This is a genomic window from Limnohabitans sp. (assembly GCF_031539175.1).
In the GTDB taxonomy this organism is placed as follows: domain Bacteria; phylum Pseudomonadota; class Gammaproteobacteria; order Burkholderiales; family Burkholderiaceae_C; genus Limnohabitans.
Window position 1 is genome coordinate 1 of the sequence record NZ_JAVKLQ010000027.1, and the last position, 48,686, is coordinate 48,686.

The 48,686-nt window shown below is 58.0% G+C and carries 36 protein-coding genes and 1 other RNA gene; 18 read left to right on the forward strand and 19 right to left on the reverse strand.

What is annotated here, in order from left to right; translation table 11 throughout:
- The first annotated feature begins 170 nt into the window (after positions 1 to 170).
- Genes RMS95_RS04770 through RMS95_RS04795 form a run of 6 tightly spaced genes read left to right on the forward strand, consistent with a single transcriptional unit; the run spans position 171 to position 8,519 of the window.
- Positions 171 to 1,913, forward strand: a complete 1,743-nt coding sequence (locus RMS95_RS04770; protein WP_310644051.1) for an EAL domain-containing protein — start codon at positions 171 to 173, stop codon at positions 1,911 to 1,913.
- 56 nt (positions 1,914 to 1,969) lie between these two features.
- The gene (locus RMS95_RS04775; RefSeq protein WP_310644053.1) at positions 1,970 to 3,913 is read left to right on the forward strand and encodes a methyl-accepting chemotaxis protein; all 1,944 of its coding nucleotides are present in this window, start codon (positions 1,970 to 1,972) and stop codon (positions 3,911 to 3,913) included.
- 53 nt (positions 3,914 to 3,966) lie between these two features.
- Positions 3,967 to 4,434 (forward strand): cache domain-containing protein, encoded by a 468-nt coding sequence (locus RMS95_RS04780; protein WP_310644055.1) that lies wholly within the window; start codon positions 3,967 to 3,969, stop codon positions 4,432 to 4,434.
- 59 nt (positions 4,435 to 4,493) lie between these two features.
- Positions 4,494 to 6,437, forward strand: coding sequence for a methyl-accepting chemotaxis protein (locus RMS95_RS04785; RefSeq protein ID WP_310644056.1), 1,944 nt, complete (start codon positions 4,494 to 4,496; stop codon positions 6,435 to 6,437).
- Positions 6,438 to 6,444: 7 nt separating this feature from the next.
- Positions 6,445 to 7,272: a hypothetical protein gene (locus RMS95_RS04790; protein ID WP_310644058.1), complete on the forward strand. Its 828-nt coding sequence runs from the start codon at positions 6,445 to 6,447 to the stop codon at positions 7,270 to 7,272.
- A gap of 59 nt (positions 7,273 to 7,331) precedes the next feature.
- Positions 7,332 to 8,519: a cyclic nucleotide-binding domain-containing protein gene (locus RMS95_RS04795; RefSeq protein WP_310644061.1), complete on the forward strand. Its 1,188-nt coding sequence runs from the start codon at positions 7,332 to 7,334 to the stop codon at positions 8,517 to 8,519.
- Between the two features lie 93 nt (positions 8,520 to 8,612).
- Here the strand turns inward: RMS95_RS04795 and RMS95_RS04800 are convergent, their stop codons facing one another.
- The 4 genes from RMS95_RS04800 to dnaX all read right to left on the reverse strand — a co-directional run bounded on the left by RMS95_RS04800 (position 8,613) and on the right by dnaX (position 13,746).
- Entirely contained in the window at positions 8,613 to 10,613 is a 2,001-nt protein-coding gene (locus RMS95_RS04800) for a methyl-accepting chemotaxis protein (RefSeq protein WP_310644063.1), read from the reverse strand.
- Positions 10,614 to 10,735: 122 nt separating this feature from the next.
- Entirely contained in the window at positions 10,736 to 11,332 is a 597-nt protein-coding gene (recR, locus tag RMS95_RS04805; protein ID WP_310644065.1) for a recombination mediator RecR, read from the reverse strand.
- Positions 11,332 to 11,655 carry a YbaB/EbfC family nucleoid-associated protein gene (locus RMS95_RS04810; protein ID WP_310644067.1) on the reverse strand — a complete coding sequence of 108 codons (324 nt, stop codon included), beginning with the start codon at positions 11,653 to 11,655 and terminating at the stop codon, positions 11,332 to 11,334. The genes recR and RMS95_RS04810 overlap by 1 nt, the downstream gene beginning before the upstream one ends.
- Positions 11,656 to 11,688: 33 nt before the next feature.
- The gene (gene dnaX, locus RMS95_RS04815) at positions 11,689 to 13,746 is read right to left on the reverse strand and encodes a DNA polymerase III subunit gamma/tau (RefSeq protein WP_310644068.1); all 2,058 of its coding nucleotides are present in this window, start codon (positions 13,744 to 13,746) and stop codon (positions 11,689 to 11,691) included.
- Positions 13,747 to 13,816: 70 nt separating this feature from the next.
- Here dnaX and ffs point away from each other — a divergent pair.
- Positions 13,817 to 13,913: signal recognition particle sRNA small type (gene ffs / locus RMS95_RS04820), an RNA gene on the forward strand.
- A 14-nt stretch (positions 13,914 to 13,927) separates the two neighbouring features.
- Here ffs and RMS95_RS04825 read toward each other — a convergent pair.
- Positions 13,928 to 14,572, reverse strand: a complete 645-nt coding sequence (locus RMS95_RS04825) for a DsbA family oxidoreductase (RefSeq protein ID WP_310644069.1) — start codon at positions 14,570 to 14,572, stop codon at positions 13,928 to 13,930.
- 68 nt (positions 14,573 to 14,640) lie between these two features.
- On the opposite strand from RMS95_RS04825, the gene trxA reads away from it, so the two are divergent.
- Positions 14,641 to 14,973, forward strand: coding sequence for a thioredoxin TrxA (gene trxA / locus RMS95_RS04830; protein WP_310644071.1), 333 nt, complete (start codon positions 14,641 to 14,643; stop codon positions 14,971 to 14,973).
- Positions 14,974 to 15,173: 200 nt separating this feature from the next.
- Positions 15,174 to 16,436, forward strand: a complete 1,263-nt coding sequence (gene rho / locus RMS95_RS04835; protein ID WP_108358770.1) for a transcription termination factor Rho — start codon at positions 15,174 to 15,176, stop codon at positions 16,434 to 16,436.
- A gap of 58 nt (positions 16,437 to 16,494) precedes the next feature.
- Here the strand turns inward: rho and RMS95_RS04840 are convergent, their stop codons facing one another.
- Positions 16,495 to 18,720: a tetratricopeptide repeat protein gene (locus RMS95_RS04840; RefSeq protein WP_310644073.1), complete on the reverse strand. Its 2,226-nt coding sequence runs from the start codon at positions 18,718 to 18,720 to the stop codon at positions 16,495 to 16,497.
- Positions 18,721 to 18,919: 199 nt separating this feature from the next.
- Here RMS95_RS04840 and RMS95_RS04845 point away from each other — a divergent pair, with 199 nt between their 5' ends.
- Both RMS95_RS04845 and RMS95_RS04850 read left to right on the forward strand, forming a co-directional pair.
- A complete protein-coding gene (locus RMS95_RS04845) occupies positions 18,920 to 19,195 on the forward strand; it encodes a hypothetical protein (protein ID WP_310644075.1) in 276 nt (91 codons plus the stop codon).
- Between the two features lie 7 nt (positions 19,196 to 19,202).
- On the forward strand, positions 19,203 to 19,478 hold the full coding sequence (locus tag RMS95_RS04850; protein WP_310644077.1) for a hypothetical protein: 276 nt from the start codon (positions 19,203 to 19,205) through the stop codon (positions 19,476 to 19,478).
- 16 nt (positions 19,479 to 19,494) lie between these two features.
- Here the strand turns inward: RMS95_RS04850 and RMS95_RS04855 are convergent, their stop codons facing one another.
- From RMS95_RS04855 to RMS95_RS04875, 5 genes are all read right to left on the reverse strand, one after another.
- Entirely contained in the window at positions 19,495 to 20,478 is a 984-nt protein-coding gene (locus tag RMS95_RS04855) for an alpha-E domain-containing protein (RefSeq protein WP_310644079.1), read from the reverse strand.
- 2 nt (positions 20,479 to 20,480) lie between these two features.
- Positions 20,481 to 21,926: a circularly permuted type 2 ATP-grasp protein gene (locus RMS95_RS04860; RefSeq protein WP_310644080.1), complete on the reverse strand. Its 1,446-nt coding sequence runs from the start codon at positions 21,924 to 21,926 to the stop codon at positions 20,481 to 20,483.
- 41 nt (positions 21,927 to 21,967) lie between these two features.
- Positions 21,968 to 24,463, reverse strand: a complete 2,496-nt coding sequence (locus RMS95_RS04865) for a DNA internalization-related competence protein ComEC/Rec2 (RefSeq protein ID WP_310644081.1) — start codon at positions 24,461 to 24,463, stop codon at positions 21,968 to 21,970.
- Positions 24,464 to 24,591: 128 nt separating this feature from the next.
- Positions 24,592 to 25,023 (reverse strand): surface-adhesin E family protein, encoded by a 432-nt coding sequence (locus RMS95_RS04870; protein ID WP_310644082.1) that lies wholly within the window; start codon positions 25,021 to 25,023, stop codon positions 24,592 to 24,594.
- Between the two features lie 66 nt (positions 25,024 to 25,089).
- Positions 25,090 to 25,899, reverse strand: coding sequence for an IclR family transcriptional regulator C-terminal domain-containing protein (locus tag RMS95_RS04875; RefSeq protein ID WP_310644084.1), 810 nt, complete (start codon positions 25,897 to 25,899; stop codon positions 25,090 to 25,092).
- Positions 25,900 to 26,052: 153 nt separating this feature from the next.
- Here RMS95_RS04875 and RMS95_RS04880 point away from each other — a divergent pair, with 153 nt between their 5' ends.
- Positions 26,053 to 27,069, forward strand: a complete 1,017-nt coding sequence (locus RMS95_RS04880) for a TRAP transporter substrate-binding protein (protein WP_310644086.1) — start codon at positions 26,053 to 26,055, stop codon at positions 27,067 to 27,069.
- A 91-nt stretch (positions 27,070 to 27,160) separates the two neighbouring features.
- On the opposite strand, the gene RMS95_RS04885 is transcribed toward RMS95_RS04880, so the two are convergent.
- Together RMS95_RS04885 and RMS95_RS04890 are read right to left on the reverse strand one after the other, a co-directional pair.
- A complete protein-coding gene (locus tag RMS95_RS04885; RefSeq protein WP_310644088.1) occupies positions 27,161 to 28,003 on the reverse strand; it encodes a DUF6671 family protein in 843 nt (280 codons plus the stop codon).
- A gap of 2 nt (positions 28,004 to 28,005) precedes the next feature.
- Entirely contained in the window at positions 28,006 to 29,019 is a 1,014-nt protein-coding gene (locus RMS95_RS04890) for a sodium-dependent bicarbonate transport family permease (RefSeq protein WP_310644090.1), read from the reverse strand.
- A gap of 85 nt (positions 29,020 to 29,104) precedes the next feature.
- On the opposite strand from RMS95_RS04890, the gene RMS95_RS04895 reads away from it, so the two are divergent.
- The 4 genes from RMS95_RS04895 to RMS95_RS04910 all read left to right on the forward strand — a co-directional run bounded on the left by RMS95_RS04895 (position 29,105) and on the right by RMS95_RS04910 (position 37,564).
- Complete coding sequence (locus tag RMS95_RS04895) at positions 29,105 to 29,995, forward strand: LysR family transcriptional regulator (protein ID WP_310644092.1); 891 nt, start codon at positions 29,105 to 29,107, stop codon at positions 29,993 to 29,995.
- A 110-nt stretch (positions 29,996 to 30,105) separates the two neighbouring features.
- Positions 30,106 to 33,576 (forward strand): transglutaminase family protein, encoded by a 3,471-nt coding sequence (locus RMS95_RS04900; RefSeq protein WP_310644109.1) that lies wholly within the window; start codon positions 30,106 to 30,108, stop codon positions 33,574 to 33,576.
- Between the two features lie 159 nt (positions 33,577 to 33,735).
- Positions 33,736 to 36,540 (forward strand): circularly permuted type 2 ATP-grasp protein, encoded by a 2,805-nt coding sequence (locus RMS95_RS04905; protein ID WP_310644112.1) that lies wholly within the window; start codon positions 33,736 to 33,738, stop codon positions 36,538 to 36,540.
- 19 nt (positions 36,541 to 36,559) lie between these two features.
- Positions 36,560 to 37,564 (forward strand): transglutaminase family protein, encoded by a 1,005-nt coding sequence (locus tag RMS95_RS04910; RefSeq protein ID WP_310644094.1) that lies wholly within the window; start codon positions 36,560 to 36,562, stop codon positions 37,562 to 37,564.
- 3 nt (positions 37,565 to 37,567) lie between these two features.
- On the opposite strand, the gene RMS95_RS04915 is transcribed toward RMS95_RS04910, so the two are convergent.
- Complete coding sequence (locus tag RMS95_RS04915) at positions 37,568 to 40,285, reverse strand: insulinase family protein (RefSeq protein WP_310644095.1); 2,718 nt, start codon at positions 40,283 to 40,285, stop codon at positions 37,568 to 37,570.
- Positions 40,286 to 40,411: 126 nt separating this feature from the next.
- Here RMS95_RS04915 and RMS95_RS04920 point away from each other — a divergent pair, with 126 nt between their 5' ends.
- Positions 40,412 to 40,867: a RidA family protein gene (locus RMS95_RS04920; RefSeq protein ID WP_310644097.1), complete on the forward strand. Its 456-nt coding sequence runs from the start codon at positions 40,412 to 40,414 to the stop codon at positions 40,865 to 40,867.
- Between the two features lie 5 nt (positions 40,868 to 40,872).
- Here RMS95_RS04920 and RMS95_RS04925 read toward each other — a convergent pair whose 3' ends face one another.
- From RMS95_RS04925 to RMS95_RS04940, 4 genes are all read right to left on the reverse strand, one after another.
- On the reverse strand, positions 40,873 to 42,255 hold the full coding sequence (locus RMS95_RS04925; protein ID WP_310644099.1) for a TolC family protein: 1,383 nt from the start codon (positions 42,253 to 42,255) through the stop codon (positions 40,873 to 40,875).
- Positions 42,252 to 45,359: a CusA/CzcA family heavy metal efflux RND transporter gene (locus tag RMS95_RS04930; RefSeq protein ID WP_310644100.1), complete on the reverse strand. Its 3,108-nt coding sequence runs from the start codon at positions 45,357 to 45,359 to the stop codon at positions 42,252 to 42,254. Before RMS95_RS04930 ends, RMS95_RS04925 begins: the two co-directional genes overlap by 4 nt.
- Positions 45,359 to 46,441, reverse strand: coding sequence for an efflux RND transporter periplasmic adaptor subunit (locus tag RMS95_RS04935; protein ID WP_310644102.1), 1,083 nt, complete (start codon positions 46,439 to 46,441; stop codon positions 45,359 to 45,361). The genes RMS95_RS04930 and RMS95_RS04935 overlap by 1 nt, the downstream gene beginning before the upstream one ends.
- 72 nt (positions 46,442 to 46,513) lie before the next feature.
- Entirely contained in the window at positions 46,514 to 46,966 is a 453-nt protein-coding gene (locus RMS95_RS04940) for a hypothetical protein (protein ID WP_310644104.1), read from the reverse strand.
- A 66-nt stretch (positions 46,967 to 47,032) separates the two neighbouring features.
- Between RMS95_RS04940 and RMS95_RS04945 the strand changes: the two genes are divergently transcribed.
- Positions 47,033 to 48,283, forward strand: coding sequence for a DUF4010 domain-containing protein (locus RMS95_RS04945; RefSeq protein ID WP_310644106.1), 1,251 nt, complete (start codon positions 47,033 to 47,035; stop codon positions 48,281 to 48,283).
- A gap of 1 nt (position 48,284) precedes the next feature.
- Here the strand turns inward: RMS95_RS04945 and RMS95_RS04950 are convergent, their stop codons facing one another.
- A complete protein-coding gene (locus tag RMS95_RS04950; RefSeq protein WP_310644107.1) occupies positions 48,285 to 48,476 on the reverse strand; it encodes a hypothetical protein in 192 nt (63 codons plus the stop codon).
- Positions 48,477 to 48,686 lie beyond the last annotated feature (210 nt).

Here is a 48,686-nt window from a genome sequence, read left to right on the forward strand (position 1 = left end):
AAACCGTGACGGATGAGGAATTGACTATGATTGAAAACCGATTGAATCATCGCCCCAGAAAGCGACTAGGATTCAAGACACCTCACGAGGTATTCCATGCCTCGTTAAAGCGTGTTGCACTTCGTCCTTGAATCCGCCAACAATATGGGACTAGAAAAAACCTGTCATTGATGCAAGCGCCCACCGTCCAAGAGCTACAACTACGCGCCATGCTGGATGCCTCACAAGAGGCCATCCTGACTTTTGACGCCCAAGGGTCTGTGATCGATGCCAATGCGGCGGCAGAACACCTGTTTCGTTTCGGCCAGTCGGAACTCAAAGGTGCGCGCGTGGTCAACCTCATCACCGAATTGCGCGATGACCTGCCTTATTTCATCGACCAAATCCACCAACACTCAGCCAATCACCAAACGCTGAGTTTGGATACCTTCATTCACACATCGAATGCACAGGCTGTGCCTGTGCAATTGACACTGCGCTTGCTGCCTCACACCGACAGCACATCGGGTGAACGCTTTGTGGCGCTGTTCTCTGATCGGAGCCGAGAGCTGGCCTTGCAAGAACAGTTGCGCAACGCCCTGCAAGGCTTGGGTTTGAAGAAACCAGATACGGCCACCGTCTTTCACACGCGTAACTATCTGAAAGAGCGTTTCAACGAAGTCAAAACCTTGGCCATGGCCAGCGCACCGACCGCCTGTGTGGCGGTGGCTTGCATCAACATTGACCGCTTCAAAAGGGTCAATGACTTGCTGGGCTATGACGCAGGCGATCACGCCATCACCGCCATTGGCCACCGGATTGACGCGTTTTTGCGTCATGAGAGCGATGCCAACGGTTGGGATGTGGGCATGTGCCGCCTATCGGGCGACGAGTTTGCCTTGGTTCTGATTTCAGAACACCCCTTGATCGGTTTGACCGACTGGTGCAAGCGCTTGCAAAATTGCTTGGGCGAGCCCCTCGAAACACACAACCAACGCTTTGTGTTCTCGCTCAGCGCAGGTGTGGCGTCAGGCGTGTTGGTTCATTCTGAATTTGAAGCCTTGTTGACGGACTCCGAAATGTCCATGCGTGCCGTCAAAATGCGCGGCGGCAACGACTGTTTGACTTACAACGCCCAAGAGGGTCAAACCCCACGCCCCCGCGCCACCGAACACAACGTGATTTTGGGAATGGAGCGCAAGCAATTCCAACCGTTCTTTCAGCCCAAAGTGTGCTCCGACACCGGACAAATATTGGGATTTGAAGCCTTGCTGCGTTGGCAACATCCTGAGCGCGGTCTGATTCCGCTCGGTGAGTTTTTGCCCGTGCTGGAGAGCTCCAGTTTGATGCTCGACGTCGGATTGCAAATTTTTGAACAAGTGGTCGCCACGATGGCGCAATGGCAAGCCAAGGGTGTGAATTTGCCCGTGTCATTCAACGTCTCCAATGGCGAATTGCTGTCTGAACATTTCCGCACCAGTTTGAGCCGTTTGGTCAAAGAAGCAGGCGTGTCGCCCGACCAGATTTACCTTGAAATCACAGAAACTGTGCTGGCCAATTTGGGCAGTACGGGCGAAGACATCTTCAACGAATTGCAACAAGCGGGCTTTCGCCTCAGCGTAGACGACTTTGGTGTCGGCACCTCGTCCTTGTCGCGATTACGCAGCATCCCGTTGCGTGAAATCAAAGTCGATCGCTCATTCATCTCCGACGTCACCAGCTCCAGCCGTGATCTTGAACTGCTGCGCGGCATCGTGAATTTGGCCAAAAACCTAGGTCTCGAGGTGGTGATTGAGGGTGTGGAATCGCCCCAACAGCTGTCGATTGCCAAAAGCCTCGGTCATTTGTCCATCCAAGGCTTTTGCTATTCGCGTGCCGTTAACCCCATGCAAGCATTGGAATTGATCGAACGCCAACCCTTTGCCATTCACTGAGCACTTCAGATTCAGTCACTCACACCGATAAAACAAAAGATACAAGGAAGACACACGTGTTAAAAAATTTGAACGTAGGCACACGATTGATGCTGTTGGTTGCTCTGCTCGGGCTGTTGTCGGTCACGATCGGTGTGAACGGACTGCGCGGCATGGCCATGTGTGTGGCGGGCTTGCAGACGGTGTATGACGACCGCGTGGTGCCCTTGCGCGACCTCAAGGTGATTGCCGACATGTATGCGGTCAACATCGTGGACACGTCGCACAAAGTGCGCAACGGCAATATTTCTTGGGAAGAAGGCCGTAAAAACTTGGCGGACGCCGAACTGCAGATCACCGACAAGTGGAAGCACTACAAAAACACGGTCTTGGTGGCCGAAGAAGAACGCTTGGTGGCTGAAATTGAGCCCCTGTTCAAAAGCACCCAAATTGAACTGGATCACCTGCGCGAGATCTTGACCCGTGAAGACAAGCAAGCCATTGCCGAATTCACGGCAGGTCCGCTCTACCCCGCCATCGACCCCATCAGCGGCAAATTTTCAGACCTGATCGAAGTTCAACTCAAAGTCGCGAAGCAAGAGTACGACGCCTCCAACGACAGCTACGCCTTCAACCGCGTCTTCAGCATTGGCTTGATTTTGGTGGGCTTGGGTTTAGGTGCTGTGTTTGCGTTGTGGATTGTTCGCTCAGTCAGCGGCCCACTTGAGAAAGTACGCCAAATGGTGCGCGAAGTGGCAAAGAGCTCCGACTTCTCCAAACGCGTGGCGGTGAGCAGCAACGACGAAGTGGGACAAACGGCACAAGCGTTCAATGCCTTGTTGGAAGCCCAACAAACCGCCATCGGTGAAGTCAACCGCACGGTTACCGCCATGGCCGAGGGTGACTTCAGCCAACGTGTGAATGCCAATTTGCATGGCGATCTGAAAACCATGAAAGAAGCCATCAATGCTTCCGTGGACAGCATTCAGGCCACGATTCAAGACCTCAGCAAGGTTTTGCACGCGCTGTCGCAAGGTGACTTTGCCGCGCGTTCAACCGCGCAAGTGCATGGTGAGTTCAAACAGGCCGTGGACCAAGCCACCTCGGCCATGGTGGCACTCGAAGCCATGATTGGCGGCGTAGGACATGTGATGAGCCGCGTGGCTCAGGGCGACTTGTCGCAACGCGTGACCGCCGAAGGTCGCGGTGATTTGATCACCCTCAAAAACAACATCAACACCTCGCTGGATTCGATGAGTTCGGCCTTGCGCGCCATCCACGGCAACACGCGCCAAGTGGCCACAGCCGCGAACGAAACCAGCAATGCCATTGGTCAAATTTCAGACGGTGCACAAAACCAAACACATGCCATCTCGCAGGTCGCGGCAGCCGTGCGTCAAACCGCGACCTCCGTCGCCGATGTTTCGCGCAACACCAGCGTCGCCAGCCAAAAATCGCAAGAGTCGATTGCCATCATGCGCGAAGGCATGAAGAAGATGAACGACATGGTGGACGTGGTCAACAGCATTGCTGCCAACTCAGACAAGATCAACCAAATCACTGAAGTGATCGAGAAGATTGCCAACAAAACCAACCTGCTGTCCTTGAATGCGGCCATCGAAGCTGCACGCGCTGGCGAGCACGGCAAAGGCTTCTCCGTGGTCGCCGAAGAAGTCGGTAAATTGGCCGCCAACAGCGCCGAAAGCTCGCAAGAGATTGCCCAATTGGTGCAACAAGCCGTGTCTGAAACCGCCAAAGCTGTGGCCACCGTGAAGGAGGTCAGCCAAGACATGACCCGCATCGAACTCGCCTCCCGCGAGACCGATCAAATGCTGCAACGTATCTCCGCAGCGTTGGAACAGCAAAGCAGCGCCACCGAAGAAATCAACGCCAACGTGTTCAATTTGGACCGAATTGCCAGCAGCAACGCCTCGGCCTCTGAAGAAATCACGGCAAGTGTGGTGGAACTGTCAAAAATTGCAGACGCAACACGCCGAGAAGTTGAGAAATTCTCCATGTAAGGTAAAGTTGGTGGAAATCTAATTAATTCCATTTTTACAACAAGGACGACAAAATGATCAAAAAAATAAGATTTTTGGCAGCTGCATTGATTTCCGTACTGGCTTTGACCCACTCGGTCAGCTTTGCTGCTGGCGAACGTGCCAACAAAGCAGAAGCAGAAGCCATGGTGGCCAAAGGGGTTGCCGCAGTCAAGGCCAAAGGTGATGGCGCTTATGTCGACCTGACGGCCCCCAGCAAAACCTTCGTAGACCGCGATTTGTATTTGGTGGTGTATGACATCACCGGCAAATGCTTGGCACACGGCCAAAACCCCAAGCAAGTCGGCAAAGATCTGATCAACCTGAAAGATCCAGATGGCAAAGAGTTCATCAAAGAGCGTGTGGAGTTGGCCAGCTCGAAGGGCAAATTCTGGCAAGACTACAAGTTCACCGATCCATTGACCAAAACCGTGCAAGCCAAACAGGCTTATTGCGAAAAGGTGGGCAATGTGATCGTTTGCGGTGGCATTTACAAACTGTGATGCCCCTGCCATGGCACGCCTGAGTGCCATGGTGCCCCGAACTTTGCTGGATTGAACCGATGACCGCTGTTTACAAAAAAATGAGCATTGCCAACAAGCTCATGATGGCCCCCCTTTTGGTGGCCGTTTTGCTGTTGGGCTTTGGCATTTTCAGTTACGTCAACATGCAGGCGTTTCAAACCAGTGTGAATGACATGCTGGCCGACTCTGTGGCCACCGAGCGCATGGCGCAAGAGACCGAAGCCACGGTCAATGCCACGCACGCCGCGGCTTACCGAAGCTTGGCTTTGCTCAACCTCAAAAGTGACAAAGCGGCCCAATCAGCTGAAGCCATGATGACGGAACAGCTGACGGCGCTGGGCGACGTGGGGCGTGACCTAGAAGCCAGCCCCAACGCGCGTTTGCGAAGCCTTCTCAAGCCCATTCAAACCTACGAAAACGCGGTGCGTGAGGCTTACGACTCGTCGACCTCAGACACCAACCTCGGCGCCATGATGATGCAAGACGCCGACAAAGCGTACGACGAACTCATCGAAACGCTGCACATGGTGGGTGCTGCCAGCCGCATTGGCGCCTCGAATGCGCAAAAAAAGCTAAACGAAAGCATTGACCTGCAACAGGCCGTGCAAGTTGCGGCCCTGCTGTTTGCCATCCTTGCGGGCTTGTTGCTGGCCTACGTTGCAGGCAAAAAAATCGCTCGTCCCTTACGCGCCATGCAAGCGCAAATTTCAGCCATCGAAGACCGCGCAGACTTTTCTTTGCGCATCAAGGTCGAAAGTGGCGATGAAGTGGGCCAAACAGCCATCTCATTGAACGCTTTGCTGCAATCGCTGCAAAGTGCAGTGCAAGAAGTCAACTCCGTCGTGGGTGCCGTGTCTGCGGGTGACTTCAGCCGTCGCGTGGACGCCCCCTTGAAAGGCGACATGGCCGTCATGAAAGCAGCCGTCAACGACTCCGCTGAAAGCGTGAAGTCCACGATGAATGGCCTCAACGACATCATGCAAGCCCTGCAAAACGGCGACTTCTCAAAGCATCTGCACATCGATGTCACAGGCGAATACAAACGCGCCATGGAACAAGCGGCCGACGCCATGCAATCGCTCAACAGCATGTTGGGCGATGTGGGCAGCGTCATGAAGGGTGTCTCGCAAGGCGACTTGAGCTTGCGAGTCAACGCCCAAGGCCGTGGTGACTTGTTGACCTTGAAAAACAACATCAATCTGTCCCTCGATGCCGTGAGCGGCTCGATGCGCGTGATCAACCAAAACGCGCGTCAAGTCGCCTCTGCGTCGGCCCAATCGAGCCAAGCTGTGGGACAAATTTCAGACGGCGCCTTGAACCAAACCCACGCCATTGGCCAAGTGGCCACGGCGGTGCGTCAAACCGTTACTTCGGTCGCCGATGTCTCGCGTAACACCGAAGTGGCGAGCCAAAAATCGAAAGAATCTGTGCGCATCGTGCGCGATGGCATTCGCAAAATGGCGCACATGGTCGAGGTGGTCAACAGCATTGCGGCCAACTCCGAAAAGATCAACAAGATCACCGAAGTGATCGAAAAGATCGCTAACAAAACCAACCTGCTCTCGCTCAACGCGGCCATCGAAGCTGCGCGGGCGGGCGAACACGGCAAAGGCTTTGCCGTGGTGGCCGACGAAGTGGGCAAACTCGCCGTCAACAGCGCCGAGAGTTCACAAGAAATTGCCCAACTGGTGCAACACGCGGTTGCCGAAACACGCCGAGCTGTGTTGGCCGTGCAAGAAGTCAGCGCCGACATGGCACGCATTGAAAGCGGCTCGCAAGAGACCGACGATATGCTGCAACGCATTGCTGGCGCGCTCGAAGAACAAAGCTCAGCGGTCGAACAAATCAACGCCAACCTCTCTAGTGTTGATAACATTGCACGTAGCAACTCTGCTGCCTCTGAAGAAATCACGGAAACCGTGATGGAACTGTCCAAGATTGCAGATTCCACACGTCGTGAAGTTGAGAAATTCATCCTATAAGGTGGTCATGAATCTTTTGTATTTAGAAGCCACATTGGACAATTTGCGTACCAAGTGGCCCCACGATTGGCCGGGCATGGCCGTTGTGGTCCACAGCGCCTTGGGCCAACTGGGCTTCCTCCGTGGTGCCCGTTTGTCTTCGCGCGATCAAGCGCTGCATGACTGCATTTTTTCGGTCATTGAGGCGATTGAAAAAGATGGCCAAAGCCGTGCCCACCGCCACCAAGAACCGCAGTACCACAACCGTTTGCACTTTGCCGACGCCGTGGTGTCGTTGACGGTGCTTTTGGCCAATGAGCGCCAAGTTGCGGGTCGCGCAGCGACTGATCTGCCCTCCCACGCCGAATGGCTGGCCATGTTGACGGTCGTGAGCCACGACTTTTTGCACAACGGTCAGATCAACCAATTCCGTTCTGAAATTGAAGCTTTGTCTGTCAAGGCGCTCACGCCTTACATGAACCAACACAAGGTACACAAAGACGACCAAGCCTTGGTCGGCGCGTTGATTTTGAAAACCGATCCGGCCTTCGTACCCGAGTCGCACCAAGCCATTGCAGGCCTGCCCTTTGATGTGTCAGACCCCCGCTGCCTCTTGGTGTTGATTCAAGAATGCGACATCTTGGCCAGCACGCTGCCTGCGACAGGCCTCAGTCTGACCCAACAACTCTCGGACGAATGGGCGCCCGTGGCCCCAGATCGCTCACAATCGCTGCTCACGAACAAAGGTCGTTTGTTTTTTTTGAAGCACATGGCCTTATTTTCCAGCCCGTCGAGCCGATTACTGGGTATCCAAACCACCATTGATCAGCAAATTGCAGAACTTGAGCAGGCCTAAAGGCCCTAAGACCCAACCTTTGTGACCCGCTGAACGCCGCCTCTCCTTTTTAAGCAGCAATGTCCGCAGAACCCAATCAAGAAGCCCCAACGGCCTCTCGCACCCCCAAAACTGACGCCGTCGAGCGGTTCATGCACACGCCTGGCCGTCCACCGGTCGGCTTTGTGTTGTCTGAGTTTGCCCGCCGCATGGAATACGAGCTGCGGGTGGCCATTGAGGTGGCCAATGGCCGCGCCACATTGGCCGACTTGGAGCGTGTTCAAAAGCTCAACGTCAAATCCTTGCCATCACGCGCAGCAGCCCCCGTGCGCGCCGTGGTTGCCCCTGCCCCGTCTGCGCCCACACGCAAAGCATCGGCAGACGCGGCATCACAAGCCGGAGCAGCTGCCCCACGGGTCCCCCGCCGCAAGGTGAGCAGCGAGGGTGCAGGTGAATCGATCGTTTACGAAGAAGGCAAAGTCCTGTTCAACCAAGGCGACAAGGCCGATCATCTGGCCATCATCTTGGAAGGCTCGGTGGAGATCTTCGACGCCAAAACGGGCAACAGCATTGCGGTTCTCAACAAAGGCGTGTCCTTTGGCGAACAAGCCATTTTGGAAGGTGGCGTGCGCGGCGCCTCGGCCCGTGCCCACACCCGCGTGGTGTGTCTGGAAATCAGCACCGAGCCTTTACGCGCGATCTTGAAATCAGACCCCGGCATCTTGACGCCTGTGGTTGAAGCCATGTTGCTGCAACTCAACATGGCCAACAAGATCAGCAAGTCTGTGGACAGCGACGAGTTGGACTACGAGGTCACCAACGACAACAACCTGTCGTCCACCCAAGTGCAGAAAATTCTGGATGAGGTCTACGCAACTGGCGACAACAAGGGCATGAGCAGCGACGAGTTGATGTTCTTGAAACTGCTGGCCTCGAACAAACTGCACACCACCGTGCACGAGGCAGGAACTGTTCTGGGCTCGCCTGACGACACCGAGTTGGGCTTGGGCTACATCATTGTGCAAGGTCACGTGGAGGCCGCCATTGGCCCCAAGAAATACAAACTGGGGCCAGGCAGCGTGCTGGGCTTGGCCGAAGCGCTGCTGGACAAGACATTGCCTTGGGCCTTGACCAGCTTGGACACCGTGACGCTGATGAACATCCCCATCGACAAAGCTTTGCGCGGCTTGGAACATGCCAACCCAGGCATTCGCGGCATCGTGCGGTACACGGCAGACCGCATCATGCATTTGCAAAACACGTTCTAACGCGCGCCTTCGCGCTCAGTGCGAACCCAACAAAAATGCCGCTGAAAAGCGGCATTTTTGTTGGGCTCGGGCTTCGCCCGAGTTTGTGCACGATCAGATCTTGAACTGTTCCACTTCACGACGTGTGCCGTCAGCGATTTTGGACAACTCAATCACGGTCGCTGTGATCTCTTCGCTGGCAGAAGCGTTGGACTGCGCGATGCGGTCCAAGGTCGAGACGTTGGCGTTGATCTCTTGCACCGCGTTGCTTTGCTCTTCCAAAGCGGCGGAGATGCGCTGCATCATGCCATCGGCTTCGGTGGCTCCGGCTTCAATGCGCTCCATGTCGGCGCTGACGTCTTGCACGGTGGCCACCGCGCGACGCGCTTCTGCGACCGCTTGCTGAACCAACACGGTGATCTCTTGCGTGCTCTCGGCGCTGCTGGCCGCGAGCTTGCCCACCTCTTCCGCCACGACGGAGAAGCCTTTGCCATGCTCGCCCGCACGAGCCGCTTCGATGGCCGCGTTGAGCGACAGCAAATTGGTTTTGTTGGCAATGCTTTCGATCACTTCCGTGATCTTGTTGATCTTCTCGGAGTTGGCCGCAATGCCATTGACCACTTCCACCATCGTGGCCATCTTGGCTTTGCCACTGCGCACGATGTCCACCGACTCACGCGAGCGGCTGCTGGCGGTTTCGGTGTTGCGTGACACGTCCGTCACAGAAGCGGCTGTCTCTTTCACAGCGTTGGCCAATTGCGCAATGCCGTGCATTTGGTTTTGCGCGCCATCGCTGATTTGGCTGATGGCTTGGCTGGTTTGGTTGGCCGCAGCCGCCACTTGGCGGGTGTTGCTGTTGATGGCACGCATGGCAGCACTCAGGGCGTCCAGCGACTGGTTGATGTTGCCTTTGAGGCTGGCCAAATCGCCACGACCATCGGCGGTGATGCGGCCAGTCAAGTCGCCTGATGCCACGTCGTTCATCACGGTCGCCACATCGCCCAACAAGGTTTGCATCGCCTGCATGGCTTGGTCCACCAAGCGGCGCAAGTCGCCCTTCACTTGGCTAGACATGCGTTGCGTGAAGTCACCGTTGTGCAATGCAATCATCACTTCTGCCAAGCCGTCCATGGTGGTTTTAACGCTGGCAGCGCTGGCGTTGACGGCGTCTTTCATGGTGCGCAAATCACCTTTGAGGTCCGCGGTAATCGACACATCAAAGTTACCGGCAGCCAAAGCTTCCACCGCGTTGTTCACTTCGGAAATGGCCAGCTGCTGTGCCGACATGAGTTGGTTGAACGCGCGGGCAGTTTGCCCCACCTCATCATCCGAAATATCTTGAATACGACGCGAAAAGTCAGAGGTTGTCTCGACCAGTGTCACCATGTTGCGCAAGGACTCCAGAGGTTGAGTGATGCTCTTGACTTGCCAACGAATGACCGCCGCAATGATGAGCATGACCAGCAATACCAACATCGAGAACTGCGTGACGTGTTGCCAGAAGATCACTTCGACGTCGTCGATGTAAATGCCTGTGCCGACCACCCAATTCCAGCCGTCAATTTTTTTAACGAAGGAGAGTTTTTCATACAACTCCGTCGTCGTGCCGCCACCCGCTTTGGGCTTGGGCCAGTTGTAAGTCACAAAGCCTTCGCCCGAGCGGCTGGCCACTTCGGTGAAGGCAACAAAGATGTTCTTTTTGCCGTCGGTCTTTTGTGCCGGCGCATCCAAGCCAAATTGCTGGCTGGTGGCGGAGTTGAAACTGGGGGCGTCCAACACCTTGCCTTCCAAGGCCGGCACCGTGGGGTGCATGAGCATGCGGGGAATAGGCTGACCTTGGTCGTTCAGCCAAAAATACTCTTTGGTTTCATAGCGCATGGCCTTGACAGCTTGCATGGCTGCCGCTTGCGCCTCTTCTTCACTCAGCGCGCCCGCCTTTTGCAAGGCTTGGAAATGTGTCACAACGCCGTGCACCGACTCCACCAAATGGCGCGTCTTGAGCTTGCGGTCTTCCAGCATGGTCGATTTTTCGATGGACAGCGCCACGATGGACACCAAGATCAGTCCCACAAAGGAGACGACCCCACCCAAAATCAACCGAGATTTGACGTTCATTGAATTTTTTCCTTGCTGAAATTCGGCCGCAAAACGGCAAACTCATTCTAATTCGTCAAAACCAACATGAGCCGACAGAAAATTACAAATTCGTCAATGGGAGATGCCCTTGATTGGAGCGTTCAGGCGTTACGCCGATCCACCATCGCATGCGCAATGGTGCCCAAGTCGACGTATTCCAGCTCGCTACCCACGGGCACGCCGCGTGCCAAACGGGTCACTTGCACGCCGCGCTTTTTCAAAGTTTCGGTCAACACATGGGCGGTGGCCTCGCCTTCGGCGGTGAAGTTGGTGGCCAAGATGACTTCTTTCACCACACCGTCGCTGGCTCGGTCGATGAGTTTTTCCAAGCCAATGTCTTTGGGGCCAAAGCCGTCGAGCGGGCTGATGCGGCCCATCAACACGAAGTACAGGCCTTTGAACGCTGCGGTGCGCTCAATGGCCGATTGGTCGGCGGGGGTTTCAACCACGCACAAACGTGAGTTGTCGCGGCTGTCATCCAAGCACGTTTCGCAAATGCTTTGCGTGGTGAAGGTGTGGCACAGCTCGCAGTGGCGCACTTGGCCAACGGCCTCGTGCAAGGCCTGCGAGAGCAGCTCTGCGCCCTCGCGGTCGTGCTGCAGCAGGTGATAGGCCATGCGCGAGGCCGATTTGACGCCCACGCCGGGCAAGCGGCGCAAGGCGTGAATCAGGCCATCGAGCGCAGAAACAGCGGCCATTAAAAGGGCAACTTCATGCCGGGTGGCAAACCGGCGGTGAGTTTGCTCATCTTGGCTTCGCTGGTTTCAGCGGCTTTGCGCACGGCGTCGTTGAAGGCGGCGGCGACCAAGTCTTCGAGCATGTCTTTGTCGTCGGCCAGCAGGCTGGGGTCGATGGTGATGCGTTTGACATCGTGTTTGCAGGTCATCAACACTTTGACCAAACCCGAGCCCGACTCGCCCGTCACTTCAATGTGCGCCAACTCGTCTTGCGCTTTTTTGAGGTTGTCTTGCATGGCTTGGGCTTGCTTCATCAAGCCAGAGAGTTGTCCTTTGTTGAACATGGGTCGTCCTTTTAATAAATGGAGATTGAAAACTTAAACAGGCTTGATGCTGCCGGGCACGATGCGTGCGCCAAAGTCGCGCATCAAGGTCTGCACATAGGGGTCGTTGAGGATGATGGCTTCCGCACCCGCTTGGCGCTGGGCAGCCGCTACGGCATTGCGTTTGGCGGGGCTGTCTTGCACGCGGCCCACTTCCACCGTCAAGCGCACGGGGTAACCCGCTGTGGCCAACGCGGCTTGCAGGCGCTCGCGGCTCATGGCGCTGTTGAGCGACTCGCGCTCGACGCGCAGCATCCACGTGTCGGTGTCACGCGCCATGAGTTGCGACTGCAAGCCCAACTCGCGCACCAAGGCGTTGATGGTTTCTGCGGCTGACATTTGCATGACCAAACCGTGCCAAAACTCGCCCTCGGGCGTGGCTTCGACCTGTGGCACGACGGTGGTGGGTACCAACGGTTCGAGTTGTGCGCTGGGCACAGGCTGCTCGCGCACAGGCATGGCGACGACGGCGGCATCGGAGTCGTGGTCAAAGTCGTCGTACTCGGGGGCGTAAGGCGCGTCGTCTTCGTCGTCTGAGGGGATGAACTCGGGGGCCTGACCGGCGGGCGCGGACATCTCGCGCACAGGCAGGGCTTGACCTTGGGGGGCGGGAGGCACGCGGGTCGGCGCTGCGACGTGAACAGGTGGCGCAGCTGCAGGCGACGGGTGCTGCGCAGCTTCTGAGTTCTTGGGCGGTTGAATGGCCACAGGCGCAACGGGTTCGGCAACGGGCTGGGTGGCAGGAAGAGGCTGCGTGGGCGGCGCACTCGAGGCTGCCCTAGGTGCCACGGCCGCTGGCATGGCGATTGGGGGGTGGTTCAGCGTCGGCGAAATCGCAGCAGTTGCAGCAGTTGCAGCAGGATGCGCGGTGGCTGCAGGCGCTGACGACGCGCGCGGCGCTTCAATCAGAGTTTTTTTTTCAGCCGAAGCCGAAGTGCTGGTCGCGGCCCCTTTGGGCTTGAAGGCCAGCAAGCGCAGCAGCACCATGGTGAGCGCGGCGTATTCGTCGGGGGCCAAGCCCAGTTCCTGGCGACCGTGCAAACACAGGCTATAGAGCAACTGGGTTTCGTCGGCGGGCATGAGGTCTGCCAAACGCGCCATATCCACGGTTTCGGGGTCCGCATCGGCTTCGGCCATGCTGGGCACAGCTTGCAGCACAGCCATGCGTTGCAAGACCATGGACATGTCTTCCAACGTTGCTGCGGCGCTGAGGCCATTCAAACGCAAAGCTTCAGACGTTTCGACCACCGATTTACCGTCGCCATGCGCCAAGGCCTCGATCAAACGGAACACATGCGAACGGTCGGCGCTGCCCAACATTTGGCGCACCGAGGTTTCTTGCAACTGGCCGCCGCCAAACGCAATGGCTTGGTCGGTCAAGCTCAAGGCGTCGCGCATGGAGCCGCGTGCGGCGCGGGCCAACAAGCGCAAGGCTTGAGGCTCGGACACAATCTGTTCTTGGCCCAACACATGGCCCAAGTGCTCCAGCACGGTTTCTGGGGCCATGGGGCGCAGGTTGAACTGCAGGCAGCGCGACAACACGGTGACCGGCACTTTTTGCGGGTCGGTCGTGGCGAGCACAAATTTCAAATATTCGGGTGGCTCTTCCAGCGTCTTCAACATCGCGTTGAACGCGGTGTTGGTGAGCATGTGCACCTCGTCAATCATGAAGACCTTGAAGCGGCCTTGCACGGGCTTGTAAACCGCTTGCTCTAAAAGGCTTTGAACTTCGTCTACGCCACGGTTGGAGGCCGCATCAAGCTCGGTGTAGTCGACAAAACGGCCGGCATCGATGTCGGTACAGGCTTGGCACACACCGCAAGGATTGGCCGTGATGCCCCCCGTGCCATCCACGCCTTGGCAGTTGAGCGATTTGGCCAACACACGCGATACCGTGGTTTTGCCCACGCCGCGTGTGCCAGTGAACAAGTAGGCATGGTGCAGGCGTTGCGTGGTCAGCGCATTGGTCAGCGCTTGCACCACGTGCTCTTGCCCCACCATCTCCGTGAAGGTTTTAGGACGGTATTTACGGGCGAGCACAAGGTAAGACATAAGCGCGAGATTCTAAAGCGAGCGCATGTCGAATCTCAAACAGTGCCGATGTGTCGCTACAATTCAATGTGACGGGCCTTCCCACATGGTGAAGCGGCCAACCGGGTCAGGCGGGGAACCGAGCAGCCCTAACTGTGGAGCCAGTGCTGGGGTCAAGGTCCGTCACCCCCCCTCTTTTCTCTTATTGGTCAGCCAATGCCTCATGCATGGCTTGCACCAAGGTCTCGCTTTCGTGCGCACCCGACAAACCCACCTTGCGATTGAAGATGAAAAACGGCACGCCGGTGATGCCCATTTCACGAGCGGCTTGGTCGCTGTCCAGGGTTTGGGTGTGCAGGGCCCCGTCTTCAAGGGTTTGCAATGCCAACTCGGGCGTCATCCCCGCTGTGACGGCGATTTCCATCAGCTGCACGGCATCGGTCAGGTCTTTGCCATCTAGAAAATAGCCTTTGAACAAGGCCTCGACCATGCGGTCTTGCGCTTCCCCGGCTTCGGACACGGCAATCAAGCTGTGTGCGACCACGGTGTTGGGCTGACGTGCGATGCGGTCAAACGCGAAGTCAATGCCGAGTTCTTCACCAACGCCAGTGACGCGCTCGTAAATGCTGCCCGCACGGTCGCCAAACTTGTTGCGCACATATTCGGCGCGCTCAATGCCTTCTTGGGGCATGTCTGGGTTGAGCTGGAACGTGTGCCAACGCACTTCGGGGGTGATATCGGGGTGCTCGGCGGCCCAAAGTGCCAAGGCACCCTCAAGGCGTCGCTTGCCGACATAGCACCAAGGACAGACAACATCGGAGACAACGTCAATAGTGAGAGTTTTCATAGGTGTACTTGGTTTCTGCCACAATGCCCCAACTGTAGCTGTATAGCCAATTCACAGAGGACCCCACCATGGCAAGCGATCTGATCAAACATATTACCGACACTACCTTCGAGGCAGCCGTTCTGCAAGCTGACAAGCCCGTACTTGTGGACTACTGGGCTGAATGGTGCGGTCCTTGCAAGATGATCGCCCCCATCTTGGACGAAGTGTCTACCGCCTACGAAGGCAAATTGCAAATTGCAAAGATGAATGTGGATGAAAACCGTGACATTCCTGCCAAATTTGGCATTCGCGGCATTCCAACACTCATGTTGTTCAAGGGCGGCCAACTGGCCGCGACCAAAGTGGGCGCTATGAGCAAGGCCCAATTGACCGCGTTCATTGACCAACAACTGGCTTAATTCCTAGCCACCGTCGCACAAGCCCGCTGATTGCAAAATCAGCGGGCTTTTTTCCTGTCATAATCAAATTTGAATTCGCCAACTGCCCATGAGGCTGTTGGTTCCCACAATGGGCTTGAATTCTGGTCTTAGAGGCACCTTACGCCTCGCACACGACCTCCCCCCAATTTTTTAACGAACTCCCTTACTGGAGTCCCAAGATGCATCTGAACGAACTCAAGGCACTGCACGTGTCTGAAGTGCTGAAACAAGCCGAAGAACTCGAAATCGAAAACACAGGCCGCATGCGCAAGCAAGAGCTGATGTTTGCCATCATCAAAAAGCGCGCCCGCGCTGGCGAGCAAGTGTTTGCCGATGGCGTGCTCGAGATCTTGCCCGACGGCTTTGGCTTCTTGCGTAGCCCCGACACCAGCTACACCGCCTCGACTGACGACATCTACATCAGCCCCAGCCAAGTGCGCCGCTTCAACCTGCACACGGGTGACATGATTGAAGGCGAAGTGCGCATTCCCAAAGATGGCGAGCGATACTTTGCATTGACCAAACTCGACAAGGTCAACGACGACCTGCCTGAGAACAACAAACACAAGGTCATGTTCGAGAACTTGACCCCGCTCTTCCCCCGCGAACAGATGAAGTTGGAACGCGAGATCAAGGGCGAGGAAAACATCACCGGCCGCATCATCGACATCATTGCGCCCATCGGCAAAGGCCAACGCGCCTTGGTCGTTGCCCCGCCAAAGAGCGGTAAGACCGTGATGATGCAGCACATCGCCCACGCCATTGCAGCCAATTACCCCGATGCCCACATGATGGTGTTGCTGGTGGACGAGCGCCCCGAAGAAGTGACAGAAATGCAGCGTTCGGTCAAAGCCGAAGTGATTGCCTCCACCTTTGACGAACCCGCCGCACGCCACGTGCACGTCGCCGAAATGGTGATTGAACGCGCCAAGCGCTTGGTGGAATTGAAAAAAGATGTGGTCATCTTGCTCGACTCCATCACCCGCCTCGCACGCGCTTACAACAACGTGGTTCCATCCTCAGGCAAAGTGTTGTCAGGTGGTGTGGACTCCAATGCTTTGCAACGCCCCAAGCGCTTTTTTGGTGCGGCCCGTAAAGTGGAAGAAGGTGGCTCACTCACCATCATCGCCACGGCCTTGGTGGACACCGGCAGCCGCATGGACGAAGTGATTTTTGAAGAGTTCAAAGGCACAGGTAACTGCGAAATTCACCTCGACCGCCGCTTGTACGAAAAGCGCGTGTTCCCCGCCATTCAACTCAACCGCAGCGGCACACGCCGCGAAGAGCTGTTGCTGCCACCCGAGATCTTGTCAAAGACACGCATCCTGCGCCAGTTCATGTACAACATGGACGAAATCGAATCCATGGAAATGGTGTTGAAGAGCATGAAGGCGACCAAGTCGAACGTCGAGTTTTTCGACATGATGCGTCGCGGCGGCTAAAGCCTCTCTGCGCTAAAAGACAAAGGGCGTATGCGGTTTACCGCAGACGCCCTTTTCTTTAAGCAGTCGTCCACATCTTGCGCAACGCTTCCTCAAAGTCACGGGTGTATTGGTCCACATTCCAGGCTGGCAATGCCTCCAAGCGTTCGCGCAAACCTTGTTTGAGCGCCAGCAGGGCTTGGCGATCTTGGGCCATGGACACGGCAATACGCACGTAGTCGGCATCCGAATCGGCCACCCACTCCGGCAGCCCGGCCGCGCTCATGAAGCTCGCGCCCATGCGGGACACAAAGTTGCTGCCCGCTTTCACCACCACGGGCACGCCCATCCACAGGGCTTGCAAGGTGGTGGTGCCGCCGTTGTAGGGCACGGGGTCGAGCGCAATATCCACATCGGCGTACTCGGCCATCATGTCGGTCAACCCCACGGGGCCGCGGAACTCGAGGCGGTCACGCGCAATGCCCTCGGCCTCAAAGCGCTGGGCAAACGCCGCCACAGCGCCTTCGTCCTTGAAACTGGGTGCTTTCAGCAGCAAACGTGAGCCAGGCACTTCGTGCAACACCGCCGCCCACAGCTTGACCGTGTGTGGTGTGAGCTTGGGCACGTTGTTGAACGACCCAAAGGTCAGTGGCCGCGTGGCGTGTGCCTGCGTGTAGTTGGGGTACGGGTAATCCACCTCGGGCGCGAAGCAAAACACGCTGTTGGGCAAGCGCGCCAGCTTTTCGCTGAACAAGCCTTCACTGCCTTTGGGGGCCACCACGGGGTCGGCCACCAACCAATCGATGTTGGGCATGCCAGTTGATCCGGGGTAGCCCAAAAACGTGGCCTGCACCGGCGCAGCACGCTGGCCGAACAACGCCATGCGCTGCATGCTGGTGTGGCCCGACAAGTCCAACAAAATATCGATGCCGTCTTCTTCGATGCGGCGCGCCAACTGCGCATCGCTCCAATTCGTCACTTCCACCCAATGCGCCACGCGGCGCTTGGCCAACTGGGTTTGCTCGTCGTGTGAGTCCCCTGTGAAATACATCGTCACCTCAAACGCTTTGGGGTTCAGGCGCGCCAGCACGGGCTGCATGAAGATATTGACGGGGTGTTGGTGGTGAAAATCTGCCGACACCAAGCCCAGAAGCAGCTTGCGCTTGGGCGATCGGTCATTCTTAAAGCTGCTGACGGTACGCGCGTTCTCACCCAAGTGCGCAAACATCGTGCGGTGCAAATCGGCCACCTCTTGCGCCGACAGTTTGTCGCTGTAAAGCGAACTCATGGCCGCGCTGGAATGCATTTTGGAGCCCGGCCCTTCTTCATCAGCCAAAGCTTTGTACAACTGCAAGGCCGTGTCGGCGTCGCCCGATCGCCCCGCCACGCTGGCACGCATCGACTTGGCACCCGACTGCGGCGCAATCGCCTCGGCACGCGCCAGCGACTCCAAGGCCTCTTGCATGTTCCAGCTCTCGGCCAAAGAATGGGCCAAGTTCCAATGTGCCGTGTCGCTGTCAGGATGCAATTCGACATTGCGACGCAAGACCGATTGGGCTTCTTGCCACAGGTTGTACCGGAACGACAAGTCGGCCAAACGCACCAAGGTGGCCTCTGACGTGGCCACACTCGCCCGCTCGAACGCACGGTGCCCATCTTGGGTCATACCTAAGCGCAAGAAAATATCAGCCAAGTCCATTTGCATTTCGGCGCGCTCGTTGTCGTCCAGGGTCTCGTTGCTGATGCGCAAGATCAGCAAGGCTTGGCGCATGGCCTCCAAGGCACGGGCTGCATCGCCGCGCTCCAGCCGGTACTTGGCCATGCGCCAATGCACCGTGCGGTTCTTCTCAGCGCCTGCCGCGTTGAGGGCGTGGTGATAAGCCGCAGCCGCCCCTTCAAACTCCCCCAACTCCTCCAACACGCGGGCCAACCCCAAGCGCGCCTCAAAACGCTCTGGGGCGACCTGTACCGCCTTTTGATAGCTGGCCACCGCTTGCTGCGGCACACCCTGTTGACGGCACAAATGGCCCGCCTCTAGCCAAGCGCTGTAATTGTTAGGGAACGCTTTGAGCAAGTGCGTGAACGTTTGCCGCGCCGCCGCGCCATCGCCCAAATTGACCCAGCAACGCGCCAACTGCAACGCCGCAGGCTCCATCTGCGGGTTGTCTTTCAAGCATTGCTCGTAACACTGCAGTGCTTGCGCCCAACGCCCTGAACGGAAATGCGCGTTGCCTTCGTTGTAGGTCGCTGCTGCCTGCGGCAATTCTTGGGCAACGTCGGTGGATTCGGGGATCGATGGCTGCATGAACTTTTTACTATTCTCATCACGTCAAAAATAATGAGGTGATTGTCTTGGAAAAGCTATTGCTTTTAAGCAACTTACCCACCCAGCGATGCATTTATCAGCAGGCATCAGCGTGTTAGGTACACGCCTGAATCGTACGATTGACAATGCGTTAATTCGCACTGAAAATAGTACGATATCCAGTAAATATCCCAACCCTATGCAACAACTCACCGCCAATGACCTCAAAGTACGCGGCATCGCCGCCATTGAATCGGTGCTGGCTGAGCAAACCGAAGCTGCCATCTCCGTGCGTGGCAAAGAACGGTTTGTGGTGATGGACATGGCGCACTACCACTACTTGCGTGAGTGCGAGTTGGAAGCAGCCCTGATGCAAAGCAAGGCCGACTTGGCCGCAGGTCGTGTGGTGCAAGAAACCGCGCATGATCACATGGCTCGCCTTGATGCCCTTCTAAGCGACAACGCTGGTCACTGACACGCCCATGCCTTACGTGCTGGTCATCACCGACAGCTACATGCGCCGTGTCGTGCGTTTTTTAAAGCGGCATCCTGAGCTGCGTAACCCTTATGCCAAAACGCTGGCCTTGCTAGAGCTCAACCCGCATCACCCGTCTTTGCGACTGCACGCTTTGTCGGGTCGACTTGCAGGCTTGCACTCGGTGTCGATCAATCTGTCTTACCGCATCACCTTGGAGCTGCTGATTCAAGATCAGCAGATCATTCTCATCAATGTGGGCGACCACGACACGGTGTACTGACCCTCCGTCAAGCCAATCAATTCGGCACCAAAAACTCTCGGCTGATGCTCGCGCCAATCTCATTCACGCGGTCCAAGAACTGCGTGAGGTAGGCGTGCAGACCATTGGCCAAGATTTCTTCAATGCGCCCGAACTCCATCTCGGCACGCAGCTTGCCCGCGCGGCGATAGCTGTCGATGGCATGGTCATCCGACACCATGGCGATGTTGTTGACCACCTCGTTCAAGCAGGCATGCAGCGAACGCGGCATGTCAGCGCGCAAGATCAAGAGTTCAGCCACACGCTCGGGTTGAATCACGTCACGGTACACCTTGCGGTAAATCTCAAAGCCCGAGACGCTGCGCAAAATCGCGCTCCAGTGGTAGAAATCGTGGTCTTGGTCTTTGACCTGAACCTGACCTGCGCCTGAACTTTGGCTTTGGTTTTGCCCAAAGAAGTCATGTGCCACCGCATGGAACTTCACGTCCACCAAACGGGCTGTGTTGTCGGCACGCTCGAGGAAGGTGCCCAAGCGCATGAAGTGCAAGGCCTCGTCCATCAACATGGTGCCCACGGTCACGCCGCGTGACAGATGCGAGCGAAACTTCACCCACTCAAAGAACTGCCCAGGGTCACGCTCAAACTCGCCGCCTTTGAGCATGCGGTTCAACTCCAACCACGTTTGGTTTTGGGTTTCCCAGACTTCGGTGGTCAAGCTGCCACGCACCGCACGCGCATTTTCACGGGCCGCACGCAAACACGAGATGATGGAAGACGGGTTGTTTTCGTCCTTCACCATGAACTCCATCACATGGTGCGGGGTGATGTCGCCATGGCGGGCTTGGTACGAAGGCAGCAACTCGCTGATGGACAGCAAGCCTTGCCAGCCCATTTGAGCCACCTCGGCTGACTGCGGCAACAGCGAGGTTTGGTAGTTCACGTCCAGCAGGCGTGCGGTATTTTCGGCCCGCTCGGTATAGCGGGACATCCAAAACAGGTGGTCAGCGGTACGGCTCAGCATAGTTAAACCTCAAGAATCCATGTGTCTTTGGTGCCGCCGCCTTGGCTGCTGTTCACCACGAGTGAGCCTTCTTTCAGTGCCACGCGGGTCAAGCCGCCGGGCACCATTTGCACGCTCTTGCCGCTCAGCACGAACGGGCGCAAGTCGATGTGGCGCGGCGCAATGCCGCTTTCCACGTAGGTCGGGCTGCTCGACAAGCTCAAGGTGGGCTGCGAGATGTAGCCATCGGGCTTGGCGATCAGCACTTGGCGGAACTCTTCAATCTCCGCCTTGGTGGCGGCAGGGCCGACCAACATGCCGTAGCCGCCTGCACCGTGCACTTCTTTCACCACCAGCTTGTCCAAGTTGGCCAAGGTGTAAGCCAAGTCGTCCTTTTTGCGGCACTGGAACGTGGGCACGTTGTTGAGGATGGGCTTTTCACCCAAATAGAACTCAATCATTTGCGGCACGTAAGGGTAGATCGACTTGTCATCGGCAATGCCCGTTCCCACGGCGTTGCAAATACTCACATGGCCTGCGCGGTAGACGTCCATCAAGCCAGCGCAACCGAGTGTGGAGGTGGCGCGGAAGACTTTGGGGTCTAAGAAATCGTCGTCCACGCGGCGGTAAATCACATCCACGCGCTTGGGGCCACGGGTGGTGCGCATGTAGAGGAAGTTGTCTTTCACAAACAGGTCTTGGCCTTCAACCAATTCCACGCCCATTTGCTGCGCCAAGAAGGCGTGCTCAAAGTAGGCGCTGTTGTACATGCCGGGCGTCAACACCACCACGGTGGGGTTGTCGGTGGTCGACGGACCACTGGCACGCAAAGTCTCCAACAACAAGTCGGGGTAATGTGCCACAGGGGCCACGCGGTGTTGGCTGAACAGCTCGGGGAACAGACGCATCATCATCTTGCGGTCTTCGAGCATGTAACTCACGCCGCTGGGCACGCGCAGGTTGTCTTCGAGCACGTAGTACTCGCCCTCGCCTGCGGCATTGGGGGCTCGCACAATGTCAACGCCGCTGATGTGCGAGTACACGCCGTTGGGCACATCCACGCCCATCATCTCGGGTCGGAACTGCGCGTTGTTGAGCACCTGCTCCGATGGGATGAGGCCGGCCTTCAAAATCTCTTGGTCATGGTAGACGTCGTGAATGAAGCGGTTCAACGCGGTCACGCGTTGCACCAAGCCCTTTTGCATGTCTTTCCACTCGTGGGCGGGAATGATGCGGGGAATCAGGTCAAACGGAATCAGGCGTTCGGTGCCTGAACCATCTTCGTCTTTGTCGCCGTACACCGCAAAGGTGATGCCGACGCGACGAAAAATCATCTCCGCCTCTTCGCGCCTGTCGCGCATGGTCTGCGGATCTTGGCGCTTGAGCCAGTCCAAGTAGTTCCGGTAATGGGGACGAACCGCGCTGTCGATATACGGCAGCTGGGCATACATTTCATCAAACTTGTGCATGTGGGAACTCCTGCACTTACCTTAGCAAATTAAATGCCATGTTACGGAACTTGATGAAACCAATAACGATGTTGGTTTTCGCGCTCGCAATGCACCAAATTGGGTTGATCACTGCGCCACAACGACGCACCACAACGGGGACTCTGCACGACTTGAGCCCCCAATGGGGCGTAACGCGCCAGCACATCGGCACGAGGATGGCCAAAACGGTTGCGATAACCCGCCTGCACCATCGCGACTTGGGGACGCACAGCTTCTAAAAACGTCGCCGTCGACGAGGTGGCGCTGCCGTGGTGGGGCACCAACAACCAATCGGCCTGCAAGCTTTGACCACTTTGCACCAACGACTGCTCTTGCGCGGCTTCGATGTCGCCCGCCAGCAGCGCGGAAACGAAGGGGCTTGCATCGCGGGCGGATGGGTGTGTCGCCGCCGCACTGCGCACAGGCACGCGAGGGGCACTGACGCGCAACACACAACTCAGCGCATTGGGTTTGAGCTGTCGTGTGTAGTCTTCGGCACGCGGGTGCAACACCTCAAACTGCACACCGTCCCACACCCAAGTCTGCCCGCGTTCGCAGCGCTGCATGGGACGCAGCTGCTGCATCGGGTGGGTCGCGGGCATAGACGTCAGCACATCGGCCGCGGGCTGCATGGCCAGCACAGCGGGGGCACCGCCGCTGTGGTCGCTGTCTTGGTGACTGATGACCACGCGGTCTAAACGCTCACCCCACGCCCGCAACAAGGGGACTAAGACACGCTGGCCCGCATCGGTCTCGGCGGAATAGCGCGGGCCTGTGTCGTACAGCAGTGCATGCGTGGCGGTGCGCAACAACACGGCATGGCCCTGCCCCATGTCTGCCGCCAGCAACTCAAATGTGCCATGCGCAGGACGCGGCATTTGCCAACTCAACACGGGCATGACCAATGCCAAGCCCAACAGCCGCATCCACAGAGGCACGCGCAGTGCCAATAGCCCCATACCCAGCAACGCCGCAGCACCCGCCCACATGGGCGCAGCAGGGGCCGACCATTGCGCCCAAGGCACGCTCGCCAACGCCCCCAACAGCGAACGCAACACTTGCAAAGCCTCGCCCGCCCAACCCCAAGCTGGGGCAAACAGCATGCCCAGCACACACAGCGGCGTCACCACCAAAGTCACCCAAGGCACGGCCAACACATTGGCCAACAACCCAACGACCGACACTTGATGAAAGAGCAGCAAGCACAACGGTGCCAAACATACGCTCATGAGCCACTGCTCGCGCCCCATGCGATGCACGGCCCGCCACAGACGCATTGGCAGCCCACGCACATCGGCATCGCGATCGGCCAAGCGTGTGGGCACATCAGCGCTGCCCGAAGCAAACAAAATACCCACCGCCACAAAGCTCAACCAAAACCCCGCCTGCAACAGCGCCCACGGGTCCAGCGCCAGCACCACCGCACACACCAACAACCAGACAGACGGCCAAGGCCAGCGCAGCCCCTGCCAACGCAACAGCGCCACGGTGGCCAGCATCCACACCGTGCGTTGCGCAGGCACCCCCCAACCGGTGAACACGGCATACAGCAGCGCCACCACCACCCCACACAACTGCGCCGCATGGGGCGCAGGCAGCCACAAACTCCAAGGTCGGCGAGTTGCCCACACATCACTTCGTCGCCACAGCCACCCCATGCCCGCCGCAGCCAACCAGGCCAGACCGGTGATGTGCAGCCCCGAAATCGCCATCAAATGCGCCACACCCGTGGCTCGAAACACATCCCAATCGGCACGCTCAATGGCCGCTTGATCGCCCAGCAGCAAGGCCGACACAATGCCAGCCATGGCGTGGTCTGGCACTTGCGCAGACACACGGGCCCGAACCGCTTGGCGTAATTGGGCCACGGGATAACGCCACGTCGAGCCCAGCCACTCGGGCGGCGCATCCTTCGCACCATGGCGCACATAACCTGTGGCCTGCAAGCCCTGCTCCCACAGCCAAAGCTCATGGTCAAACCCGTGCGGGTTGATGTGCCCATGCGGCGCTTTGAGTCGCACCGTCAAGCGCCAGCGGTCGCCTGCCTTCACCTCTGGCGGAGGGGTAACTTGACGCCCAGCGTCTGCCCCCCACACACTTGCGCCATACCAACCCAGCCAAACGAAACGGGGCAAGTCTGCCGTCAACACCTCCAAGCGAAACCGCACACTGTCCTCGGTGCGCTGGGGCAAACTGGCCACCACACCGTCCACCTCAATGGATTGGCCTTCCAGCGCAGGACTCAGACGGCTCTCTAAATAGAAATGGGCGCGCCAACCCGTTTGGGCAAAGGCCAAAATCAGCGCCAGCAACGCCCAACCCAGCGCTGAACGAACCGCATAGGCTTCATTGGCCTGCACGCGGCGAAGTAGCAACCAGGCCAACGCGCACAAGGCCGCAAAGGCCAACCCACCGTAGAACGCCATAGGCAGCAGCGCCGCTTGTTGCAATTGCAAGCCCGTGCCCAACAGCCAGCCCAGGCACCACGGCGTGATTCGACTGAAAGAACGCGGCATGCAAGACCCAAGTTGATGAGGATCTGAGCAATCTAAAGGCGCACCCGTGCACAAAAAAAAGCCGCGCTCACAAAGTGACGCGGCCTAGCAGAAAAAACTGAAAATGAATCAGCTGGAAATGGGTAGCCTCAAGCAGCAGGTTTGCTATTGGCCGAGCACACTTCTTTTTTAAGTGCCGCCATGTAGGTGTTGGGGCGAATCGGCGCTTCGCGGTTGCGCCATTCTTGAAGATCGTCAGCCGCCACTTCTTTGCCTTTGCCCATGGCTTTGTCGTAATAGCTCACCGACAAGCGCACCACCATGTCGGTTTTGCAGTACATGCGCACGCGCATCATCATGGACTTGTAGCTTTCGCCGGTGGGGGTTTTGTCATTCTTGGGCAAGTCGGTCAACACCCAGGCGTAACGGGACACGTGCACGGGCATCACCGCTGCTTTGTCGTAGTAGTAAGAAGTGTCTTCGTCTTTCAACAACTCGCTCCACTCTGCCGAAGCCGTGCCAGCGCTCAGCAACAGCGTGCTGGCGAAAAGACAAACTGACAAGAAATGAAACATACGCATCGTGGACTCAACACATGAAAACAACCATGTGTTGGGTATCGGCGGCGCCTTCGAAAACTTGAGCGTTCAAATCAGCGCTCGGAGCACTTGGGCCGTTTCGATGATCAAGGGCAGCAACTTCTCCACAATGAGCGACTCGTTCCAAATCGACGATTGAAGGGTCATGCTCAACGCGGCTTTGCATTCCCCGTGTCGATCTCTCAGTGGCACAGCCACCCCTGTGAGTCCGAAGTCCAAGTTGCCCACAGACACGCAATAGTTGTTCTTTCGAGCGATGAGCACCATTTTTTCAAATGTCTGAGCCGTCAAAACGGCATTGCTGTTGAAGGTGGCGAACTCGTGCGTCGCAATCCAAGCTTGTAAATCTGCGTCACTCAGTGTCGACAAAATGGCGGGCCCCGGCCCCACCACGTGTGCAGGCACGCGGGCACCGGCATAAAAGCCAATGGACACCACCCGCGGGCTGTTGCTTCGCGCGACGTACACCACGTCATGCCCATCCAACACCGACACGTTGACCGTCTCCCCCGAAGACATGGCCAATCGCTGGATAAAGGGCTGCACCAAGCGGGGCAAACGCGCGCCATCCAGATAGCCCTGCCCTAGCCTTAAAACACGCGGCGTGAGCCAGTAAAACTTGCCATCGGTGTCGCCATACCCAAAGTGACACAGATTGAGCAAATAACGCCTCGCCGCCGTGCGTGGGATGCCCGTTCTTTCGGCCACCTGCGTCACCGTCATGCGGCCGTACTCGTCGTTGAAAGCCTCGACAACGGCCAATACCCGGCCTACGCCCGCAATCAAGTCACCTGAGTCAATGGGAAACTCTTTGTTGGTGGTTTTTGAAACGAGCGCAGATGCATGAGGGAAATCCATAGTTTTCACCGCCTTTCGGACAATATTGTCCGCTATTCGGTCAAACAAGTCGAAGCAGTTCGTTGCATGGGTCATGAAGCCCTTACATTTCGTATCCATCGCAAACAGCACCGCACACATCGGTGCGCTCTTTTAACCCCACGGAGACACACTATGAATTCATTACGCCGCGTCCTCTCGCTGTCGCTCTTGACCGCCGCACTCGCATCCACTGGCTTGGCACAAGCCGCTGAGTTTGAAGCACGCAACGTCAAGTTCCCTTCCGCCAGCAACAAAGGCCACCCTCAAGTGCTGGGGGTGGAAAAGTTCGCCGAACTGATGGCCAAGAAAACCAATGGCAAGTTCAAAGTGCAAGCGTTCCCAGGCGGCGCCTTGGGCCCAGACTTGCAAACCGTGTCAGCCATGCAAGGCGGCACCGTTGAAATGACCGTGATGAACGCCAGTTTGTTGGCCGGCGTGGCCAAAGAAATGGCCATTTTCGACTTCCCATTCCTCTTCAACAACACCAAAGAAGCCGATGCCGTGTCTGACGGCCCCGTCGGTCAAAAACTGTTGGACAAACTGCAAGAAAAAGGGTTGGTCGGTTTGGCTTACTGGGACTTGGGCTTTCGCCAAGTGCACACCGGCAAAAAGCCCATCGCCAAGGCCGATGACTTCAAAGGCATGAAGATGCGCGTCATTCCTACGCCCATTTATGTGGAGTTCATGAAATCGTTGGGCGCATCGCCTGTTCCCATGGCCTTCACCGAAACCTACACCGCGTTGGAGCAAGGCGCGATCGACGGCATGACCAACCCGCTGTTGAACATCTTGGACAGCAAGTTTGATGAAGTGTCCAAGTACCTCACCATCACCAACCACATGTACACCCCACAAGCCGTGGTGGTGAGCAAGAAGTTCTGGGACAAGCTGACGCCTGAAGAGCAAAAAATGATGCGTGAAAGCGCGCAAGAAACTGCCGTTTACCAACGCAAAATTGCACGCGACGAAGCGGCCAAGGTGCTGACCGAAATCAAACGCAAAGGCATGACCGTGTTTGAGTTGTCGCCTGAAGAAATCGCCAAATTGCGCGAACGCTCGAAGCCCGTGGTTGACAAGTACACCACCGAACTCGGACCTATCGTGGGCGAAATGTACGCAGCGGTAGACAAAGCACGCAAAGCCAAATAATTTGTAAATGCACATAACAAGGGCGCCGTGATGGCGCCCTTTTTTTTAGTATGTCCAATCCTGATGGCCCAGATCTAGCTGCTAAAGCCTATCAGGGGTTACAGACGTCACAGCGACCCGCATCTGCATGCGTGTCTCGTGTCGCTTGTTCAAGCTTGTGATCACAAGTGTGGCATTGCCATGTGTGAGATTTAGCCAATCTGGTCTCATTTCCGCATACGCGGCAAGGAAGTCCAGCCGCGTGGCTGGTGATGGAAAACCCAGGCATCTGGCAAACCGGACAGCGAGACTGAATTTTCTGCAGCAAGTCTGCCGCAGCGCGTTGAATCATAGATTGACGCGTCGGATCGCAGAAGGCACGGTGGTCGTTTTCGGCCATCACCAGCTGGTTATCCGCTTGCTGCTGGCAAGCAGTAAAAGCTTGCTGAAGGGTGTGCCAATCACACAAACCTTTTTGTACTCTGGAGTCCACTTCACTTTGTGGCCGAAGGATCAGGTGGTGCTCAGGAAAACCGGCTTCGCGCGCAAATTTTTCTAGATCAGACAAACTGCGTAAACAAGCGTGCTGACTTCGTGCTGGGCCTTGCGCCATACCGACAATTTCGAGTTGATGTTCATCGTCGATCCAGACCAGCACTTCAACGTTCCAAGGCATCCAGCCGCCAAATGGGTCGGCGACAAAACTCCCCTCGCTGGCGATGCCCAGTGATGCCCCCGTGAGATCCATGCCAATCCGAGCCTTCCTGCGTGCCGTTTGCAGCTGATTGTCTAGGCGTTTGATCTCCCCCGAAAAAGTACCAAGGCAATCCGTGTCGTACCCCCGTGCACGCACAACAACACAACCTAATGCGGCCTCTAGCGCAGGACCGATCAATTGGTTCTTCCCGTGCTGGGTCAGGAAGGCGACAGTTTTGCCGATATAGCGTTCGATCACAGTCACCCCAGCACAGTACTGGCTATTTGTGCGTACAAGGGAATGCCCAGCAGGATGTTGAGCGGAAACGTCACGCCCAGAGACAAACCGAAATACAAAGACGGATTGGCTTCAGGAACGGCGTAGCGCAAGACAGCCGGCACGGCAATGTAAGAAGCGCTGGCTGCCAGCACCATGAGCAAGATGGCATCGCCTTGCGGCAATTGCAGCAAACAAGCCAGCCCCAGCGCAACGCCCGCATGGGTCAATGGGCCGAACACGGCATAGGCCAACAACCATGGTGACTGACCTCGCACCTGCGGCAGGTTACGGGCCGCCATAAGACCCATGTCCAACAGAAAGAAGGACAGCATGCCTTTGAAAAGGTCACCAGAGAAGGGTTGCATGGCGGCCTTGCCTGACTCGCCGGTCAACAGTCCCACCACCATGGCACCGAGCAGCAGCAACTGCGCGCCATCCGTGAAAGATTCGTGCAGCACCTTGCCCAAGCCAATGCCCGCTTTTTCGGGGCCAGCGGCCAATGCAGCCACTGACCCGCCCTGAACGACATGAAGGCTTGATGGCGTTGCGGCATTTCTTAACGTGTTGGCCAGAACAACGGCCAAGATGATGGCCGGAGATTCCATCAGGGCCATGGCTGCAGCCATATGGCCCCCGTAAGCGATGTGCTGACTTTCCAAGTATTGGACCGTCGTCACGAAGGTCACAGCGCTCACTGAGCCATAAGTCGCTGCAATAGCAGCGGCATCAAAGCCTGATAAAAAATGTTTCAAAATCGTGTAACCGATCAGGGGAATGAGCACAGCCAGCGCAACAGCAGCCGCCAGACCCGCCCCCACCTGAGGCGTGAGGCCTGAATGCGCCAACGCGAAGCCCCCCTTAAGCCCCAGTGCCATGAGCAGGTAAAGCGATAAAAAACGAGAGATGGCTGGCGGAATTTCAAGGTTCGATTTCACGCTGCCGGCAAGGATGCCGAAAACGAAGAACAAGATCGCGGGGTCGAGTAGATTTTGCATGTTGGTTTTCCTTGGCAAGGATGTTAGAAAACCATCATGTATTTGTAAAATCGATTTTTCAAAGCCAATCCATAGGTAAAAGTCTATGAATATCACCTTCCGACAATTGCGCTTGTTTCAGGCGCTGGCTGAAACCGGCAGCGTGAGTGCGGCAGCAAAAGCCACCCATGTAACCCAGCCCACGGCCTCCATGCAACTCAAGGAGATGAACCAAAGCGTAGGCTTGCCGTTGTACGAGGTGATTGGCAAGAAGGTGCACTTGACCGATGTGGGCAAGGACTTAGCCGCCACAGCACGCGCGATCGCGCTGTCGTGGGATTCGTTTGAGCAAAGCGTGGATGCGGTCAAAGGTTTGTCCCGCGGCAAGCTACGGGTGGCCGTGGTGAGCACGGCCAAGTACTTCATGCCGCGTCTGATCGGGAGCTTTTGCAGAAAACACCCAGCGATTGATGTGTCGCTTGAAATTCTCAACCGTGATGGCGTGGTGAACCGCCTGCTCAACAACCTAGACGATCTCTACATCATGTCCATGCCGCCGTCTGACATGGACTTGCATGACGAGGTGCTCATGCCCAACCCGATCGTGGTCATCGCGGAAATGACCCATCCGTTGTGCAAAAGCGGTCGCGTTTCATTGAAAGATCTGCAGCACCTGCGTTTCATTCTGCGGGAGACAGGTTCCGGCACACGCATGGCTGCGGAGCAGCACTTTCGCAAAAAGAAATTCCGCCCAGACATCCGACTCGAATTGGGCAGCAACGAGGCCGTCAAGGAGTCCGTGGCCGGTGGTCTGGGCATCGGCATTGTTTCTCGGCATGCCTTACATGGACTGGACAAGGAAAACGGCGTACGCGTGATCGATGTGGAAGGCTTTCCACTGCCGTCGGCATGGCACATGGTTCACCATGCCAGCCAAAAACTCTCGCCCGTCGCGCTGGCATTTAGGCAGCATGTACTGGCCCAAATACAAAAATGAGCGTTTAAAGGGTCGAAAGCTGGGATAAACGTAAAGGCGCATCCAAATCCAACCCTGCCATGCACCGTCTTGGCGCATCCGCATTGGCGCATGTTTTGCTTAGTCAAGGTATGTCCATACACGCCGCACTCCACCACGTCACCCACTACAGCTACGACCGTTTGGTTGAACTGGGCCCGCAAGTGATTCGCCTGCGCCCCGCGCCACACTGTCGCAGCAACGTGATTTCTTATTCCCTCAAGGTTGAGCCTGCGCATTTCATCAACTGGCAGCAAGACCCGTTTGCCAATTACCAAGCGCGTTTGGTGTTCCACGAAAAAACCACCGAGTTCAAAGTGACGGTGGATTTGGTGGTCGAAATGGCGGTCTACAACCCGTTTGACTTTTTCTTAGAGCCCCACGCCGAAAAGTTCCCTTTCAGCTACAGCAAAGCCTCCGCAACTGAGCTGGCACCTTACTTGGCCACATCGCCGTTGAAGCACAAGCTCAAGGGCTACGTGGAGTCGCTCGACCTCAAGGCGATGAAGCGCGACCCCATTCGCACCATCGACTTCCTTGTCAAGATCAACCAAAAGCTGCACACCGACATTGCGTACACCATCCGCATGGAACCCGGTGTGCAAACGCCCGAAGAAACGCTGACGCTCTTGAGCGGCTCGTGCCGCGACAGCGCTTGGCTGCTGGTGCAAATGCTGCGCCACTGCGGTTTGGCGGCGCGCTTTGTGTCGGGCTACCTGATTCAGCTCGCCCCCGATGTCAAGTCGCTCGACGGCCCCAGCGGCACCGAAGTCGACTTCACCGACTTGCATGCGTGGTGCGAGGTGTATTTGCCCGGCGCAGGCTGGGTGGGCTTAGACCCCACCTCGGGCTTGCTGGCCGGCGAAGGCCACATTCCGTTGGCCTGCACACCTCAGCCATCGAGTGCTGCGCCGATTGAAGGCTTGGTGGACGAAGCCGAGGTCGAATTTGGCCATGAGATGAAGGTCACCCGCGTGCTCGAGTCACCCCGCGTGACCAAGCCCTACACCGAAGAACAATGGATGGAAGTGTTGGCCTTGGGTGACGAGGTGGACCGCCGCTTGAACGAAGGCGATGTGCGCCTCACCATGGGCGGTGAGCCCACCTTCGTCGCCGTGAACGACCGCGATGCACCAGAATGGAACACCGATGCACTCGGCCCCACCAAACGCGGTTTTGCCACCGAATTGGTGCATAAGCTGCGTGCCGAGTACGGCGATGGCGGTTTCTTACATTTTGGTCAAGGCAAGTGGTACCCCGGCGAGCAACTGCCGCGTTGGGCGCTGGGCATTTACTGGCGAACCGACGGTCACCCTTGCTGGCACAACCCCGACTTGTTCGCCGATGAGCGCGTGCCCAGCCACTACACCACCGAAGATGCCCAGCGCTTCACCGAAACCCTGTCTCACAAACTCGGCGTGGGCGACCAATACATCACGCCCGGCTATGAAGACACGTGGTACTTCCTGTGGCGCGAGCGTCGTCTGCCCGTCAACGTCGACCCGTTTGACGCCAAGCTCAGCGACGAAATGGAGCGTGTGCGCCTGCGCCGCGTGTTCAGCCAAGGCCTCGACAAAACCGTGGGCTATGTGCTGCCCCTCAAACCCAGCGAGCACGGCATCGGTCCGCGTTGGACCAGCGGCCCATGGTTCTTGCGCGACGAACGCATGTACCTCGTGCCGGGCGACTCGCCCATGGGCTTGCGCTTGCCGCTGGACTCCTTGCCATGGGTCAGCGAAGCCGACTACCCCTACGCCATCGAGCAAGACCACTTTGCCGAACGTAAAGCCCTGCCCCACGCGGCGGCGCTGAAAGCGCAGTACTCACACCACGCACGGCACACCCACTTCAACGCCCACGTCGCTGGCGGCGGTATGGCACAAGGTGGCACGGTCGGCCTGCAAACCGGCATGGGCAACGACGGTTTTGTCCCCGGCACGGCCCACGCAGTGCCTGCCAAAGACCAATCGGCCCACTGGATCACCCGCACCGCCATTTGTGTGGAAGTGCGCGACCCTGCGCGCTCGAACGGCCCATCGGTCGAACTCAAGGCCATGGAAAACCCACAAGGCGTGATCTATGTCTTTATGCCCCCGCTCGGCCATCTCGAAGACTACTTGGAGTTGCTCAGCGCCATCGAAGCCACCGCTGAAGAGCTGGGCGTGCGCATCGTCTTAGAAGGCTATCCACCGCCTCGTGACGTGCGTCTGAAAGTGCTGCAAGTCACCCCCGACCCCGGCGTGATTGAGGTGAACATTCACCCCGCACACAACTGGCTCGAGATCGTCGAGCACACCGAGTTCTTGTACCAAACGGCGTTCGAGTCGCGCCTGTCCGCTGAAAAATTCATGACCGATGGCCGCCACACCGGCACCGGCGGCGGCAACCATGTGGTGATGGGCGGTGCCACGCCCTCAGACAGCCCGTTCTTGCGCAAGCCTGAATTGCTGGCCTCGCTGATCTTGTACTGGCACAACCACCCGTCTTTGAGCTATTTGTTCAGCGGCATGTTCATCGGCCCCACCAGCCAAGCACCGCGTGTGGACGAAGCCCGCAACGACCAAATCTACGAACTCGAAATCGCGTTGGCCGAAATCAACCGCAACCGCGACAAATTTGGCGCCGACATGCCCCCGTGGATCGTCGACCGCACCTTGCGGAACTTGTTGATCGACGTCACGGGCAACACCCACCGCAGCGAGTTTTGTATTGACAAGCTGTACTCGCCCGACTCGTCCACCGGACGTTTGGGCTTGCTGGAATTGCGTGCGTTTGAGATGCCACCCCATGCCCGCATGAGCGTGGTGCAGCAGCTGTTGCTGCGTGCGTTGGTGGCCCGCTTCTGGGAGAAACCTTACCAAGCCCCCGCCACGCGCTGGGGCACCGAGCTGCACGACCGCTTCTTGCTGCCGCATTTCGTCAAGGCCGACTTTGACGATGTGCTCACCGAGTTGGGCGACTGTGGTTTTCAGTTCGACCCCGAGTGGTTTGCACCGCACTTTGAGTTCCGCTTTCCACGCGTGGGCGACTTGCAAACGCTGGGCATCAACCTCACGCTGCGTAACGCGCTGGAGCCTTGGCACGTCATGGGCGAAGAAGGATCGAGCGGCGGTACCGTGCGTTATGTGGACTCGTCGCTGGAGCGCATCGAGGTGCATGTGAGCGGCTTGAACCCCAGCCGCCACACCATCACCGTCAACGGTCAGCCCTTGCCTTTGCAACCCACAGGCACCGTGGGCGAATACGTGGCGGGTGTGCGCTACCGCGCTTGGGCCCCCTCGTCGGCCCTGCACCCCACCATTGGCGTGCATGTGCCGCTGACGTTTGACGTGGTCGACACTTGGATGAAGCGCTCCGTGGGCGGCTGTCAATACCATGTGGCCCACCCCGGTGGTCGCAACTACGACAGCTTCCCCGTGAACGCCTACGAGGCAGAAAGCCGTCGCTTGGCCCGCTTCTTCCCGTTGGGTCACACGCCGGGCAAGTTGGACGTGCCACAAGCCACCGTGGGCGTGCCAGCCAGCAAAGAGTTTCCGTTTACCTTGGACTTACGGCGTACGTAAGCACCACATGCGGCGACCCCTAGGCGGTGAGACAATGCGGCCACTGTGCCCACGCCTCACCCGTCCCTCGCTGAAACCCGCCCTTCAACACGTTTGGTCGACGTGCTGAAGGGCTTGGCACACCCGGCCGACAACGGGCACTTCGATGAGTTGCAAGGTATGTGCGCCAAAGCCCCCTTGCCACCCGCGACGCCCCCCAGCGCAAGCGCTGGCGCGACCACACCCACGCAGCTGCAGTCCATCAACCTGCTGAACAGCGCGAGCAACGGACCCACCTCATCGCTGCGACCTTTGCAAAGCCTCGCGCCACTGCCAGCCATGACGTCCATGGCCGACATGCCTGCGTTGTCCAGCCTGACCAATTTGGCGGAACTGCCATCGCCAACACCCGACGCAGAGCCCGCCCCAGCGCCTCAACAACTCAGCCCGCCATGGCACACCTTCTTTGACCAATTGGGCACCATGGGCTTGGACGACCTCGACCGTCGCACCCAAACCTTGGCCCGCCAAGTGCGCGACAACGGCATCACCTACAACGTGTACGCCAGCCAAGGTGGTCCGCAGCGGCCATGGGCGCTGGACCTGTTCCCGCTGATCATCACGCCCGAGAGTTGGCAGCAGATTGAAGTGGGTGTGCAACAGCGCGCCCGTTTGCTCGAACGCGTGATGGCCGATGTGTACGGCCCACAGCAACTGTTGCGCGAAGCCATGATTCCGCCGGCCTTGGTGCAAGGTCACCCCGGGTATTTGCGCGCCATGCGCGGCGTGGCGCCCGTGGGCGGCACACACCTGCACATTGCCGCGTTTGACTTGGCCCGTGGCCCCGATGGGCAATGGGCCGTGGTTTCGCAGCGCACGCAAGCGCCATCGGGCTTGGGCTATTTGCTCGAAAACCGACTGCTGATTTCGCGCCAATTCCCGCAAGCGTTTGAGGCCATGCACATCCAACGCTTGGCCGCGACCTACCGCCTGTGGGTGGAGTCGCTGAAGGCGCACAGTCCGGCAGGCGTGAACGCCCATGTGGCCTTGCTCACACCTGGTCCCTACAACGAAACCTATTTCGAACACGCCTACCTCGCCCGCTATCTGGGCTTGAGCTTGGTCGAAGGCAGCGACCTCACCGTGCGTGACGAGCGCTTGTACCTGCGCACCCTGCGCGGTTTAGAGCCCGTGCATGTGCTGCTCAAGCGTTTGGACGACGAGTTTTTAGACCCGCTGGAGTTGCGCGCCGACTCCACCTTGGGCATCCCCGGTTTGCTGCAAGCCGTGCGTGCCGGCAACGTGGTGGTCGCCAATGCACCGGGCTCTGCATTTTTAGAGTCACCGGCGTTGTTGGGCTTCTTGCCCGCACTGAGTGAAAAGCTGCTGGGCGAAACCTTGCAGCTGCCTGCACTCGATACCTGGTGGTGCGGCGAGCGTGCGGCTTTGGCCTCGGTCTTGCCCTTGCTCGACAAAATGGCCATCAAGCCCACCTACCCGGGCTCGGCCAGTCACGGCAGCTTTGACGCTGCATTGGGCCGCACCCTCAGCCAAGCCCAGCGTGACGAATGGGTGGGCCGCATCACCCGCCAGCCCGACCGCCACACGCTGCAAGCCTACGTGCCGCTGTCGCAAATGCCGACTTGGAAAAATGCACAAGAGGGCGTGGTGCAACGCTCGGTCATGCTGCGGGTCTTCGCGTTGCGAGACAGTGCCAACTCGTGGCGTGTGCTGCCCGGCGGTTTGGCGCGCATTGCCGCCCCTGACGCGCAAATTGCCTCCATGCAACGCGGCGGTAGCAGCGCCGACGTGTGGGTGCAAACCCACGCCGATGTGGACCGCAGCACCTTGCTCAACAAGAGCGTCACGGCCACCACCTTCACGCATCGCCAACGCATGGTCACCAGCCGCGCGGCTGAAAACCTCTATTGGTTAGGCCGCTACACCGAGCGCAGCGAAAACATGGTGCGCTTGGTGCGCCTGTGCATCGAAGCCCTCAACAGCGAAGACCCCGCCTCACCCAGCCTGTGGACATGGCTGCAACAACTCAGCCGCCGCCAAGGCCTCATTCCAGCCGGGGTGCCCTCGGCCCAAGCGTCAGCGGCAGAAGAATCGGCCCACACATCCACCCCCAGCATGGGCGCACGTCGACGCGTGTTTGAACGCACGCTCATCGCTTGCCTCGACGACAACACCCACGCCACCAGCGTGGGCTACAACTTGCGCGCCTTGCAACAAGCGGCAGCCTCGTTGCGCGAGCGTTTGTCGCCCGAGCACTGGAACGCCATCGTGCATGGCGTGGAGCAATTCAGCACCGACTGCTCGCACATCGTGAAGCAACCCGAGTTCTCCACCATCCAAGCGTTGCAAACCTTGGATGCGGCCAGCTCCGCCTTGGCCGCCATCACGGGCGCGCAAACCGACCGCATGACGCGCGACGACGGTTGGCAGTTGCTGAGCATTGGGCGCCATGTGGAACGCTTGGGCTTTTTATCAGCCGCGCTCGACTTGGCTGTGGAAGTGGGGGCGTTTGAGTCGCAACAGCACGACACCTCGCAGCCTTCGGGCACGGAAAACAGCTCGCACTTTTCCGCCTTGCTGAGCTTGTTTGACAGCACCATCACCTTCCAAGCGCAGTACCAGCAAAGCCGCGAATTGGCGCCTTTGATTGAGTTGTTGGTGCAAGACAACGACAACCCGCGCTCACTCGCTTGGGTCACGCGCAGCCTGCGCTCGCGTTTGTCCAAACTCGCCGCCACCCCCATGGGCGAGCCCGATGCCTTGGCCCGTTTGGTGCCCGATTTGCAAGCCCAAGACGCCCCAGAACGCACATTAGCGCATTTGTGCGAAGCGGACCCACACGGTCACCACCCACACTTACGCGCCACGTTGACCGAGTGCATGCAAGCGGCTTGGCAGGTGTCCGACGCCATTTCGGCCCGTTACTTCAGTCACACCCAAGACGGCGACAGCGTAGGCGCTTGAACGCAAGGCTGACCACCCCATGCTGCTGCACATCACCCACACCACCCGCTACCAATACGCGCCGCAAGTTGAAACCGCGCAACACATGGCGCATTTGCTGCCACGCAGCTTGCCCTCGCAAACCGTGCATGCCGCAGAGCTGGTCATCTCGCCCAGCCCACACGCACGCAGCGACAGCGTGGATGCCTTTGGCAACGTGCGTACCTTTTTCTCGCTGCCACTGCCACACGAGATGATGCTGATCGAAGCGCGCAGCACGGTGGACACGCACTTCATGGCCTACCCGCCCGAAAACGCCAAGCTCACACCTGCGTGGGAAAACGTGCGCCACCATTTCTTGTACCACTCAGGTTCGGCGTGGGACGCCGCCACCGAGTATGTCTTCGCCTCCCCCTACGTCGAGCCTCACCCCCACTTTGCCGACTACGCCCGGCCCAGCTTTGTGCCCGCGCGCCCCGTGCTGGAGGCTGCGGTAGATCTGATGACGCGGATTCACCAAGACTTCACCTACGCCAGCGCCAGCACCGACATCAACACGCCCGCCTTGGAAGCGCTGGAGCGCCGCGAAGGTGTGTGCCAAGACTTCGCCCATATTTTGTTGAGTTGCCTGCGCACCCAAGGTTTGGCGGCGCGCTATGTCAGCGGCTATTTGTTGACCGAAGTGCCCGAAGGCCAAACCCGATTGATTGGCAGCGATGCCTCGCACGCATGGGTGTCGGTGTATGTGCCAAACGCCTTGCCCGAAGGCGACGAAGGCACCAAGCAAGGCTTGCTCGCCACCCAAGGGCAATGGTTTGACCTCGACCCCACCAACGACAGCTGGGGCTTGAACTCACCCGGCATCGACTACGTCACCTTGGCCCTCGGCCGCGACTATGCCGATGTGTCGCCGGTTCGCGGTGTGATTCATGGCGGTGCCAGCCATACGTTGGATGTGGGCGTGACGGTGCAGCCGGTGACTGAATTGGCGGCGTTGGTCGAACAATCGCAATCGCAAAGTCAGAGCCAAAGCAGCGGACTCTGAAGCTCAGTTGCCCTGCCCCGTTGACCAAACAAGATGTGATGCGTTCAGGTACTTTTTAATAGCCGCTGTCGCTTGGCGGTGGTCTATTGTTGAAATCTTGGCGTCTAACTTGGCCATGGCCGCAAAGTCATACTCGGTGTACAGGCCCTCCGCCAGTTTTCGTGCGAATCCACGTTCATCGCCCAAGGTTGACTGGCGTCTTTGAAACCATGCCTGTTTGGCTTGTTCAATTTGGTCCGCTGAAAAACCGTCATCCAGCACTTTGGCCAGTACGGATTTCAGACTGCTTAGCGCTTTGTCAGCATTACCGCTGGACGACGTGGCGTAAAGCATGACGGTAGATCGCTCGTCAAACGACGAGGCGGCCACTTGCATGCCAGACGAATAGGCCAACCCTTGCGTCTCTCGGAGCTGCTTCCAAATCAAACTGCTCGAATTGCCGCCCATGGCGTACACGGCCAATTGAAGTGCCGCAAAGTCATCCGATTTTCGATGGATGGGAACCACCGCCGTCCCCATCACCATGGCCTTGGTCGTATCGGGCATGACCACCTTGATGGGCGTCACATCGACAGAAGTCGGCGCCTGAGGCGACGGGACTCGTTCATAGGCTTCGTGGGACAGCTTTGAGACAACTGTTTTTGCCCAGACCTCTTTCACATCAGCCGCCGTCAGGTTGCCCACAACACCGATGCGTGCGTGGGACACGTTGGCAAACTCACGCGCACAGCGAAGCGTGTCTTCATAAGACAGGTTTGTCACGTCTTCCATCGAGGCGGTCAAAGTTTTGGGCTTGTTCGCATGTCCGTCGGGATAGTTGTCGAAGCGCATACGGACTTGGCTATCTGCCACCTTGATGGGGTCCATCAAAGCCGCTTGGTACGCCGCAATTTGTGAGGCTTTGTAGCGTTCAAACTCTTGAACGGGCATGAGTGGATCCGCCCAGACCCCAAACAAGGTCTCCAACGCTTCGACAAAGTTTTTACGGGGAACTTCTAAATGAAGCCCATCCAGACTCAGCTGCCAAGTTGCTTGCAGCTTGTCCAGTCGCGCGTTGAGCGCATCGCGATCTAGACCCTTGCCACCCAACCCCATCAACGCACTGGCGGCATCGCACGCGGTTTTTCTGTTTTTCAGGCTGGCAAAATTTCCGTAATCGTTCTCCATCACCCACCACACTTTGTCTCCTTGCGTTTTGCGGGTAATCAACGCCACCTGAGCCTGCTGTCCGTCTAGCTCAAAACGAACCGTTGATTTTGAAATCTCCAGCAAGCTCTTGGGCGCGGGATCAGCCGAGGTCAAGATACTGGGCCACGCCTGACCTGTGACCCTTTTCGCGGCATCCGTCGGTTTGGGGAATTCGAGTGGCGTGGACTTCTCCGCATGTCTTAAGAGCACATCGCTGCGATTGAGGGTCACGATCCATTTTTTCAGGGCCTCATTGGCTTCTTCAAGCGTGACGGCGCTGATCACATCACGCGTCCACAAAAAGAGCCGCCAATCCCCTGCCGCTTCTGACTGGGAGACAAGGTCGGCAACGGACGCGTGAGCATCCAATGCTTTTTCAAAATCATTCAGGGCCGACAGGCGTGCCCGGTCCAAGCTCTCTTGCGTTACGCCACGCGCCGCAGCGTCTTGGATGTGTTGGATGACCGCGTTGGATATGTCTTCCGCGGCTGCGTTTTGATCCGCTTTTGACAAAGCGATGAACCTCGAATAGTCGGTTTGCGTCCAAGTGAAGCAACTGGCAGACACCGCCAATTTGCGGTTCAAGACGATTTCTTTTCGCAAACTGCCCCATTCAGAATCGCAAATCGAAGTGGCGGCCAGATCAAGGGCATGTGTATCGCGCTCTTTCATGCTCGGTAGTTTCCATGCACTGGCAACGACGGTGACACCCGCAGACAAGGACACGTCGGTTTTGTGCGTCGCCGCTTCTGGGCTCTCCAATGTCCAGTTGGCGGGTTGATCGCTGCTTGGATTTTTGGCGACTGAGAAAAGTTGTGATGCCAGTGACAGCACACGCGCTTTGTCAAAACTGCCAGACACAATGAGGGCCGCGTTATCGGGGCGGTAGTGTTTGCGGTGAAAGGCTTGCAGCGCGGCGAAGGATGCCCCCTCAATATCGCTGCGAGCCCCGATCGTCGACCTCGCGTAGCCGTGCCAATTGAAACCGCTCCTCGCGAGAGCGCTTAAGACGACGCGACTTGGCTCTCTTTCTGAATTTTCAAGTTCATTTCTCACCACGGTCATTTCACTGGCAAGGTCAGCGGCCGTGAATCCGGCGCGTATGAATCGATCCGCTTCGATGCGAATCAACTCATCCACCTTGAAGGGATCGGCCTCTACGGACTCGAAATAGTTGGTGCGATCAGGCGTTGTGGTCCCGTTGTAGCTGGCGCCCAGCTTGGTCAAATCATCTTTGATATTTTTTCGCTTGCCCGCCCCTTTGAAAAGCATGTGCTCCAAAAGATGGGCCATGCCCGTCTCACCGTAACCTTCGTACTTGCTGCCAGACCGAACCAGCAATTCAACGCGGGCGTTGTTGGCCGAGGGGAACGGAATCAAGATGATCTTGAAACCGTTGTCGAGTCGGTAGGAGGACAAACCAGCGGCTTGGGCGTCCAAACGGGCGTGGGTCGTGTGATCGACTTGAGAAGAAGCATTCGCGCTGCAGAAAATCAGTGCAGCGGTAAAAAGAATGGCGATGTGAGTTTTCATAACGAGTCAGCTTAACCATATTTCAAAAATCACAATGGGTCTAGGCCGACACCCTGTGTGTCCACCCAAGTGCTTGATGCCAAACCTCTGCCCATAAAATTAGGACATTCAAATCAAGGAATTTCCATGAGCGTTTACGACCAACTCCAAGCCCTGAACATCACCCTGCCGCCAGTGGCGATCCCCGCTGCGGCTTATGTGCCGTTTGTGCAAACGGGCAACTTGGTGTTTTTGAGCGGCCACATTGCCAAGCAAGATGGCAAAGTGTGGACCGGCCAATTGGGCAAAACCATGCAAACGGCGGAAGGCGCACAAGCCGCACGCGCCGTGGCCATCGACTTGTTGGGCACCTTGCACGCGGCCGTGGGTGACTTGAACAAGGTCAAGCGCATCGTCAAAGTGATGAGCTTGATCAACTCCAGCCCCGACTACACCGAGCACCACTTGGTGACCAACGGCTGCAGCGAGTTGATTGGCCAAGTGTTTGGTGACAAAGGTGCCCACGCACGCAGCGCATTTGGCGTGGCGCAGTTGCCACTCGGCGCTTGCGTGGAGATTGAGCTGATCGCCGAGCTGGCTTGATCGCCTTACTCGTCAAAGTCCCACATCTGATGCAGGTCTAACCGAATCAAGGCCTGCAACTCGACAGCCTCCAACTGCATGCGCTCAGCCGCATGGAGGTTGTCGCTGGCCAAGCGGTCCATCATCAGCACCTCCGACAAACTGCCTTCGCCCAAGGCGTAACCCTTGCGCGCTTTGTCTGCAGCTTGGGCTTGGCGCGATGCCGCCGATTTCAACAACTCAGCCGCGTTGCGCTTGTGCAGCAGTTGCTGCCACATGCTCTCAAACGTGGCGCTGAGTTGTTGCTCGGTCCAACGGACTTGGTCTTCGGCGGCTTGCGCATCGGCAGCAGTTGCCACCGCGTGGTGCGAACGTGCATCACCCGACAAAGGCATGGAGAGCATGACGCCCGTGACCTGCTCCGCCCCCGCCCGCTCGCGTGCGGTGAACAAGCCCACCGTCGGATCGGGCAAGCGGTCACGCGACGCCCGCTGAGCCGACAAACGCAAGCGCTGGGCATCCACACGCAACATGTTGAGCTCGTGGTTCTTCTCCAAAAACTCTTGCCGCATATCGGCCAACGACACATGTGAGCCTTCGGGCCACGCGGGCATGGCGGACTTCGCCAAAGCTTGAGCGGAATTTTCAGCCTTGGCACCTGAAACATTCAGGTTCGCATTTGGCAACGCAACCGACGGGTAACGCCGCGACAGCGCCGACGCGGTGGTCGCCCACTGCGCCTGCGCCACGGCGCGTGCGGCGCTGATGCGGTCTAACTCAGCCTGCGCCAACTCGGCATCGAGCTTGGAAATTTCACCTTGCTTGAGCTGGCTTTGCGTGAGGCGTTGCATCTGCGCAGCCAACGCGAAGGTGGTTTGTGCATTCTTCACATCGGCCTGTGCGCGCAAATGCTCAAACCACAGTTTGAGCAGCTCGCGACTGCCTTCATGCACGGCGTCTGCATAGGCTATCGCAGCCAAGGCTTGGGTTTGTGCGGCCAAATCGGCGTCCATGCCGCGCTTGCCCCAAGCGCGCAATGGGCGCTCCAAACTGAGCATGGACTCTTGCACGCTCACGCCCGGCCCCACCTCGCGGCGACGTTGCGCCGTGGCACGCACGGTGAATTCAGCCGGGCCTGCCGCAATACCCTGCGCCCGCGCATTCAACGCATCGCGACGCGAACGCGCGCCGTCGATCAAGGGACTGGCCAGCAAAGCGTCTTTCACCCCCCCTTCAGCGGGCAAATAAGACTGCAACACGGCGTCGGCAGAAACAACAACCTGTGCCTGTGCCTGTGCCTGTGCCTGTGCCTGTGCCTGTGCCAAGCTCATGCCAAGCGTCAGCAACATGCGCCAAGCAGCGCGTGGCAAGGTACGATTTTTGACAAGATATGTCATCGTCAACTTCATGACTTTCTCCAAGGCAACACGCGCGCCAAGCGTGACCAAGGCACAGACGCCATGCCCCCAAAGCGCTCAAACAGTTTGGGCAACAGCAACAAGGTCAACAAGGTGGAGCTGAGCAAGCCTCCGGTCACCACAATCGCCAAAGGCCGTTGAATTTCAGAACCCGGCCCCGTGGCAAACAGCAACGGAATCATGCCCAAAGCGGTGATCACCGCGGTCATCAGCACGGGGCGCAAACGCCGTTCGGTGCCCAAACGAACCACCGTTTCGAGCGGTTCACCATCGAGCAAACGTTCGTTGAAATGCGTCACCATCACCACGCCGTTGAGCACGGCAATGCCCAGCAAAGCGATGAAGCCCACGGACGCAGGCACCGACAAATACTCGCCCGATACAGCCAGCGCCACCACGCCGCCTACCAGTGCAAAGGGGATGTTCAAGAAAATGATGCCCGCCTGAATGGCCGAGCCAAAGGTGAACACCAAGATGGTGAAGATGAGCACCATGGCAGCAGGGATCACCAGCCCCAAACGGGCGGCGGCGCGTTGCTGGTTTTCAAACTGCCCCCCCCACACCACACGCAATTCGGCGGGCAATTTCAAGGCAGCCACGGCGGCTTGCGCGTCTTGCACAAAGCCCGCCAAGTCGCGGCCATCGACCGACACTTGAATACTGGTGAAGCGTGCACTTTGCTCGTGGTTGACGCGAATGGGGCCATCGACCATGCGAATGTCGGCCAAAGCACTGGCGGCCCACACGCGGCCATCGGGTGCCGCCAAAGGCAAGTTTTTGAAGGCTTCCGCGCTTTGACGCGTGGCCTCGTTGCCCTTGAGCATGAGCGGCGTGCGCACCCCGTTTTGCAACACATAGCCCAAAGCTTCGCCTTCGACTTGGTTCTTCAGCGCCTGCTGCAACCCCTCTACGCTGAAGCCCGCTTGGCCCATTGCCGTGCGGTTCAAGCCCACGGTCAAGTACTGCAAACCTTCGGCCTTGGGCGCGATCACTTCGGCTGCGCCAGGCACTTGGCGCACGGCATCGGCGATTTGATGGGCCGCGGTATGGATGGCGTTGAGGTCAGCGCCAAAGATCTTAATGGCCACATCGCCCCGCGTGCCGGTGAGCATTTCAGACACCCGCATTTCAATCGGCTGGGTGAAGCCGTAGACCAAGCCGGGAAAGCCATCCAGCACAGTGCGCAGGCTGTTGATGATGTCGTCTTTGCTGCCACGCCACTCAGATTTGGGCTTGAGCACCAAGAAAGTGTCGGTCTCGTTCAAGCCCATGGGGTCCAGACCCAACTCGTCCGAGCCCACGCGCGCCACGATGGATTTGACCTCGGGCACAGCTTGCAAAATGGCTTGCTGCACACGGGTGTCGATCTCCAACGACGCATCGAGCGAGATGGACGGCGTTTTCTCCAACTGCACCAAGATGTCGCCCTCGTCCAACGTGGGCATGAAGGTTTTACCGATCTGGGTGTACAAGGCCACCGCCACCACCAAAGACAGCAGCGACACGCCATACAACCACTTGGGCGAGCCCCACACGCGTTCACGCAAACGCACATAGCCTGCGTGAATTTTTTGCATCAGCACCGGTTCGTGGCCGCCCTCTTCTTTCAGCAGCAACGAGGCCAAGGCCGGAATCACCGTGAAGGCCAGCAACAGCGACGAGCCCAGCGCCATGATGATGGTGATCGCCACCGGCGCAAACAGCTTGCCCTCCAAGCCTTCCAAGCTGAGCAAAGGCAAAAACACCACCGCAATGATGAGCACCCCAGACACCACGGGCTTGACCACTTGGCGCACCGCTGCCAGCAAAATTTCACTCTTGGACAGACCGTGGCCGGGCTGGTGCGCGGCAAATGCCGTTTCAATGTTTTCGACCACCACAACCGCCGCGTCAACCAACATGCCCAGTGCAATCGCCAAGCCGCCCAAGCTCATCAAGTTGGCGGTCAACCCAAAACTGCGCATCAGCATGAACGTGGCCAACAACGACAGCGGCAAAGCCACCGCCACGACCAAGGCCGCACGCATGCCGCCCAAAAACACATACAAGGTGATGCACACCAACACCGCAGCTTCGATGAGCGCGTGGATCACCGTGTCGGCGGCACGGGTGACCAACTCACCTCGGTTGTAAAAGGTTTTCACCGACATGCCGTTGGGCAAACGCGGCTGCAGCTCTTGCAGCTTGGCGTCTACCTCTTCCACCAACTGACGGGCGTTGACGCCGCGCATGCCCAGCACCAAGCCTTCCACGGCTTCGCCTTGGCCATCGTGGGTGACCGCACCGTAGCGCGTGAGCGCGCCTAACTTCACCGTGGCGACATCGTCAAGTTGAACGGTGGTGTGGCTGGCGGTGGTCAGGCGCAGGGTGCGCAAATCGTCCAGCGTTTGAATGGCGCCTTGCACACGCACCACCAACGCTTCGTCGCCCGCGGTGAGACGGCCTGCGCCGTCGTTGCTGTTGTTGGCCAACAAAGTTTGACGCAGGTCGGCCATGCCAATCCCCAAAGCGGCCAGCTTGGCGTTGTGAGGCACGACTTCAAAGGTTTGCACCTCACCGCCCAAGGCGTTGATGTCGGCCACGCCGGGGATGGTGCGCAACTCTGGGCGAATGACCCAATCGAGCACGCGACGTTTCTCAGCCAAGCTGAAGCCCTCGCCCTCCAAGGTGAACATAAACACCTCGCTCAGCGGCGTGGTGATGGGGGCCAAACCGCCGGTGACGCTCGCAGGCAGATCGCGCAACACGCCATTCAAACGCTCGGAGACTTGTTGACGCGCCCAATACAGATCGACGCCTTCGTCAAAATCGATGGTGATGTCAGCGATGCCGTATTTCGAGATCGATCGCACGATGCGTTTGTTGGGAATGCTCAGCAGCTCTTGCTCAATCGGCTTGACCACGCGCTGCTCCACCTCTTCGGGCGTCATGCCAGGGATTTTGAGAATCACCTTCGCCTGCGTGGGCGAAATATCAGGAAAGGCGTCGATGGGCAAATTCAGCCACGCGTGAATGCCTGCCAGCAACAGCAAGCCAGCGCACGCCAGCGTGAGGCTGCGAAAACGCAGACTCCAACGGATGAGGGTTTCAAACATCACTCGTCCTTTTGCAGCAAGGCGCGCAAAGAGGCAATGCCGGTGGTGGCCACTTGCGTGCTTGCAGGCCATGCCGCTTCAACCAGCGACACATCGTCGGTGGCAGAAATCACGTTCACGGCTTGCGCCTCAAACCCCTGGGGCTGGACCACAAACAGCCACGGTTTGCCGCGCCACTGCGTGATGGCCCGCGAGGGCACCAACCATTGCGATTGCCCCGCCGTCAAAGGCTTGGATTTGGCGTGCACGGTAACGGCGACAAACTCGCCCACTTGTAAGTTGCCACGTTGCGTTACCACCGCACGGGCACGCGCCGACTGCGAGGCATCCACCGCACGGCTGACGGCCAAAATTTTGGCTTTGGCGTTGTGGGTGGCCAGGCTGACCTCGTCGCCCGCTTGCAACTGCGCCGCTTTGTCGTTCGAGAGCTGTAGTTCCAACTGAAGCTGACTGGCATCGGCCAACTTGAACAACACGGCGCCAGCATCAACACGCTGTCCGACCGACGCAAACGCCTCCAACACCACGCCAGACAAAGGCGCATGCAACACCCCCGTGGCGTAACCACCCGCCGCACCTTCAAAGCGCATGCCCGACGCAGCCAACTCGGCCTCACGTGATTTCAAGAGCGACAAGGCCGCCTCTTGTTTGGCGCGGCTCAGTTGCAAGCGCACGGCAGGAATGATGCCTTCGTCCAGCATGGCTTGGTCACGCTGCGCTGCGGCGCTGGCAGTTTTGTAGTCGATGCTGGCTTCGTTCAAGAGCCGTCGCGCATCGCCCAACATGGGGCTGGTGAACTGGGCCAAAGGCGCACCGCTTTTGACCGCATCGCCCACACCCACCATCAAACGCGACAGTTGTCCGGCATAGGGGGCGGAGACGGTGAAGGCTTTGCCAGGCGGTGTCACCACCGTGGCACTGGCCAACACCTGGCCTTTGCCAGACGCTTGCACGGCGGTGACTTGCACGCCCAACGCCGCTTGTTGTTTGGCATCCACCAGCAGACGCGTGGGGGCCTGCGCATGGGCCATCGCGCCCCACATGCACAGCGCCAACAGACTTAATTTCAAAGGATGGAACATCACGAACTCGCCTCTCGATTTTCAAATTTTCAAACCCTGCACGCACCAGATCGGTTGCGCGCAAGCCGTTGATCACATGAAATACAAAGGTGGCGCGTGGGCCAACGGCGGCATGCCAGCCGCGAAAATGTGTGGTCGCTCTTGGGCATAGCGCCATGAATGGCGACCGTGTGCAGAGGTGAGACGTGAAACAGCCAACACCGCCAGCACAAACGCAAGGCAAGCGGCGACGGTGTTGGGGTCGTCTTTCGATGCTTGGGCCGCTTCAACGGTTTGGCGCGCGTGTGAAGCGGTGACGCCAAGAGCCGCCGACTCTTCTTCGCTGCTCGACGTGGCATGGGGAATCAACGCGCTGAAGGGCGCGTCTGTGTGCGAAACCACTTGGCTGATACCGTCCACATGAAACCCCGTGAGACGTGAGTTGCCGTAATGGGCGTGCAAAAACGGCCCCAACGCCAACAAGGCCATGAGGGCCAAAGTCAGGGCTACGCTGACAATTTTTAAAAACCACGCTTGTTTTGACACACCTCAATTCTAAGTCTGCACATGACAAAACGATGAAGTAGCATGCTTTGACGCTTTGATTGATCTATGAATTCAATTCCCATCTCCGCCTTCATCAGTGTGTGTGTGGCCTTTGGTGTCGGCCTTTTGATCGGCGCCGAACGCGAGCGCAGCAAAGGCAGTGGCCCTCACCGCCGTGCAGCAGGCATTCGAACCTTCACCGTCAGCAGCGTGCTGGGCGCCGTGGCCATGCTGCTCGGCGACACGACCTTGCTGTGGATTGCCACCGCGTTCATCGGCAGCTTGATGTGTGTGGCCTATTTACGCACCCATACCGACGATCCGGGGGTGACCACAGAAATCACGCTGGTGATGTGTTGCGTCTTAGGCGGCTTGGCCGTTCCCGAACCGGCGATGGCCGCAGGCATTGGCGCAGGCATCGCCTTGCTGCTGGCCAACAAGCACCAGCTGCACCGGTGGGTTGGCAATTGGCTGAGCGAGGGTGAGTTGCACGATGTGTTGGTATTTTCTGCCGTCGCGTTGATCGCCCTGCCCTTGGCGCCCAACCGATTCATGGGTCCGTTCGACGCCCTCAACCCGCACGCATTGACGATGTTGGTGGTGTTGATCATGGCCGTTCATGGCTTGGGCAACGTGGCCCTGCGTGCGTTGGGCCCCACGCGGGGCTTGCCCTTGGCTGGGTTTGTGGGGGGCTTTGTGTCCAGCACCGCCACCATTTATGCCATGGGCTTACGCACCCGCGAACACACAGCCTCTATGCACACCGCGGTCACAGGCGCCGCGCTGTCGAATGTGGCGACCGTCATTCAGCTGGCCGTTTGGACCCTCTTGATCGCGCCAGACGTGATCCTTCACTTGGCTTGGCCTTTGGCACTCAGCGCAGCAGGCTCTGTCGTTTATGGATGGGCGTTTTACGCGCTGTCTAAAGAAAATGAAGGCCGTGGGAATGCCCCAATTCAGCAAGGTAGAGCATTTGATTTGAAGTCAGCCGTGGCATTCACCAGTTTGCTGACGGGCATTTTGCTGCTGTCCGCTGCTTTGCATGCTTGGCTGGGATCGAATGCGCTGTGGCCGACGGCCGCAATCACGGGCTTTGCCGATGCACATGCTGGGGCACTCACGGCGTTATCGCTGGTTGCCAATCACAAAATCACACAAGAACAGGCTGTTTGGCCCGTGCTGCTCAGCCTGTCGACCAACGCCATGTCTAAGGCGTTGGTGGCGTTTCAAAGTGGGGGGTGGCACTACGCGGCACGCGTGGTACCGAGTTTGCTGTGCTTGGTGGGCGCCGCGTGGTTGGGCGCCTGGCTGACTTAAATCAGGCTTTGGCAGCCCGGAAACCCGAGTAAAGACGCGATGCGGGACGACTGCGTTGCTCGGCATCTTGTGCCAATTGAGCACGAATACGATCAAAAGTGGCCTTGATGCCCGACTTTTCGGCTGAAATTGACTTAAAACGACGTTCCACCGCAACATCGGGGGGATCGATCCGAAACACTGACTTGTCCATTGTGGCTCCTCAGAACTTAGTCAGCAAACAACGCCCGACCTCGCAATTTGGTGGACAGTTGATTTAAAAAAATGGCGGATTCAAGGACGAAGTGCAACACGCTTTAACGAGGCATGGAATACCTCGTGAGGTGTCTTGAATCCTAGTCGCTTTCTGGGGCGATGATTCAATCGGTTTTCAATCATAGTCAATTCCTCATCCGTCACGGTT

Coding starts and splice junctions, on each gene's coding strand:
- RMS95_RS04880 (WP_310644086.1), top strand. CDS start 26,053: ATGAATTCATTACGCCGCGTCCTCTCGCTGTCGCTCTTGACCGCCGCA.
- rho (WP_108358770.1), top strand. CDS start 15,174: ATGCATCTGAACGAACTCAAGGCACTGCACGTGTCTGAAGTGCTGAAA.
- RMS95_RS04845 (WP_310644075.1), top strand. CDS start 18,920: ATGCAACAACTCACCGCCAATGACCTCAAAGTACGCGGCATCGCCGCC.
- RMS95_RS04770 (WP_310644051.1), top strand. CDS start 171: ATGCAAGCGCCCACCGTCCAAGAGCTACAACTACGCGCCATGCTGGAT.
- RMS95_RS04870 (WP_310644082.1), bottom strand. CDS start 25,023: ATGCGTATGTTTCATTTCTTGTCAGTTTGTCTTTTCGCCAGCACGCTG.
- RMS95_RS04785 (WP_310644056.1), top strand. CDS start 4,494: ATGACCGCTGTTTACAAAAAAATGAGCATTGCCAACAAGCTCATGATG.
- RMS95_RS04800 (WP_310644063.1), bottom strand. CDS start 10,613: ATGAACGTCAAATCTCGGTTGATTTTGGGTGGGGTCGTCTCCTTTGTG.
- RMS95_RS04900 (WP_310644109.1), top strand. CDS start 30,106: ATGTCCATACACGCCGCACTCCACCACGTCACCCACTACAGCTACGAC.
- RMS95_RS04855 (WP_310644079.1), bottom strand. CDS start 20,478: ATGCTGAGCCGTACCGCTGACCACCTGTTTTGGATGTCCCGCTATACC.
- RMS95_RS04860 (WP_310644080.1), bottom strand. CDS start 21,926: ATGCACAAGTTTGATGAAATGTATGCCCAGCTGCCGTATATCGACAGC.
- RMS95_RS04925 (WP_310644099.1), bottom strand. CDS start 42,255: ATGAAGTTGACGATGACATATCTTGTCAAAAATCGTACCTTGCCACGC.
- RMS95_RS04840 (WP_310644073.1), bottom strand. CDS start 18,720: ATGCAGCCATCGATCCCCGAATCCACCGACGTTGCCCAAGAATTGCCG.
- RMS95_RS04850 (WP_310644077.1), top strand. CDS start 19,203: ATGCCTTACGTGCTGGTCATCACCGACAGCTACATGCGCCGTGTCGTG.
- RMS95_RS04825 (WP_310644069.1), bottom strand. CDS start 14,572: ATGAAAACTCTCACTATTGACGTTGTCTCCGATGTTGTCTGTCCTTGG.
- RMS95_RS04890 (WP_310644090.1), bottom strand. CDS start 29,019: ATGCAAAATCTACTCGACCCCGCGATCTTGTTCTTCGTTTTCGGCATC.
- RMS95_RS04865 (WP_310644081.1), bottom strand. CDS start 24,463: ATGCCGCGTTCTTTCAGTCGAATCACGCCGTGGTGCCTGGGCTGGCTG.
- RMS95_RS04920 (WP_310644097.1), top strand. CDS start 40,412: ATGAGCGTTTACGACCAACTCCAAGCCCTGAACATCACCCTGCCGCCA.
- dnaX (WP_310644068.1), bottom strand. CDS start 13,746: ATGTCTTACCTTGTGCTCGCCCGTAAATACCGTCCTAAAACCTTCACG.
- RMS95_RS04780 (WP_310644055.1), top strand. CDS start 3,967: ATGATCAAAAAAATAAGATTTTTGGCAGCTGCATTGATTTCCGTACTG.
- RMS95_RS04795 (WP_310644061.1), top strand. CDS start 7,332: ATGTCCGCAGAACCCAATCAAGAAGCCCCAACGGCCTCTCGCACCCCC.
- RMS95_RS04810 (WP_310644067.1), bottom strand. CDS start 11,655: ATGTTCAACAAAGGACAACTCTCTGGCTTGATGAAGCAAGCCCAAGCC.
- RMS95_RS04905 (WP_310644112.1), top strand. CDS start 33,736: ATGTGCGCCAAAGCCCCCTTGCCACCCGCGACGCCCCCCAGCGCAAGC.
- RMS95_RS04875 (WP_310644084.1), bottom strand. CDS start 25,899: ATGGATTTCCCTCATGCATCTGCGCTCGTTTCAAAAACCACCAACAAA.
- RMS95_RS04945 (WP_310644106.1), top strand. CDS start 47,033: ATGAATTCAATTCCCATCTCCGCCTTCATCAGTGTGTGTGTGGCCTTT.
- RMS95_RS04950 (WP_310644107.1), bottom strand. CDS start 48,476: ATGGACAAGTCAGTGTTTCGGATCGATCCCCCCGATGTTGCGGTGGAA.
- RMS95_RS04910 (WP_310644094.1), top strand. CDS start 36,560: ATGCTGCTGCACATCACCCACACCACCCGCTACCAATACGCGCCGCAA.
- RMS95_RS04895 (WP_310644092.1), top strand. CDS start 29,105: ATGAATATCACCTTCCGACAATTGCGCTTGTTTCAGGCGCTGGCTGAA.
- RMS95_RS04930 (WP_310644100.1), bottom strand. CDS start 45,359: ATGTTTGAAACCCTCATCCGTTGGAGTCTGCGTTTTCGCAGCCTCACG.
- RMS95_RS04790 (WP_310644058.1), top strand. CDS start 6,445: ATGAATCTTTTGTATTTAGAAGCCACATTGGACAATTTGCGTACCAAG.
- trxA (WP_310644071.1), top strand. CDS start 14,641: ATGGCAAGCGATCTGATCAAACATATTACCGACACTACCTTCGAGGCA.
- recR (WP_310644065.1), bottom strand. CDS start 11,332: ATGGCCGCTGTTTCTGCGCTCGATGGCCTGATTCACGCCTTGCGCCGC.
- RMS95_RS04915 (WP_310644095.1), bottom strand. CDS start 40,285: ATGAAAACTCACATCGCCATTCTTTTTACCGCTGCACTGATTTTCTGC.
- RMS95_RS04935 (WP_310644102.1), bottom strand. CDS start 46,441: ATGTTCCATCCTTTGAAATTAAGTCTGTTGGCGCTGTGCATGTGGGGC.